65 protein-coding genes, 1 tRNA gene and 1 pseudogene (2 of these 67 cut by a window edge) are annotated in these 53913 nt (G+C 63.9%); 49 read left to right on the forward strand and 18 right to left on the reverse strand.

Annotated elements, in window-relative coordinates; all coding sequences use genetic code 11:
- The 5 genes from ctaD to J7548_RS07960 form a co-directional block, all read left to right on the forward strand.
- Positions 1-1137, forward strand: partial view of a cytochrome c oxidase subunit I gene (gene ctaD / locus J7548_RS07940; RefSeq protein WP_290972806.1) — the 3' portion only. It extends 474 nt beyond the left edge of the window; 1137 of the gene's 1611 nt are visible here — the last part of the coding sequence; its start codon lies off the left edge, out of view; it ends in the stop codon at positions 1135-1137.
- A 36-nt stretch (positions 1138-1173) separates the two neighbouring features.
- Positions 1174-1284 carry a cytochrome oxidase small assembly protein gene (locus tag J7548_RS07945; protein WP_218008556.1) on the forward strand — a complete coding sequence of 37 codons (111 nt, stop codon included), beginning with the start codon at positions 1174-1176 and terminating at the stop codon, positions 1282-1284.
- On the forward strand, positions 1281-1850 hold the full coding sequence (locus J7548_RS07950; RefSeq protein WP_290972813.1) for a cytochrome c oxidase assembly protein: 570 nt from the start codon (positions 1281-1283) through the stop codon (positions 1848-1850). The genes J7548_RS07945 and J7548_RS07950 overlap by 4 nt, the downstream gene beginning before the upstream one ends.
- A 37-nt stretch (positions 1851-1887) precedes the next feature.
- Positions 1888-2115, forward strand: a complete 228-nt coding sequence (locus tag J7548_RS07955) for a DUF2970 domain-containing protein (protein ID WP_290972816.1) — start codon at positions 1888-1890, stop codon at positions 2113-2115.
- A gap of 84 nt (positions 2116-2199) precedes the next feature.
- Positions 2200-3060, forward strand: a complete 861-nt coding sequence (locus J7548_RS07960) for a cytochrome c oxidase subunit 3 (RefSeq protein WP_290972822.1) — start codon at positions 2200-2202, stop codon at positions 3058-3060.
- 71 nt (positions 3061-3131) lie between these two features.
- On the opposite strand, the gene J7548_RS07965 is transcribed toward J7548_RS07960, so the two are convergent.
- The gene (locus J7548_RS07965; protein WP_290972825.1) at positions 3132-3332 is read right to left on the reverse strand and encodes a twin transmembrane helix small protein; all 201 of its coding nucleotides are present in this window, start codon (positions 3330-3332) and stop codon (positions 3132-3134) included.
- Positions 3333-3419: 87 nt separating this feature from the next.
- Between J7548_RS07965 and J7548_RS07970 the strand changes: the two genes are divergently transcribed.
- Genes J7548_RS07970 through J7548_RS07990 form a run of 5 tightly spaced genes read left to right on the forward strand, consistent with a single transcriptional unit; the run spans position 3420 to position 7431 of the window.
- Positions 3420-4151, forward strand: coding sequence for an SURF1 family protein (locus J7548_RS07970; protein WP_290972831.1), 732 nt, complete (start codon positions 3420-3422; stop codon positions 4149-4151).
- Positions 4148-4774, forward strand: a complete 627-nt coding sequence (locus J7548_RS07975) for a cytochrome C oxidase subunit I (RefSeq protein WP_290972834.1) — start codon at positions 4148-4150, stop codon at positions 4772-4774. The genes J7548_RS07970 and J7548_RS07975 overlap by 4 nt, the downstream gene beginning before the upstream one ends.
- Positions 4775-4801: 27 nt before the next feature.
- Complete coding sequence (locus J7548_RS07980) at positions 4802-5944, forward strand: COX15/CtaA family protein (protein ID WP_290972836.1); 1143 nt, start codon at positions 4802-4804, stop codon at positions 5942-5944.
- On the forward strand, positions 5941-6834 hold the full coding sequence (cyoE, locus tag J7548_RS07985; protein WP_290972839.1) for a heme o synthase: 894 nt from the start codon (positions 5941-5943) through the stop codon (positions 6832-6834). Before J7548_RS07980 ends, cyoE begins: the two co-directional genes overlap by 4 nt.
- A 6-nt stretch (positions 6835-6840) precedes the next feature.
- Positions 6841-7431: an SCO family protein gene (locus J7548_RS07990; RefSeq protein ID WP_290972842.1), complete on the forward strand. Its 591-nt coding sequence runs from the start codon at positions 6841-6843 to the stop codon at positions 7429-7431.
- A gap of 79 nt (positions 7432-7510) precedes the next feature.
- On the opposite strand, the gene rpoH is transcribed toward J7548_RS07990, so the two are convergent.
- The 4 genes from rpoH to ftsY form a co-directional block, all read right to left on the reverse strand.
- On the reverse strand, positions 7511-8410 hold the full coding sequence (gene rpoH, locus J7548_RS07995; protein ID WP_290972845.1) for an RNA polymerase sigma factor RpoH: 900 nt from the start codon (positions 8408-8410) through the stop codon (positions 7511-7513).
- A gap of 357 nt (positions 8411-8767) precedes the next feature.
- The gene (ftsX, locus tag J7548_RS08000) at positions 8768-9691 is read right to left on the reverse strand and encodes a permease-like cell division protein FtsX (RefSeq protein WP_290972847.1); all 924 of its coding nucleotides are present in this window, start codon (positions 9689-9691) and stop codon (positions 8768-8770) included.
- On the reverse strand, positions 9688-10380 hold the full coding sequence (locus J7548_RS08005) for an ATP-binding cassette domain-containing protein (protein WP_290972850.1): 693 nt from the start codon (positions 10378-10380) through the stop codon (positions 9688-9690). The genes ftsX and J7548_RS08005 overlap by 4 nt, the downstream gene beginning before the upstream one ends.
- A 6-nt stretch (positions 10381-10386) precedes the next feature.
- Positions 10387-11520 carry a signal recognition particle-docking protein FtsY gene (gene ftsY / locus J7548_RS08010; protein WP_290972853.1) on the reverse strand — a complete coding sequence of 378 codons (1134 nt, stop codon included), beginning with the start codon at positions 11518-11520 and terminating at the stop codon, positions 10387-10389.
- A 161-nt stretch (positions 11521-11681) separates the two neighbouring features.
- Here ftsY and J7548_RS08015 point away from each other — a divergent pair, with 161 nt between their 5' ends.
- The 7 genes from J7548_RS08015 (at position 11682) to J7548_RS08045 (ending at position 17594) form a co-directional block, all read left to right on the forward strand.
- Complete coding sequence (locus J7548_RS08015; protein ID WP_290972855.1) at positions 11682-13052, forward strand: pitrilysin family protein; 1371 nt, start codon at positions 11682-11684, stop codon at positions 13050-13052.
- A gap of 49 nt (positions 13053-13101) precedes the next feature.
- Positions 13102-13737 carry a ParA family protein gene (locus J7548_RS08020; RefSeq protein ID WP_290972858.1) on the forward strand — a complete coding sequence of 212 codons (636 nt, stop codon included), beginning with the start codon at positions 13102-13104 and terminating at the stop codon, positions 13735-13737.
- A gap of 24 nt (positions 13738-13761) precedes the next feature.
- Positions 13762-15069, forward strand: coding sequence for a pitrilysin family protein (locus J7548_RS08025; RefSeq protein WP_290972861.1), 1308 nt, complete (start codon positions 13762-13764; stop codon positions 15067-15069).
- Positions 15069-15734 carry a 16S rRNA (guanine(966)-N(2))-methyltransferase RsmD gene (rsmD, locus tag J7548_RS08030; RefSeq protein WP_290972864.1) on the forward strand — a complete coding sequence of 222 codons (666 nt, stop codon included), beginning with the start codon at positions 15069-15071 and terminating at the stop codon, positions 15732-15734. The genes J7548_RS08025 and rsmD overlap by 1 nt, the downstream gene beginning before the upstream one ends.
- A 36-nt stretch (positions 15735-15770) precedes the next feature.
- Positions 15771-16259, forward strand: coding sequence for a pantetheine-phosphate adenylyltransferase (gene coaD, locus J7548_RS08035; RefSeq protein WP_290972867.1), 489 nt, complete (start codon positions 15771-15773; stop codon positions 16257-16259).
- Positions 16260-16341: 82 nt separating this feature from the next.
- Positions 16342-16611, forward strand: a complete 270-nt coding sequence (locus J7548_RS08040) for a YfhL family 4Fe-4S dicluster ferredoxin (RefSeq protein WP_290972870.1) — start codon at positions 16342-16344, stop codon at positions 16609-16611.
- A 92-nt stretch (positions 16612-16703) separates the two neighbouring features.
- Positions 16704-17594, forward strand: a complete 891-nt coding sequence (locus J7548_RS08045) for a DMT family transporter (protein ID WP_290972873.1) — start codon at positions 16704-16706, stop codon at positions 17592-17594.
- Here the strand turns inward: J7548_RS08045 and J7548_RS08050 are convergent, their stop codons facing one another.
- From J7548_RS08050 to ychF, 3 genes are all read right to left on the reverse strand, one after another.
- Positions 17595-18710 carry a sensor domain-containing diguanylate cyclase gene (locus J7548_RS08050; RefSeq protein ID WP_290972876.1) on the reverse strand — a complete coding sequence of 372 codons (1116 nt, stop codon included), beginning with the start codon at positions 18708-18710 and terminating at the stop codon, positions 17595-17597. It abuts the gene before it with no gap.
- 175 nt (positions 18711-18885) lie between these two features.
- Positions 18886-19794, reverse strand: a complete 909-nt coding sequence (locus tag J7548_RS08055) for an SAM-dependent methyltransferase (protein ID WP_290972879.1) — start codon at positions 19792-19794, stop codon at positions 18886-18888.
- 54 nt (positions 19795-19848) lie between these two features.
- Complete coding sequence (gene ychF, locus J7548_RS08060) at positions 19849-20940, reverse strand: redox-regulated ATPase YchF (RefSeq protein ID WP_290972882.1); 1092 nt, start codon at positions 20938-20940, stop codon at positions 19849-19851.
- A 381-nt stretch (positions 20941-21321) separates the two neighbouring features.
- Here ychF and J7548_RS08065 point away from each other — a divergent pair, with 381 nt between their 5' ends.
- The 24 genes and pseudogenes from J7548_RS08065 (at position 21322) to tatC (ending at position 38673) form a co-directional block, all read left to right on the forward strand.
- Positions 21322-22125, forward strand: coding sequence for an ABC transporter ATP-binding protein (locus J7548_RS08065; protein ID WP_290972889.1), 804 nt, complete (start codon positions 21322-21324; stop codon positions 22123-22125).
- A complete protein-coding gene (gene mlaE, locus J7548_RS08070; protein WP_290972892.1) occupies positions 22122-22901 on the forward strand; it encodes a lipid asymmetry maintenance ABC transporter permease subunit MlaE in 780 nt (259 codons plus the stop codon). Before J7548_RS08065 ends, mlaE begins: the two co-directional genes overlap by 4 nt.
- A gap of 23 nt (positions 22902-22924) precedes the next feature.
- Complete coding sequence (gene mlaD / locus J7548_RS08075; protein WP_290972895.1) at positions 22925-23401, forward strand: outer membrane lipid asymmetry maintenance protein MlaD; 477 nt, start codon at positions 22925-22927, stop codon at positions 23399-23401.
- Positions 23398-24111, forward strand: a complete 714-nt coding sequence (locus tag J7548_RS08080; RefSeq protein ID WP_290972898.1) for a VacJ family lipoprotein — start codon at positions 23398-23400, stop codon at positions 24109-24111. Before mlaD ends, J7548_RS08080 begins: the two co-directional genes overlap by 4 nt.
- A 204-nt stretch (positions 24112-24315) precedes the next feature.
- Complete coding sequence (locus J7548_RS08085) at positions 24316-24948, forward strand: ABC transporter substrate-binding protein (protein ID WP_290972901.1); 633 nt, start codon at positions 24316-24318, stop codon at positions 24946-24948.
- A 19-nt stretch (positions 24949-24967) separates the two neighbouring features.
- Complete coding sequence (locus J7548_RS08090; RefSeq protein ID WP_290972902.1) at positions 24968-25273, forward strand: STAS domain-containing protein; 306 nt, start codon at positions 24968-24970, stop codon at positions 25271-25273.
- A 234-nt stretch (positions 25274-25507) separates the two neighbouring features.
- The gene (locus J7548_RS08095) at positions 25508-26419 is read left to right on the forward strand and encodes an ABC transporter ATP-binding protein (RefSeq protein ID WP_290972905.1); all 912 of its coding nucleotides are present in this window, start codon (positions 25508-25510) and stop codon (positions 26417-26419) included.
- Positions 26416-27180, forward strand: coding sequence for an ABC transporter permease (locus J7548_RS08100; RefSeq protein ID WP_290972908.1), 765 nt, complete (start codon positions 26416-26418; stop codon positions 27178-27180). The genes J7548_RS08095 and J7548_RS08100 overlap by 4 nt, the downstream gene beginning before the upstream one ends.
- Positions 27181-27208: 28 nt before the next feature.
- Positions 27209-27445, forward strand: coding sequence for a BolA family protein (locus J7548_RS08105; RefSeq protein WP_290972911.1), 237 nt, complete (start codon positions 27209-27211; stop codon positions 27443-27445).
- Between the two features lie 9 nt (positions 27446-27454).
- Positions 27455-28705, forward strand: coding sequence for a UDP-N-acetylglucosamine 1-carboxyvinyltransferase (gene murA / locus J7548_RS08110; protein WP_290972914.1), 1251 nt, complete (start codon positions 27455-27457; stop codon positions 28703-28705).
- A 21-nt stretch (positions 28706-28726) separates the two neighbouring features.
- Positions 28727-29377, forward strand: coding sequence for an ATP phosphoribosyltransferase (gene hisG, locus J7548_RS08115; RefSeq protein WP_290972917.1), 651 nt, complete (start codon positions 28727-28729; stop codon positions 29375-29377).
- Positions 29378-29417: 40 nt separating this feature from the next.
- Positions 29418-30731 carry a histidinol dehydrogenase gene (hisD, locus tag J7548_RS08120; RefSeq protein ID WP_290972921.1) on the forward strand — a complete coding sequence of 438 codons (1314 nt, stop codon included), beginning with the start codon at positions 29418-29420 and terminating at the stop codon, positions 30729-30731.
- Positions 30732-30735: 4 nt separating this feature from the next.
- Positions 30736-31551: a site-specific DNA-methyltransferase gene (locus tag J7548_RS08125; RefSeq protein WP_290972924.1), complete on the forward strand. Its 816-nt coding sequence runs from the start codon at positions 30736-30738 to the stop codon at positions 31549-31551.
- On the forward strand, positions 31532-32644 hold the full coding sequence (gene hisC / locus J7548_RS08130; protein WP_290972927.1) for a histidinol-phosphate transaminase: 1113 nt from the start codon (positions 31532-31534) through the stop codon (positions 32642-32644). The genes J7548_RS08125 and hisC overlap by 20 nt, the downstream gene beginning before the upstream one ends.
- A 60-nt stretch (positions 32645-32704) precedes the next feature.
- The gene (gene hisB, locus J7548_RS08135; RefSeq protein WP_290972930.1) at positions 32705-33301 is read left to right on the forward strand and encodes an imidazoleglycerol-phosphate dehydratase HisB; all 597 of its coding nucleotides are present in this window, start codon (positions 32705-32707) and stop codon (positions 33299-33301) included.
- Between the two features lie 43 nt (positions 33302-33344).
- A complete protein-coding gene (gene hisH, locus J7548_RS08140) occupies positions 33345-33983 on the forward strand; it encodes an imidazole glycerol phosphate synthase subunit HisH (RefSeq protein WP_290972933.1) in 639 nt (212 codons plus the stop codon).
- 75 nt (positions 33984-34058) lie between these two features.
- Positions 34059-34856 (forward strand): 1-(5-phosphoribosyl)-5-[(5-phosphoribosylamino)methylideneamino]imidazole-4-carboxamide isomerase, encoded by a 798-nt coding sequence (gene hisA / locus J7548_RS08145; RefSeq protein ID WP_290972936.1) that lies wholly within the window; start codon positions 34059-34061, stop codon positions 34854-34856.
- A gap of 1 nt (position 34857) precedes the next feature.
- On the forward strand, positions 34858-35622 hold the full coding sequence (hisF, locus tag J7548_RS08150; protein ID WP_290972940.1) for an imidazole glycerol phosphate synthase subunit HisF: 765 nt from the start codon (positions 34858-34860) through the stop codon (positions 35620-35622).
- Positions 35619-36002: pseudogene (hisI, locus tag J7548_RS08155) on the forward strand (phosphoribosyl-AMP cyclohydrolase); the annotation flags it as partial. The gene hisF and the pseudogene hisI, both read left to right, overlap by 4 nt.
- A 137-nt stretch (positions 36003-36139) precedes the next feature.
- A complete protein-coding gene (locus tag J7548_RS08160; RefSeq protein WP_290972943.1) occupies positions 36140-36478 on the forward strand; it encodes a phosphoribosyl-ATP diphosphatase in 339 nt (112 codons plus the stop codon).
- 36 nt (positions 36479-36514) lie between these two features.
- Positions 36515-36895, forward strand: a complete 381-nt coding sequence (locus J7548_RS08165; RefSeq protein WP_290972946.1) for a histidine triad nucleotide-binding protein — start codon at positions 36515-36517, stop codon at positions 36893-36895.
- Positions 36896-37003: 108 nt separating this feature from the next.
- Positions 37004-37207, forward strand: coding sequence for a Sec-independent protein translocase subunit TatA (tatA, locus tag J7548_RS08170; RefSeq protein WP_290972949.1), 204 nt, complete (start codon positions 37004-37006; stop codon positions 37205-37207).
- 122 nt (positions 37208-37329) lie between these two features.
- Positions 37330-37845 carry a Sec-independent protein translocase protein TatB gene (gene tatB, locus J7548_RS08175; protein WP_290972951.1) on the forward strand — a complete coding sequence of 172 codons (516 nt, stop codon included), beginning with the start codon at positions 37330-37332 and terminating at the stop codon, positions 37843-37845.
- A gap of 48 nt (positions 37846-37893) precedes the next feature.
- Positions 37894-38673, forward strand: coding sequence for a twin-arginine translocase subunit TatC (gene tatC / locus J7548_RS08180; protein ID WP_290972954.1), 780 nt, complete (start codon positions 37894-37896; stop codon positions 38671-38673).
- A gap of 84 nt (positions 38674-38757) precedes the next feature.
- On the opposite strand, the gene J7548_RS08185 is transcribed toward tatC, so the two are convergent.
- Together J7548_RS08185 and J7548_RS08190 are read right to left on the reverse strand one after the other, a co-directional pair.
- On the reverse strand, positions 38758-39447 hold the full coding sequence (locus J7548_RS08185) for a DUF2461 domain-containing protein (protein ID WP_290973352.1): 690 nt from the start codon (positions 39445-39447) through the stop codon (positions 38758-38760).
- A 72-nt stretch (positions 39448-39519) separates the two neighbouring features.
- On the reverse strand, positions 39520-40701 hold the full coding sequence (locus J7548_RS08190) for a Do family serine endopeptidase (RefSeq protein WP_290972957.1): 1182 nt from the start codon (positions 40699-40701) through the stop codon (positions 39520-39522).
- A 23-nt stretch (positions 40702-40724) separates the two neighbouring features.
- Between J7548_RS08190 and J7548_RS08195 the strand changes: the two genes are divergently transcribed.
- Positions 40725-41489 carry a Nif3-like dinuclear metal center hexameric protein gene (locus tag J7548_RS08195; RefSeq protein ID WP_290972960.1) on the forward strand — a complete coding sequence of 255 codons (765 nt, stop codon included), beginning with the start codon at positions 40725-40727 and terminating at the stop codon, positions 41487-41489.
- An 86-nt stretch (positions 41490-41575) separates the two neighbouring features.
- On the opposite strand, the gene mscL is transcribed toward J7548_RS08195, so the two are convergent.
- Positions 41576-42007 (reverse strand): large conductance mechanosensitive channel protein MscL, encoded by a 432-nt coding sequence (gene mscL / locus J7548_RS08200; protein WP_290972964.1) that lies wholly within the window; start codon positions 42005-42007, stop codon positions 41576-41578.
- Between the two features lie 302 nt (positions 42008-42309).
- Between mscL and petA the strand changes: the two genes are divergently transcribed.
- The 7 genes from petA to J7548_RS08235 all read left to right on the forward strand — a co-directional run bounded on the left by petA (position 42310) and on the right by J7548_RS08235 (position 47096).
- Positions 42310-42918, forward strand: a complete 609-nt coding sequence (gene petA / locus J7548_RS08205; protein ID WP_290972968.1) for a ubiquinol-cytochrome c reductase iron-sulfur subunit — start codon at positions 42310-42312, stop codon at positions 42916-42918.
- A gap of 2 nt (positions 42919-42920) precedes the next feature.
- Positions 42921-44327, forward strand: a complete 1407-nt coding sequence (locus J7548_RS08210; protein WP_290972971.1) for a cytochrome bc complex cytochrome b subunit — start codon at positions 42921-42923, stop codon at positions 44325-44327.
- 32 nt (positions 44328-44359) lie between these two features.
- Positions 44360-45124 (forward strand): cytochrome c1, encoded by a 765-nt coding sequence (locus J7548_RS08215; protein WP_290972974.1) that lies wholly within the window; start codon positions 44360-44362, stop codon positions 45122-45124.
- 98 nt (positions 45125-45222) lie between these two features.
- On the forward strand, positions 45223-45834 hold the full coding sequence (locus J7548_RS08220; RefSeq protein ID WP_050466657.1) for a glutathione S-transferase N-terminal domain-containing protein: 612 nt from the start codon (positions 45223-45225) through the stop codon (positions 45832-45834).
- 127 nt (positions 45835-45961) lie between these two features.
- Complete coding sequence (locus J7548_RS08225; RefSeq protein WP_290972979.1) at positions 45962-46453, forward strand: ClpXP protease specificity-enhancing factor; 492 nt, start codon at positions 45962-45964, stop codon at positions 46451-46453.
- Between the two features lie 25 nt (positions 46454-46478).
- Positions 46479-46554 (forward strand) — tRNA-Thr (locus J7548_RS08230).
- A 275-nt stretch (positions 46555-46829) separates the two neighbouring features.
- The gene (locus tag J7548_RS08235; protein ID WP_290972982.1) at positions 46830-47096 is read left to right on the forward strand and encodes a hypothetical protein; all 267 of its coding nucleotides are present in this window, start codon (positions 46830-46832) and stop codon (positions 47094-47096) included.
- 34 nt (positions 47097-47130) lie between these two features.
- Here the strand turns inward: J7548_RS08235 and J7548_RS08240 are convergent, their stop codons facing one another.
- From J7548_RS08240 to J7548_RS08270, 7 genes are all read right to left on the reverse strand, one after another.
- Positions 47131-47634 (reverse strand): MarR family transcriptional regulator, encoded by a 504-nt coding sequence (locus J7548_RS08240; RefSeq protein WP_290972986.1) that lies wholly within the window; start codon positions 47632-47634, stop codon positions 47131-47133.
- On the reverse strand, positions 47612-49399 hold the full coding sequence (locus J7548_RS08245) for an acyl-CoA dehydrogenase (protein ID WP_290972990.1): 1788 nt from the start codon (positions 49397-49399) through the stop codon (positions 47612-47614). The genes J7548_RS08240 and J7548_RS08245 overlap by 23 nt, the downstream gene beginning before the upstream one ends.
- A 10-nt stretch (positions 49400-49409) precedes the next feature.
- Entirely contained in the window at positions 49410-49976 is a 567-nt protein-coding gene (locus tag J7548_RS08250; protein WP_290972994.1) for a DUF3237 domain-containing protein, read from the reverse strand.
- A gap of 37 nt (positions 49977-50013) precedes the next feature.
- Positions 50014-50766 carry an ABC transporter ATP-binding protein gene (locus tag J7548_RS08255; RefSeq protein WP_290972998.1) on the reverse strand — a complete coding sequence of 251 codons (753 nt, stop codon included), beginning with the start codon at positions 50764-50766 and terminating at the stop codon, positions 50014-50016.
- Positions 50763-52562: a branched-chain amino acid ABC transporter ATP-binding protein/permease gene (locus J7548_RS08260; protein ID WP_290973001.1), complete on the reverse strand. Its 1800-nt coding sequence runs from the start codon at positions 52560-52562 to the stop codon at positions 50763-50765. Before J7548_RS08260 ends, J7548_RS08255 begins: the two co-directional genes overlap by 4 nt.
- A gap of 5 nt (positions 52563-52567) precedes the next feature.
- Positions 52568-53608 (reverse strand): branched-chain amino acid ABC transporter permease, encoded by a 1041-nt coding sequence (locus tag J7548_RS08265; protein WP_290973004.1) that lies wholly within the window; start codon positions 53606-53608, stop codon positions 52568-52570.
- A gap of 196 nt (positions 53609-53804) precedes the next feature.
- Positions 53805-53913, reverse strand: the 3' portion of a protein-coding gene (locus tag J7548_RS08270) for an ABC transporter substrate-binding protein (protein ID WP_290973007.1). Its footprint extends 1037 nt past the window's final position; only the last 109 of its 1146 coding nucleotides appear in the window; its start codon lies off the right edge, out of view; it ends in the stop codon at positions 53805-53807.

Raw genomic sequence — 53913 nt, forward strand, 5'->3', positions numbered from 1 at the left:
ACCCAGATGGGCCCGGGCATGGACATGGCGATCTTCGCCGTGCACATCATGGGCGCTTCCTCGATCATGGGCTCGATCAATATCATCGTCACCATCCTCAACATGCGCGCGCCCGGCATGACGCTGATGAAGATGCCGATGTTCTGCTGGACCTGGCTGATCACCGCCTACCTGCTGATCGCCGTGATGCCGGTGCTGGCCGGCGCCATCACCATGACGCTGACCGACCGCCACTTCGGCACCTCGTTCTTCAACGCCGCCGGCGGCGGCGACCCGGTGATGTACCAGCACATTTTCTGGTTCTTCGGCCACCCCGAGGTCTACATCATGATCCTGCCGGCGTTCGGCATCGTCTCGCAGATCATCCCGGCCTTCGCGCGCAAGCCGCTGTTCGGCTACGCCTCGATGGTGTATGCGACCGCCTCGATCGCGATCCTGTCCTTCATCGTCTGGGCGCACCACATGTTCACCACCGGCATGCCGGTGACCGCGCAGTTGTTCTTCATGTACGCCACCATGCTGATCGCGGTGCCGACCGGCGTGAAGATCTTCAACTGGGTCGCCACCATGTGGCGCGGTTCGATGACCTTCGAAACCCCGATGCTGTTCTCGGTCGGCTTCATCTTCGTGTTCACCATGGGCGGCTTCACCGGCCTGATCCTGGCGGTCACCCCGATCGACATCCAGATGCAGGACACCTACTACGTGGTGGCGCACTTCCACTACGTGCTGGTGGCCGGCTCGCTGTTCGCGCTGTTCGCCGGCTACTACTACTGGGGCCCGAAGTGGACCGGCTTCATGTACAACGAGGTGCGCGGCAAGATCCACTTCTGGGCTTCGCTGATCACCTTCAACATCACCTTCTTCCCGATGCACTTCCTCGGGCTGGCAGGCATGCCGCGCCGCTATGCGGACTACCCGGCGCAGTTCACCGACTTCAACATGGTCGCTTCGATCGGCGCCCTCGGTTTCGGCCTGAGCCAGGTGTACTTCCTGTTCTGGGTGGTGATCCCCTCGATCAAGGGCGGCAAGCAGGCCGAGGCCAAGCCGTGGGAAGGCGCCGAGGGCCTGGAATGGACCGTGCCCAGCCCGGCGCCGTTCCACACCTTCGAAGAGCCGCCTGTCTTCAAATGGTGAACCGGGCCCGCGTGCGCCCAGCAATCCGGGATTCCCATGTCTGATCGCAAGAAACCGAACAATCTGCGTACCGGCCTGTTGCTGGGGCTGGTGGCGCTGGCCTTCTTCGTCGGCATTTTCATCAACCGCATCTGGTTCGCCAAATGAGCAAGATCGATCCGCAGGACGGGGCTGAAACGCGCGGCCTGAACCGCGTGATGCTGCGCAAGCTGTTGGTGGTGGCGGTGCTGATGTTCGGCTTCGGCTACGCGCTGATCCCGGTGTACCGGAAAATCTGCGAGGTGACCGGCGTCAATTTCCTCACGCCCAAGGATGCGACGGTGGAAGCGCCGGCCAACACGCAGGTCGACAAGTCGCGCACCGTCACCGTCGAGTTCGACGGCAATGCGCAGGGGCCGTGGCGTTTCCGGCCGACCGTGGCCAGCATGAAGGTGCATCCGGGCGAGATGACCCAGGTGACCTACGAAGTGGTGAATACGCAGGCGCGCAATGTGGACGCCCAGGCGATCCCCAGCTACGCGCCGGAGCAGTCGGCGGCTTTCTTCAAGAAGGTGGAATGCTTCTGCTTCACCCAGCAGACGCTGGGGCCGAACGAAGCCAAGCAGATGCCGGTGGTGTTCTACATCGACCCCAAGCTGCCCAAGGATGTGACGACGATCACGCTGTCATACACCTTCTTCGAGATCGGTGGCAAGGACAAGAAGCAGGGCTGAAACGGCGGATGCGACGGATGCGACAGGAGGGCTGGCAGTGACCGAGGATCTGAAACAGGCATCGCAGCGCAAGGTGTCGTTCGGCGCGACGATGAAGGCGGTGTTCTGGTCCTTCTTCGGGGTGCGCAAGAAGAGCGACTATGAGTCGGACGCGTCCAGGCTCAACCCGATCCATGTGCTGGTGGCCGGCGTGATCGGCGCGGCCATTTTCGTGGGGGCGCTGGTGGTAATCGTCAAGCTGGTGGTGGCGCAAGCCGCCGGGTGACAAAGCATTAACGGAAGGCGGCCGCACGGCCATTCAAAAACAACGGAACGACAAGTTCGCTGAATTTCGTATCGGGAGATGGAAATGAGTTCTCAACAAGCCAAGGCGCCGCACTATTTCGTTCCGGGGCCGTCGCGCTGGCCGATGATGGCGGGCATATCGATGCTGGTCACGATGATCGGCGCATCGGCCTGGGTCAACGGCGTGGCATGGGCGCCCTACGTCAACATCATCGGCATCCTGATGGTGCTGGTGGTGCTGTACAACTGGTTCGGCGACGCCATCAAGGAGTCCGAGTCGGGCCTCTACAGCGCGCGCATCGACCTCTCCTACCGCTGGAGCATGAGCTGGTTCATCTTCTCGGAAGTGATGTTCTTCGGCGCCTTCTTCGGCGCGCTGTTCTACGCGCGCAGCATCACCATGCCATGGCTGGCCGACCTCGACCACAAGATCCTCTGGCCGGACTTCGCCGCGAACTGGGGCAGCGTCGGCCCGGCCGGCACGGTGGAGAACTTCACCACCATGGGCCCGTTCCCGATCCCGACCATCAATACGCTGCTGCTGCTCTCCTCGGGCGTGACGCTGACCATCTCGCACCACGCGCTGCGCGCCGGCCACCGTGCGCAGACCGCGGTGTGGCTGTTCCTGACGATCCTGCTGGGCGCGATCTTCATGGGCTTCCAGGCCTATGAATACATCCACGCCTACACCGAACTGAACCTGAAGCTGACCTCCGGCATCTACGGTTCGACCTTCTTCATGCTGACCGGCTTCCACGGCTTCCACGTGACGATGGGCGCGATCATGCTGTCGGTGGTGCTGTATCGCGTGCTGCGCGGCCACTTCACGCCGACCCACCACTTCGCCTTTGAAGGTGCGGCCTGGTACTGGCACTTCGTGGACGTGGTGTGGCTGGGCCTGTATGTGGTGGTGTACTGGCTCTGAGCCGGATTTCCATGACGTAAAAAAGCCGCACCCAGGTGCGGCTTTTTCATGTGGTCGCCTATCAATGCATATCAGCGGATGCCGGTGGGCTGTATCCATCCCAGCTTGTAGCTCAGCAGGATGAACAGGAACAGCGCCACCGAGAACCCCACGCGCAAGGTCAGCGCCTGCACCGTGCGGTTGCTTTTGCCTTTGTCGCGCATCAGGAAGACCAGTGCCGAGGCCAGGCTGGCCAGGATGAGGATGAACGCGATCGCGACGACGATTTTCATGCGGGTAAAATCCTTGTGTCTCCGCCGCCCCTGTCGGATTGCAATGTCGGCGCGGTCAGGTTATTGAAATATTTTTTACCCATTGTAATGCCAATCAGATTTCGAATTCGCTGGATTCCCCTGTGCGCCACGCTCGCAGTCGCCGCCATCGGTATTGCCCTCGGCCAATGGCAGACCCATCGCGCCGAGGAAAAGCTGGCGATCCAGCAGCGCATCGAGGCGCGTTCCAAGGAGGCGCCCCTGCAGGCGCTGCCGCCGGATGGCGAGGCCGACGCGGGCGAATTCCGCCATGTTGTACTGGAAGGGGAGTTCGTGCCGCAGTGGACGGTCTACCTGGAAAACCGCCCGCATGACGGCGCGGTCGGCTTCCATGTGCTGACGCCGTTTAAAATAGCGGGCTCGCAGCGCGCCGTCATGGTGGCGCGCGGCTGGGCCCCGCGCGATGCGGCCGACCGCGCCAAAGTGCCGCGCCCGGCCGTGCCGGCCGGACCGGTGCGCATCGAAGGCACGCTGCGCCGCGGTGCCGGCCATGTGCTGCAACTGGGGCAGGCCGATGCGCCCAGACCGGGGGCGATCCTGCAGAACCTCGATATCGCCGCGCTGTCTGCCGCCAGCGGCTTGCCATTGTCGTCGCTGGTGGTGGAGCTGCGGGCCGCGCCGCCGGGCGGCGACGATGGGCTGGTGCGCGACTGGCCGGCGCCTTCGCTGGGTATCGACCGCCACCGCGCCTACGCCGTGCAGTGGTATGCGCTGGCGGCGATGGCGCTGGTGTTTTTTCTGGTCACGGGATTGAGACGCAAGGGTAACGACGGGCAATGACGAATCTTGATGCAAACCGGCCGGCCGCTGCCGCCGACGATGAAAAGTGCCGCCGCCGCGGCCGCTGGAAGATGCTGCTGGTGGTGCTGGTCTGCGCGGCGCCGATGATCGCCTCGTACTTCACCTACTATGTGGTCAAGCCGCAAAGCCGCAACAACTACGGCGCGCTGATCGACCCGCGCCAGTACCCGATTCCCGATCTCGGCAGCAGCGCGCTCGATGGCAGCCGCGCCGGCCTGGAGGATTACCGCGGCAAGTGGATCATGCTGCAGGTCGATCGGGCCGGCTGCGCCCAGGCTTGTCGCGACAAGCTGCTCACCATGCGCCAGCTGCGGCTGATGCAGGGCAAGGAAATGGAGCGCATCGAGCGCGTCTGGCTGGTGACCGACAAGGAACCGGTCGAGACCATGCTGATCCGCGAGTACGACGGCACCGACATGCTGCGGGTGGATGCCGCCAGGCTGAAGGCCTGGCTGCCGGCGGAACCGGGCACGTCGATGGAGGACCATATCTACCTGATCGACCCGCTGGGCAACCTGATGATGCGCTTCCCCAAGGATCCCGATCCCAACAAGATGAAGAAGGACATTTCCAAGCTGCTGCGCGCCTCGGCCATCGGTTAAGCGCGAACGGCCCATGTTGGATACAAGATGAACGCAATAACGCTGATAGAACTGGGCCTGACAGCCCTCCTGGTGGCATTGATCCCGCTCTCGCTGGTGTGGCGGGCCAAGGGCTTCGACAACAAGTACCGCAAGCTGGTGGGGGTGACAATGTTCTTCACCTTCGACCTGATCATGTTTGGCGCCTTCACGCGGCTGACCGACTCCGGCCTGGGCTGCCCGGACTGGCCGGGCTGCTACAACCGTTCCAATCCGCTACTGGCGCATGAGCATATCAATGCCGCGCAGCAGGCGATGCCGACCGGTCCGGTGACCTGGAGCAAGGCCTGGATCGAGATGACGCACCGCTATTTCGCCATGGCCGTGGGCGTGCTGATCATCGCCCTGATGGTGATCGCCTGGCGGCGCTGGATCCGTTCCAAGGGCACGGAGCGGCAATATCGCCCCTGGTTCCCGACCGTCTTGCTGGGATTCGTCTGCCTGCAGGGCGCCTTCGGCGCCTGGACCGTGACCATGAAGCTGCAGCCGGTCATCGTCACCATCCACCTGCTGCTGGGGCTGACGCTGCTGGCCATGCTGGCCTGGTTGTACGCGCGCCAGAACCCCCACCTGCCGATATCGCCCACGGGCCGGGCGCTGACCTGGCCGGCTACGATCGGCCTGGCCTTGCTGACGCTGCAGATCGCCCTGGGCGGCTGGGTCAGCACCAATTACGCGGCGCTGGCCTGCACCGATTTCCCGCTGTGCGAGGGCAAGCTGGTGCCGGACATGGATTTCGTCCACGGCTTCACCCTGTGGCGCCACCTGGGCATGACCGCCGCCGGCGACTTCCTGCCGTTCCAGGCGCTGACGGCGATCCACTGGGTGCACCGCAGCTTCGCCTTTGTCGTGATCCTGTATATCGTCTGGCTGGCGCACAAGGCGCTGCGCGACGGCGGCTTGCGCAAGACCGGCCGCTGGCTGCTGCTCGTGGTGGCGCTGCAGCTTTGCACCGGCCTGGCGACCATCTACCTGAGCTGGCCGCTGGCCATCGCCGTGGTGCATAACGGCGGGGCGGCGCTGCTGGTCATGTTGTTGGTCATGTTAAACTACAAGGCCCGATACGCTCCCGCCGGCATCGCCCAGGCTGCTTCCCCGCCCGCCGCTGCCGCGCCACTAGGCTCTGTATGACCACTCTGACCGCACAACCGAACCGCATCGCCCAGTATTGGGCCCTGACCAAGCCGCGCGTGACGCAACTGGCCGTGTTCTGCGCGGTGATCGGCATGTTCCTGTCCAGCCCGGCGCTGCCGGACTGGCGCCGTGTGGTGTTCGGCACGCTCGGCATCTGGCTGCTGGCCGGCGCCGCGTTCGCGATCAACTGCCTGGTCGAGCGCGAGATCGATTCGCGCATGGCGCGCACCGCCCGCCGACCGCTGGCGCGCGGCGAGATCACCGTGGCGCAGACCCTGATGTTCTCCGGCGTCATCGGCGGCCTGGGCATGTGGGTGCTCTACACGCTGGTCAATCCGCTGACCATGTGGCTGACCTTCGCCACCTTCGTCGGCTACGCCATCATCTACACCATCATCCTGAAACCCGCCACGCCGCAGAACATCGTCATCGGCGGGCTGGCCGGCGCCATGCCGCCGGCGCTGGGCTGGGCCGCGATCGCCAACGACGTGCCGATGCAGGCCTGGGTGCTGGTGATGATCATCTTCATCTGGACCCCGCCGCACTTCTGGGCGCTGGCCATGTACCGCCGCGATGACTACGCCAAGTCCGGCCTGCCGATGCTGCCGATCACGCACGGCCTGGAAGTGACCAAGTTCCACATCCTGATGTACACCATCGCGCTGCTGGCGACCAGCATGCTGCCGTTCGCCATCGGCATGAGCGGCCTGATCTACCTGGGTACCGCGATCGTGCTGGGCGGCATCTTCTTCTGGTATTCGTGGCAGATCTACCGCCATTACACCGACCTGATCGCGCGCCGCGCGTTTGCCTACTCCATCATCTACCTGTCGATCCTGTTCGCGGTGCTGCTGGTGGACCATTATTTCCTGTTCCGTACCTTCTGATATCCGATGAAGCGACTCCTCTCGACGCTGCTGCTGGCAGCCTGCGCTGCGCTGCTGGCCGCCTGCGGCCAGTCCAAGCCCGAACTCAAGTTCAACAACACCGACGTCACCGGCCTGGATTACGCCAAGGACTTCGCGCTGACCGACCATACCGGCAAGCCGCGCACGCTGGCCGACTTCAAGGGCAAGGCAGTGGTGGTGTTCTTCGGCTATACCCAATGCCCGGACGTGTGCCCGACCACCATGGTCGAGATGGCCAATGTGATGAAGGAACTGGGCCCGGACGCCGACCGCGTGCAGGTGCTGTTCGTTACTGTCGATCCGGAGCGCGACACGCAGGAAATCCTGTCGCAATACGTGCCGGCGTTCGACAAGCGTTTCCTCGGCCTGCGCGGCGATGCCCAGCAGACCGAGAAGGTGGCCAAGGAATTCAAGGTGTTCTACCAGAAGGTGCCGGGCAAGCAGCCGGGCAGCTATACGATGGACCACACCGCGGGCAGCTATGTGTTCGACCCGCAAGGCCGCATCCGCCTGTTCGTCAAGCATGGCCAGGGGCCGCAGACGCTGGCGCACGATCTCAAGCTGCTGCTGTCCTGAGCGAAGCAGACTGATACGTACCGATAAAAAGAAAGGCACCCTCGGGTGCCTTTCTTTTTTGTTGCCTTGCCTGTGAAGGTTACGAATACGCCTGCAGCGACGTCTTCATCTTCTTCAGCGCCACCGCTTCGATCTGGCGGATGCGTTCGGCCGAAACGCCGAATTCGTCGGCCAGCTCGTGCAGGGTCGCGCCCGAGCCGTCGTCGTTGGCCAGCCAGCGGGCTTCCACGATGCGGCGCGAGCGGTCGTCCAGCTTGGACAGTGCGGCTTCCAAGCCTTCGGACTGCATGCGGTCGTACTGCTTGGCTTCGATCACGCGGGTCGGCTCGGTGTTTTCCGACGACAGGTAGGCGATCGGCGCGAACTTGTCGTCTTCGTCATCGGCTTGCGATTCCAGCGCGATATCGCGGCCGGACAGGCGGGTTTCCATCTCGATGACTTCTTCCCGCTTGACGTCCAGCGTCTTGGCCAAAGCCTCGACCTGGGCCGGCGACATCGTGTCCAAGCCTTCCTTGTGGCTGCGCAGGTTGAAGAACAGCTTGCGCTGGGCCTTGGTGGTCGCCACCTTGACCAGGCGCCAGTTCTTCAGGATGTACTCGTGGATCTCGGCCTTGATCCAGTGCATGGCGTAAGACACCAGGCGCACGTTCTGCGCCGGGTCGAAACGCTTGACCGCCTTCATCAGGCCGATGTTGCCTTCCTGGATCAGGTCGGCGTGCGGCAGACCGTAGCCCAGGTAGCCGCGGGCGATCGACACCACCAGTCGCAGGTGCGACAACACCATCTTCTGGGCGGCGCCCAGGTCGTTCTTTTCGCGCAGATCGCGCGCCAGCTTGACTTCTTCTTCCTGCGTCAGCATGGGCAGGCGGTTGACAGCCGAAATGTATGCGTCGATGTTGCCCAGGCTGCCGGAAAAACCGAGCGCGAGTGCATTCGACTCGACCGGCATGAGTGCAGTTTGTGCAGACGCTGATTTCATTGATTCTCCTTGTTTCCTTGACGGAAGGGCGTTTAGATTAAAGCAATGCTTTAAAACTGGAGCATTTCGATAAGGTATTCTAGCACTCGTCCATGGAGAGTGCTAATTGCAAGTTTGGAAGACCCCGATAGAACTGCTCTATTGCAATTCTGATAACCATTGCTTTCGTCCCTGAGTATTAGAAGGGAGGCGGAGGGGAAAGTTGCTGCGGCGGGTCAAAAAGGAGGTCAAAAACCTGTAACAAATTCTGCAACGCAATAGATAGAATTTGAGGCTGTCCGGCTGTAGTTCAAGGCCCGGCAATAAAAATGGCCGCCGTTGGCGCGGCAGCCATTGCATTGCGGAAACCCGCCGGATTCAGTGCATCCGGGCCAGGTGCCGGCGCACCGACAGCATCGCGCCCAGCAGGCCGAGCAGGGCGCTTACCGCCAGCAGCAGGCCGATGGCCATGGCGCTGGGGAGCGCCAGCTGGAATTCGGAGGCATACAGGTGCGCGAAGTCGAGGATGGCCGCATTGAGCGGCTGTTGCGCCGCGATCACCAGGCCCAGCGCCACCAAGCCGGCGCACGCCCCGAGCAGGGCGCCGGTGTAGTAGAACGGGCGGTGGATGAAGGAATTGGTGGCGCCCAGCAGGCGCGACACTTCGATCTCCTCGCGCTGCGTCATCACCTGCAGGCGGATGGTGTTGAACACCACCGCCACCACCACCGCGCCCAGCGTGATGCCCAGGAACAGCAGCACCAGCCGCAGGATGCGCAGCAGCGCCGCCAATCGCTTGACCCAGGCCGAGTCGATCTGCACCGTGTCCACGCCCGGCTGGTTCTTCAGCTTTTGCGCGATGTCGTCGACGCGGCCGGCGTCCATTGCATTCTGGAAACCCGGCAAGCGCAGCACGAAGCTGTCCGGCAGCGGGTTGCTGCCCAGCGTGGCCAGCACGTCGGCCAGGCCGGTCTTGCTCTTGAGGGCATCGAAGGCTTTCTCGCGCGAAATGAATTCGACGCGGCCGACGGTATCGGTGTCCTTCAGCACCTGGGCGATGGTCTTGCCCATCGCCTGCGAAGCGTCGCGGCCGGCATCCATCTTCATGAAGATGCTGATCTCGGGCTCGACCGACATCTGGTCGGAAATCGGCCGTACGTTCTCCAATGCCGACAGGCCGGCGAACGGCAACGCCAGCGCGATCGACACTACCAGCACGTTGAGGAGGAAGTTGCCCGGCGAGCGCAGCAGGTGGCGCAGCGCATCGGCCGCGGCGGCGAAATGTTGGCGCAGCCAGTTCATGGCGATACCTCCACCGGGTTGGCCACGCCGTTGTGCCAGCCGTCGACGATGCGGCCGCGGTCCAGGTAGACGATGCGGTCGGCGCCGGTCAGGTATTGCTCGTCGTGGGTGGAAATCAGGCAGGTCACGCCCACGCCGTGGAAGGACTTGAGCGCGGCCAGCACCTTGTTGGCGTTGGCGCGGTCGAGGTTGGCGGTGGGTTCGTCGGCCAGGATGATCTGCGGGCGGTTGACGATGGCGCGCGCGATCGCCACGCGCTGCTGTTCGCCGCCGGACAGTTCCTGCGGTTCCGATTGCGCTTTATCCAGCAGGTCGACCTTGTCCAGCGCGGCGCGCGCGCGCTTTTCGGCGTCCGCGCGCGAGGCTCCGGTGACGATCAGCGGCAGCATCACGTTGGCCAGCAGGTTGCGGTCCAGCAGCAGGCGCTGCTGCTGGAAGATCAGGCCCAGGTTGCGGCGCAGGTACGGCAGTCCGGAACCCTTGATGGAGACGATGTCCTGGCCGTTCACGGTCAGCTTGCCGGCGGTCGGGCGCTCGATGGCCGCGATCATCTTCAGCAGCGTCGATTTGCCGGCGCCGGAAGGGCCTGCCAGGAACAGCAGCTCGCCCTTGCTGACCGACAGCGAGATATCGCGCAAGGCATACACCTCGCGCGCATATTGTTTGGATACCCGGGAAAATTCGATCATCTAGGTTCAGCTCAAGAGGGCGTCGACGAATTCGGTGGCGTCGAACGGCTGCAGGTCTTCGATCTTCTCGCCCACGCCGATGAAGTACAGCGGCACCGGGCGGGTCTTGGCGATGGCGGCCAGGATGCCGCCCTTGGCGGTGCCGTCCAGCTTGGTCACCACCAGGCCGGTCAGGCCCAGCGCATCGTCGAAGGCCTTGACCTGCGCCAGCGCGTTCTGGCCGGTGTTGCCGTCGATGACCAGCAGCACTTCGTGCGGCGCCGAGGCCATGCCCTTGGCGATGACGCGCTTGATCTTCTTCAGCTCGTCCATCAGGTGCAGTTGCGTCGGCAGGCGGCCGGCGGTATCCACCATCACCACGTTGGTGCCGCGGGCGGTGGCCGAGGCCACGGCGTCGAAGGCGACTGCGGCCGGATCGCCGGACTCCTGGGCGATCACGCTGACGTTGTTGCGCTCACCCCAGACCGCCAGCTGCTCGCGCGCGGCGGCGCGGAAGGTGTCGCCGGCGGCCAGCAGCACCGACTGGCCGTGCGCCTGCAGGTGCAGCGCCAGCTTGCCGATGGTGGTGGTCTTGCCGGCGCCGTTGACGCCGGCGATCATCATCACCAGCGGCTGTTCACGGCCCAGCACCAGCGGGCGCTGCAGCGGCTGCAACAGGTCGATCAGCAGGCTGCGCAAAGCGGTGCGCACCTGGGCGGCCTCGGTCAGGCGCTCGGCCTTGACTTTCTTCTTTAGTTCGTCCAGCAGCCACTGGGTGGCTTCGACGCCGGCGTCGGAGACCAGCAGCGCCGATTCCAGCTCGTCGTACAGGTCGTCGTCGATGCGCGCGCCGACGAACAGCGTGGTCAGGTTGCTGGATGTCTTGGACAGGCCCGATTTCAGGCGCGACAGCCAGGAGCGCTTGGCTTCCGGCGTCGGCTGGGGGGCGGCAACGATCTCGGCTTCTTGCTCGACTTCCCCGATTTCCTCGACAGGTTCGACGGCAACAGGAGCGGGCTCGGGCTGCGGAGGCGGCGCGACTGGCTCGGAAACTGCTATCGGCGCGGAAACGGCAGGCGCGACAGAGACTTCAGGCGGCAGGCTGGCCGGCTGTTCGGGCGGCACTTCCGGCTTGGGTTTTCTCTTGAAGAAACTAAACATCGGGTGGCGTTCTGGAATGGTTCTGATGGCGGCGGGACGCCGGAACGTGCCCTGGCAAGCGCATGGGACAGGTTACAATTGCCTATCCTCAAGAACCGGTTCTAAAGCCTGCGCGCAGCCGCCAGTGTCAATGAATCCCGCATTTTATCAGAGCAAGGCGAATGAAATTGAAGATCAGGGCAATCCTCACCATCGGTCTTTTCGGCTTCTGCACGGCGCTGGCGCAGGCGCAGACGGCCCAGGAGTTCGTGCTGAAGAACGGGATGAAGGTGGTAGTCAAGGAAGACCGCCGCGCCCCGACGGCGGTGCAGATGGTCTGGTACAAGGTCGGCTCGATCGACGAGGTCAACGGCACCACCGGCATCTCGCACGCGCTGGAGCACATGATGTTCAAGGGCACCAGGCGGCACAAGGTGGGCGAGTTCAGCCGCCTGGTGGCCGAGATGGGCGGGCGCGAGAACGCCTTTACCGCCAACGACTACACCGCCTATTTCCAGCAGATCGAGAAATCGCATCTGGAAGCCGTGATGGCGCTGGAAGCCGACCGCATGGCCAACCTGCAGTTCGACGCCGATGAATTCGCCAAGGAAATCCGGGTGGTCATGGAAGAGCGCCGCTGGCGCACCGACGACCAGCCGATGGGCCTGCTCACCGAGGCGCTCAACGCCGCCGCCTGGACCGCGCATCCCTACCACCATCCGGTGGTGGGCTGGATGGACGACCTGCAGCACATGACCGTGCAGGATATCGCCGCCTGGTACCGCCAATGGTATGCGCCCAACAACGCCACTTTAGTGGTGGCGGGCGACGTCGATGCGCAGCGGGTGCTGGCGCTGGCCAACAAGTATTTCGGCAAGCTCCCGTCGCGCGCCTTGCCGCGGGAAAAACCGCAGAACGAGCCGCAGCAACTGGGCGTGCGCCGCGTGACGGTCAAGGCGCCGGCCGAGAACCCGTATGTGGTGCTGGGCTTCAAGGTGCCGGGCCTGCGCGATGTCGAGCGGGACCAGGACGCCTATGCGCTGGACGTGCTGTCGGCGGTGCTGGACGGCTATGAGAACGCCCGACTGACGGCCAACCTGGTGCGCACCGGCAACAAGGCCGCCACGGTCGGCGCCGGCTACACCGGCGCGGCGCGCGGCCCGGTGCTGTTCACGCTGGAAGGTACCCCGGCCGACGGCGTCACTACGGAACAACTGGAAGGATTGCTGCGCGAACAAGTCGAGCGCATCGCCAGGGAAGGCGTGGCGCCGGAAGAGCTGCGCCGGGTCAAGACCCAACTGATCGCGGCCCAGACCTACAAGCGCGACTCCGTATTCGGCCAGGCCATGGAAATCGGCATGATGGAAACCGTCGGCATCGGCCAGAAGAACATCGACCGCATCATCGACCGGCTCAAGGCCGTCACGCCCGAGCAGGTGCAGGCGGTGGCGCAGAAGTATTTCAAGGACGACAACCTGACCGTGGCCACGCTGGTGCCGCTGCCGCTCGACGGCAAGAAGCCCGCCCCGCCGCCGGCAGGGATGCTGCATTGATTGTCGTCGCTGACAGTTGTCCAGGTTCGCTGTTCTTCCCGGAGGAAAAATGCCTGTCATCGTCGTTGCCAATCCCAAAGGCGGAGTCGGAAAAAGCACGCTGTCCACCAACCTGGCCGGATATTTCGCCAGCCGCGGGCATGGCGTATTGCTGGGCGATATCGACCGCCAGCAATCGGCCCGCGCCTGGCTCAACATCCGTCCTCCGGAGGCCAGGCCGATCACGACATGGGAAATCAGCGAGGACTACATCGCCAAGCCGCCCAAGGGCACCAGCCATGTGGTGCTGGATACGCCGGCCGGCTTGCACGGCTGGCGCCTGAACGACGCGCTGAAGATGGCCGACAAGGTGCTGGTGCCGTTGCAGCCGTCGATCTTCGATATCCTGGCCACGCAAGACTTCCTGCGCCGCCTGGCTGACGAAAAGAATGTGCGTAACGGCGAGATCGATGTCGGCATCGTCGGCATGCGGGTCGATGCGCGCACCCGTTCGGCCGAGCAGTTGCACCGCTTCATCGAGGGCTTGAAACTGCCGGTGCTGGGCTACCTGCGCGACACGCAGAACTACGTGCAACTGGCCGCGCATGGGCTGACGCTGTGGGACATCGCACCTTCCCGCGTGCAGCGCGACCTGGAGCAGTGGCAACCGGTGCTGGACTGGGTGGAACGCAAACACGGCGGCTAAGTTTTTAAATTGGTATTGGATCTCATGAAAAAGTATTTCGGTGTTCTGTTGCTGGCATTCGGGCTGGCGGCTTCCGTGCCGGCCTCGGCGGCCTTGCAAATCCAGTCGTGGACGCAGGCCGACGGCGCGCGCGTGCTGTTCGTGGCCAACCATACGATCCCGATGCTGGATGTGAGCGTGCAGTTCGACGCCGGCCAGCGCCGCGATCCGGCCGGCAAGGCAGGGTTGGCGGAACTGGTCGTGGCCAGCCTGACGCGCGGCCTGGACGGCGCCGCGCCGCTGACCGAGGCGCAGGTTCTAGACGGCTTCGCCGACGTGGCGGCCGAGCGCCATGCCGGCGCCGGCCAGGACCGCGCCGGCGTCACCCTGCGCACATTGTCCTCGGCGGCCGAACGGGATGCCGCCCTGGCGCTGCTGGCGCGCACGCTGGCGCATCCCAGCTTCCCGCAGGCCGGCCTCGAGCGCGACAAGGCGCTGGCTGTTTCCGGTATCCGCGAAGAGCTGGCCAAGCCGGGGTCGATTGCCGAGAAGGCCTTCATGAGCGCGCTGTACGGCACGCATCCTTACGCCATCGATGCCACCGAGGCCAGCATCCAGTCCATCACCCGCGACGACGTGGCGGCCTTCCACCGCACGCACTACGTGGCCAACCGCGCGGTCATCGCCATGATCGGCGACATCACCCGCGCGCAGGCCGAGCAGATCGCGCGCCAACTCACGCAAGACCTGCCGCAAGGCGCGCCGCTGCCGGCCCTGCCCGAGGTGGCCCAGCCCCAGGGCGGCGAAACCCGTATCGCCCATCCGGCTTCGCAGTCGCACATCCTGATCGGCGCGCCCGCGCTTAAGCGTGGCGATGCCGATTTCTTCGCGCTCACGGTCGGCAACTACATCCTGGGCGGCGGCGGTTTCGTCTCGCGCCTGACCGATGAGGTGCGCGAGAAGCGCGCGCTGGCCTACAGCGTCTATAGCGGTTTCTCGCCGCTGGCGCAGCCGGGGCCGTTCCAGATCGGCCTGCAGACCAAGAAGGAACAGACCGCGCAGGCGCTGCAGGTGGTACGCGACACGCTGACCGCTTTCCTCAAGGACGGCCCGACCGCCGCCGAGATGAAGGCCGCCAAGGACAACCTGACCGGTGGCTTCGCCCTGCGCATCGACAGCAACGCCAAGCTGCTGGAGAACATGTCGGTGATCGGTTTCTACAACCTGCCGCTGGATTATCTCGACCGCTGGATCGGCCGCGTGCGCGAAGTCAGCGCCGCCGATGTGCGGGCGGCATTGCGCAAGCATATTCACCCCGGGCAATTGTCGACGGTCATCGTCGGCGCAGAATAATGAACAAGGCAAACAGGAATCGCCCGGCATCCAAGGCTGGGCAGGGCGGCAAGCCGGCCGCGCGCGGCCCGCACCAGGTGCGCATCATCGGCGGCCAGTGGAAACGCACGCCGCTGCCGGTGCTGGACGCCGAAGGCCTGCGCCCGACCCCCGACCGCGTGCGCGAGACAGTATTCAACTGGCTCACCCATCTGCTGGATGGCGACTGGGATAACGTGGCTTGCCTGGACTTGTTCGCCGGCTCCGGCGCATTGGGTTTTGAAGCCGCCAGCCGCGGCGCGCGGCGCGTCGTGATGGTCGAGCAGAGCGGCCCGGCGGTGCGCCAGCTGGAGGCCAACCGCGACAAGCTCAAGGCCGATGCCATCGCCATCGTCCGCGGCGACGCCCAGGCCATCGCGCGCAACGCTGCGCAGCGCGAACCGGGCGGATTCCAGGTGGTGTTCATCGATCCGCCGTATCATCAAGGATGGCTGGAGAAAATACTGCCGGTGTGCGAAACGCTGCTGCCGCCGTCCGGACTGGTCTATGCCGAAGCCGAGTTCCCGCTGGAGGGAGAAGGCGCGCCGGCATGGATGGCTGCCTGGGAAGTGCTGCGTTCGGACAAGGCGGGCATGGTTTTCTTTCATGTATTGCAACGCAAAAGCGGCGCGCAAATTCAGGCATAATGCGCGTTCTGATTGAATTGCCGGTGAGGAGACACCATGGTGACAGCAGTATATCCAGGGACATTCGATCCGTTGACGCGCGGCCATGAAGACCTGGTCCGGCGCGCATCGGGATTGTTTGACCGCTTGATCGTCGGCGTAGCGGACAGCCAGAACAAGAAGCCGTTTTTTTCGCTGGAAGAGCGTTTGTCCATCGCCAACGAAGTGCTGGGGCATTATCCGAATGTCCAGGTGGAAAGTTTTTCCGGGTTGCTCAAGGACTTCGTGCGCGAACACAGCGCGCGCGTGATCGTGCGCGGCCTGCGCGCGGTGTCCGACTTCGAGTATGAATTCCAGATGGCGGGCATGAACCGCTACCTGCTGCCGGACGTCGAGACCCTGTTCCTGACGCCGTCGGATCAGTACCAGTTCATCTCCGGCACCATCGTGCGCGAAATCGCGCAGTTGGGCGGGGATGTGTCCAAGTTCGTGTTTCCTTCGGTCGAAAAGTGGCTGAAGGCCAAGATAGCGAAGCAAAACGGCTGAGGCCGGCTTGTGGAGCCAGATGCAGGCAGGGTAGGGAAATGAAGGTTCAAGCAGTAAAGTTCGCGGACGGCAAGGAGCAGTCATGGCGCTGATGATTACCGACGATTGCATCAATTGCGACGTCTGCGAGCCGGAGTGCCCCAACGAAGCGATCTACATGGGGCCGCAGATCTATGAGATCGACCCGGGCAAGTGCACCGAATGCGTCGGCCATTTCGATGAGCCGCAATGCCAGCAGGTCTGCCCGGTCGCCTGCATCCCCTTCAATCCGGCCTGGCGCGAAAGCCGCGAGCAATTGATGGTCAAGTACGAGCGCCTGCAAGCCGAGGCCAAGCCCAAGCCCGGGCAATAAGGCTGCTACGCCGGGATTGGCGTCCTGGCGCCGCGCGTTTTGCAAAGCCGGCACTGCCGGCTTTTTCTTTTGGTGTCGAGGCAACAACCGATATGCAACACATTCCCAAGTCCGCCGTCGCGGCCCTGCTGGTCAACACCACGATCTGGGGGCTTTCCTGGACCGGCATGCGCGCCCTGGAAAGCATGGGCCTGCATCCGCTGTGGGCCACCGCGGCCATCTTCGCCGGTTGCACCGCCATGCTGCTGGCGGCCAAGCGCCGCGATATCGGGCAACTGCGCCGGCATCCCGAATTGATCGGCGTGGCCCTGGCCAGCGGGCTGACCAATACCGCCTTCAACGTCGCCATCGCTTACGGCGACGTGGTGCGCGTGATCCTGCTGTTTTACCTGATGCCGATCTGGGCCGTGGTGCTGGCGCGCATCGTCCTGCATGAAGCCGTCACTGCGCGTTCGCTGGGGCGGGTGGCGCTGGGCTTGTCCGGCGCGGTGATCGTGCTCTACCAGCCGCGCCTGGGCTTGCCGCTGCCGCGCACCTTGCCTGATTGGCTGGCGGTGCTGGGCGGCATGGCCTTCGCCGTCAACAACGTGGTGCTGCGCCGCTTGCACGGCGTGTCAGACGGCGCCCGCGCGATTGCCATGCTGAGCGGCGGAACGCTCCTGGCCAGCTTGCTGGGCCTGGCGTTTGCGGCTGCGGGACAGGTTTCCTGGCCGGCTGCGGTGCCGGGGGCGGCGTGGCCGCTGGTGGGGATGTGGTCGGTGCTGTTCCTGGTCTCCAACCTGTGCCTGCAATACGGCGTGACGCGCCTGCCTGCCAACATCACGGCGGTGGTGATGCTGGCGGAGATCCTGGTGGCGAGCCTGTCGGCATGGCTGCTGGGCGCCGCCGAGCTGCGGCTCCAGGATGTGGTCGGCGGCGCGTTCATCATCGCCGCGCCGTGGCTCATCCGCGACCGGCGCGCCGCCGCGCCGTCGGCCGCCTGATCAGGAAGCCAGCACCACGCGGTTGCGGCCGCTTTCCTTGGCCTGGTAGAGCGCCAGGTCGGCGGCCTTGAGCATGGATTGCTTGACTTCATCGGTCGGCCGGCTGCGCTCTGGCGGCACCAGCGAGGCCGCGCCGATGGACGCGGTGATCTTGAGCGGATCGCGCGAGCCTTCGATCATGATGCCGCGGCTGGAGATGCCGGCGCGAATGCGCTCGGCGATGCGCGCCGCGTCTTCGCGCGTGGCGTGCGTGAGCAGCACCACGAATTCTTCGCCGCCGAAACGGCCCAGCGCGTCCGACAGGCGCAATTCCTTCTTGATCCGCGCCGCCACTTCACGCAGCACGTCGTCGCCGCTCTGGTGGCCGAACTGGTCGTTGACGCGCTTGAAATGGTCGATATCGATGAACAGGCACGACAGTGCCGAGCGTTCGCGCTGGCCGCGCGCGACTTCCTCGTGCATGCGCTGTTCGATGTAGCGGCGGTTGTTGACGCCGGTGAGCGGGTCGGTCAGGCCGATATGCTTCAGTCGCTCGTTGTTGATCACGTTTTCCAGGCAGATCGCAGCCACCGTCGCCAGGCGCTGGATGAAGTCGGTGGCCAGCTTGCGCGTGAAGCGGTCCGGATAGGCGCTGCCCAGCGCCAGGTAGCCCAGCAGGCGGTGCTGGCGCACCAGCGGCAGGATCGCCACGCTGCCGGGCTGGTAGTTGGGGAACAGGGGCTGGTGCAATGCCGGGATGTATTCGCCCAGCCGGGGCTTCTCCGCCGACAGGCGGTAGCCGTCCTCGTCGGGAAAGGCGATCGGCCGTTTCAGGAACAGCAGGTTGGGAAATTCGTTCAGCCCGATCTGCAGGTCGCGCAGGATGCGCTGGATCGCGTAGTCGTCGTCGACCAGGGACAGCGTCACGGTTTCCAGGTTGAACACGCCCGGCATGGTCACCAGCATGGCTTCGATCAGCTCGCGGAATTCGCTGGCGCCGATCAGCTTCAGGTCGAAGGCCTGGTGGCGCTCGATGATGGATTGGTTGATATGCGCCTGCTGCAGCAGATCCTGCAGCTCGGAGCGCAGTTGCTGGTTGTCGGCGATGAGCGTTTCCGTATCGACAGCGGATGTCATGTGCATTTTCCGGCGTTAGGCCGGCCCCTCCACTCCCGTTGCGCAAACCGGTTGCCCGGTCTCCCCTTTGTTGCCCGTGCGGACGTTTCTTGGCGGAGGCATCAGTCCCACCTGAATGCCCGCCGGGAAACGCCGTTATCCCGATTCCTGTCGCAAGACGTGCCCTGGCGCTCCTTCAGGCCGCCGGCGGCGCGAAGAAACGCTCTCCCATCTCTTCCAGTCCCAGCGTGCGCAGCACCTCCTGCAGGCGCTCGGCCGGTCGGCGGCGCGGCAGGTCGCGGTATTGCGCGATGATCAGTTCATTCTTCATCGAGTGTTCCCAGCCCACCAGTTCGGTCACGCTGACCTTGTAGCCGTGCGCTTCCAGTTGCAGGCAGCGCAGCACGTTGGTGACCTGGCTGCCGAACTCGCGCGTATGCAGCGGATGGCGCCAGATCTCGGTGAGCGAGTTGGACAGCGACTTGCCCTTGTGGCGGTTGAGCACCGAAGCCACTTCGGCCTGGCAGCACGGCACCAGCACGATGAAGCGCGCCTTTTTCTTCAGCGCGAAATGGATGGCGTCGTCGGTGGCGGTGTCGCAGGCGTGCAGCGCGGTGACCACGTCGATCTGCGGCGGCAGCTGGTCGGAGACGATCGAATCGGCCACCGACAGGTTGACGAAGGACATGCCGCCAAAGCCCAGCCGCGCGGCCAGCTCCTGCGATTTCTTCACCAGCTCCTCGCGGGTCTCGATGCCGTAGATGTGCGGCGCGCCCTGCAAGGACTTGAAGAACAGGTCGTACAGGATGAAGCCCAGGTAGGACTTGCCGGCGCCGTGGTCAACCAGCGTCACGTCAGGATGGTCCTGCAGCACTTCAGCCAGCAGCGGCTCGATGAACTGGTACAGGTGGTAGACCTGCTTGAGCTTGCGGCGGCTGTCCTGGTTGAGCTTGCCGTCGCGCGTGAGGATGTGCAGTTCCTTGAGCAGTTCGATCGATTGGCCGGGGCGGATTTCATGCGCCGTAGGTGCGGCATCGGCGGCTTGCGGCGGGCGCTTTCCCCGGTTCTTGCTGTCGCCCGTCGGCGGGATGGCTTGCTTGCTCATGGTGCTGCTAAGAAGGTTGGCGCCGGCAGGAGGCCCGCCGGCGATGATGCAATATCAGACGTTGAACAGGAAGTTCATCACATCGCCGTCCTTGACGATGTATTCCTTGCCTTCGGCGCGCATCTTGCCCGCTTCCTTGGCGCCCGCTTCACCCTTGAAGGCGATGAAGTCCTCGTAGGCGATGGTCTGGGCGCGGATGAAGCCGCGTTCGAAGTCGGTGTGGATCACGCCGGCGGCCTGCGGCGCAGTGGCGCCGACCGGCACCGTCCAGGCGCGCACTTCCTTCACGCCGGCGGTGAAATAGGTCTGCAGGCCGAGCAGCTTGAAGCCGGCTCGGATCAGGCGGTCCAGGCCCGGTTCTTCCATGCCCATGTCGGCCAGGAATTCGGCGCGGTCGGCATCGTCCAGGTCGGCGATCTCGGCTTCGATGGCGGCGCAGATGGCCACGATCGGGGCGTTCTGTTCCTTGGCGTAGGCAGACAACTGGTCCAGCAGCGGGTTGTCGGTGAAGCCGGAGTCGGAGACGTTGGCCACGTACATGGCCGGCTTGGCGGTGATCAGGCACAGCGGCTTGATCAGCAGCATTTCCTCGGCGTCCAGGCCCAGCGCGCGCACCGGCTTGGCTTCGTCCAGCGCCGGCATGATGCGCTCCAGCAGGGCCACCAGCTTGGCGGCGTCCTTGTCGCCCGAGCGCGCCTTCTTCTGTTCGCGGTGGATGGCCTTCTCGACGGTGCCCATGTCGGCCAGCGCCAGTTCGGTCTGGATCACGGCGATGTCGTCGAGCGGGCTCACGCGGCCGGCGACGTGGATCACGTTGGGGTCTTCGAAGCAGCGCACCACGTTGACGATGGCGTCGGTCTCGCGGATGTGCGACAGGAACTGGTTGCCCAGGCCTTCACCCTTGGAGGCGCCCGCCACCAGGCCGGCGATGTCGACGAATTCGACCACGGCCGGCAGGATGCGCTCGGGCTTGACGATCTCGGCCAGTGCCGTCAGGCGCGGATCGGGGACTTCCACCACGCCCACGTTCGGCTCGATGGTGCAGAACGGATAGTTCTCGGCGGCGATGCCGGCCTTGGTCAGGGCGTTGAAGAGGGTGGATTTTCCGACGTTGGGCAGGCCCACGATGCCGCATTTGAGGCTCATGACAAATTCTTCCGAAAGCAAAACCGCCATTGTATCAAGGCGGACGTGGTTGCCCTAGGGGCGGTATGCATGGGCGGATGGCAGGCGGGGCGATTGCGGAGTGACGATACGTATCGTGTCGATCCGATTGCGCAGGAAATCAGCAAATGTTGCGTGCGAACCACATTTGGGCACGGCATCATGACTCCCAGGGTTTTAATGACTGATGTGTCATTAAGGACGATGCTGTTAAAAAACAATAACTTTGGCAAACATGGGCAGAAGTTGCCAAGAACGTGCAATTTCCTTGCAAGGTCTTTACAGGCTGTATTGCCATCTTGAAAGCGATTTGTAAATTTTGATCTACAATGTCGGTTTTCCAAAGAAATCGAAGAAACCGCTTTGCAAAACATCGTAGAAATCCGCGATTTGCATTTCCGCTATGGCGACAGGCCTATCCTCACCGGGCTGCGCATGGACTTCCCGCGCGGCAAGGTCGTGGCGGTGATGGGCGGTTCCGGCTCGGGCAAGACCACCATCCTGCGCCTGATCGGCGGCCAGCTGCAGCCGCAGCAAGGCACGCTGACGGTGGATGGCGAGAACGTCCCCGGCCTCGATACCAAGCAGCTTTACCTGCTGCGCCGCAAGATGGGCATGCTGTTCCAGAATGGCGCTTTGTTTACCGACATGACGGTGTTCGACAACGTGGCCTTCCCGCTGCGCGAACACACCGACCTGGACGAGGAACTGATCCGCGACCTGGTGCTGATGAAGCTCAATGCGGTCGGCCTGCGCAACGCCGCGGCTCTGAAGCCGGCCGAGATTTCCGGCGGCATGGCGCGCCGCGTCGCGCTGGCGCGCACCATCGCGCTCGATCCGCTGCTGATCATGTATGACGAGCCCTTCGCCGGCCTCGACCCGATTTCCATGGGCGTGACCGCCAACCTGATCCGCCGCCTGAACGACGCGCTGGGTTCGACCTCGATCCTGGTGTCGCACGACGTCAACGAATCCTTCGCCATTGCCGACTATGTGTATTTCCTGTCGCAGGGCCAGATCGTGGCGCAGGGCACGCCGGCCGAGATGCGCGCCTCGACCGATCCGTACGTGAAGCAGTTCGTGCACGCCGAGGCCGACGGCCCGGTGCCGTTCCATTATCCCGGCAAGTCGCTGGCCGAGGACCTGGGGCTGGGAGGCCGGGCATGATCGTCAACCTGTTGGCCGGCCTGGGCCGCGCGATCCGCGAATTCATCGTCGGCACCGGCTTCGCCGCGCGCATGTTCTTCAATATGCTGGGCGCATCGCTGGGCCTGTTGCGCCGCCCGCGCCTGATTACCGACCAGATCCACTTCATCGGCAACTATTCGCTGGTGATCATCGCGGTGTCCGGCCTGTTCGTCGGTTTCGTGCTGGGCCTGCAAGGCTATTACACGCTCAATAAATACGGCTCCGAACAGGCGCTGGGTTTGCTGGTGGCGCTGTCGCTGACGCGCGAACTGGGGCCGGTGGTGACGGCGCTGCTGTTCGCCGGCCGCGCCGGCACTTCGCTGACCGCCGAGATCGGCCTGATGAAGGCCGGCGAGCAGTTGTCGGCGATGGAAATGATGGCGGTCAATCCGCTGCAGCGCGTGGTCGCGCCGCGCTTCTGGGCCGGCGTGATCGCCATGCCGGTGCTGGCGGCGATCTTTTCCGCCGTGGGCGTGATCGGTGGCTATGTGGTCGGCGTGCTGCTGATCGGCGTCGACGAAGGCGCCTTCTGGTCGCAGATGCAGGGCGGCGTGGACGTGTGGAACGACATCGCCAACGGCGTGCTGAAAAGCATCGTATTCGGCATCGCCGTCACCTTCGTGGCGCTGTTCCAGGGCTATGAGGCGCAGCCGACGCCGGAAGGCGTGGCGCGCGCCACTACCCGCACCGTGGTGATCGCTTCGCTGATGGTGCTGGGCCTGGACTTCCTCCTGACCGCGCTGATGTTCAGCTGACGGAATCAATAAAAGGTATGACTATGCAACGTAAATCACTGGACGCCTGGGTTGGAATCTTCGTGCTGCTGGGGCTGGCGGCGCTGGTGTTTCTGGCGCTCAAGGCCGGCAATATGAACGCGATGTCGTTTGGCCAGAAAACCTACACCGTCAAGGCCAATTTCGATAACATCGGTGGACTGAAGTCGCGCGCGGCGGTCAAGAGCGCCGGCGTGGTGGTGGGCCGTGTCGATGCGATCCGTTTCGACGACCAGACCTTCCGCGCCGTCGTTACCTTGAACATGAACGAGGGCTACAAGTTTCCCAAGGACAGTTCCGCCAAGATCCTGACTTCGGGCTTGCTGGGCGAGCAGTACATTGGCATCGAGCCGGGCGGCGACACCGCCAACCTGGCATCGGGGGATACAATAAAAATGACACAATCTGCGATTGTTCTGGAGAACCTGATCGGTCAGTTCCTCTATAGCAAGGCGGCAGAGGGAAAGGATGATTCCAAATGACCTACGCAGCGCGCATCGGCGCATTCGCCCTGGCCGCCGCAGCCCTGACCGGCTGCGCCACCAACAATAATCCCAACGATCCGCTGGAAGGCTTCAACCGCGCGATGTTCAGCTTCAACGATACGGTCGACACGTATGCCTTGAAGCCGGCCGCGCAGGCCTATGACGCCGTGGTGCCGAACCCGGTGCAGAGCGGCATCGGCAACTTCTTCGGCAACATCGGCGACCTGTGGTCGTCGATCAACCAACTGCTGCAGGGCCGCGTCGAACAGGGCGTGTCGACCTTCATGCGGGTGGCGATCAACACCACCTTCGGCCTGGGCGGCGTGCTGGACGTGGCGACCGAGGCGCGCCTGCCGCGCGAGAAATCCGATTTCGGCCAGACCCTGGGCAAGTGGGGCGTCGGCTCCGGTCCGTACGTGGTGCTGCCGTTCTTCGGCCCGTCCACCATCCGCGACACCGCCGGCCTGCCGGTCGACCTGTACGGCGACCTGTGGACCTACAAGCGCCCGACCCGCTGGCGCAACGTGGGTTCTGTGATCCGCGTGGTGGATCGCCGTGCCCAATTGCTGGATGCCTCGACCCTGCTGGAAGACGCCGCGCTGGACAAGTACGATTTCGTGCGTGATGCTTACATCCAGCGTCGCCAGTCGCAAATCGACGGCGGCAATGCCGGCAAGGAACAGAAGGAAGAGGCCATCAAGCCGTGATGGCATGGCCGCCACCGGCGGCCGGCTCCTTGAATTGCAGCAAACCGTACAAACTGTAAGATCCGTCGCCGTCTGTGACGGCGCTGGAACCCGAAGGGCGGCGCGGCCTCGAACGCAGGCCGGCAGTCACCGGAAGTTTGCGTCGGCTCACCGATTGTCAGCGGCATGTGGCTGCGCCGCTCTTATTCGAATGGATAAAGAATTATGAAGATGTTCACCAAACTGATCGCTATCGCTGTTTCCGCACTGGCCTTTTCCGGCGCCGCTTCCGCCCAGGAAGCGCCTGACGCGCTGGTCAAGCGCATCAGCTCGGAAGTGCTGGACACCGCCAAGAGCGACAAGGACATCCAGTCCGGCAACAACAGCCGCATCATGCAGCTGGTCGAGCAGAAGATTCTGCCGTACGTCGACTTCGAGCGCATGACCCAGCTCGCCGCCGGCCGTTTCTGGCGCCAGGCCACTCCGGAACAGCAAAAGCAGCTGATCGCCGAATTCCGCAGCCTGCTGGTCTACACCTACTCCGGCGCGCTGTCGCAGGTGCGCGACCAGAAGATCGAATTCAAGCCGCTGCGCGCGGCGCCGACCGACACCGAAGTGGAAGTCAATTCGCAAGTGATTTCCTCGCGCGGCGGCGAGCCGATCCAATTGAGCTATCGCCTGGAAAAGAAGGCCGACGGCTGGAAGCTGTATGACGTCAACGTGCTGGGCGCCTGGCTGGTGGAAGCCTACAAGGGCACCTTCGCCAATGAAATCAACAAGGGCGGCATCGACGGCCTGATCAAGGCGCTGTCGGACAAGAACAAGCAACTGGCCGCACGCGCTGCCGGCAAGAAGTAATTCAGAAAGACTCTCCATCATGTTCAAGCCCGGCGCCTCGCTGACCGTCAAGAATGCCAGTTCCGTCCTCGGCGAGGGCCTGTCGGCCATCGCCGCCGGCCAGGCCAGCATCGACGTCAGCGGCGTGACGGCGGTCGACTCGTCGGCGGTGGCCACGCTGCTGGCATGGCGCCGCGCGGCGCAGGCCCGCGGCGCGGCGCTCGACTTCGGCACGCTGCCGGCCAACCTGCAAAGCCTGGCCGACCTCTATGGCGTTTCCCCGCTGCTTAATGGAGGCGTGGGCAGCGCGGCGGCGCCCACCTCCGCCACCGACCGACATCATTGACGGTTCCCTGAGCCGGCATTCCGGCACCCTGGGCCTGCGCCGCCATCGGCGGCAATCCGGCCCGCAATATCGAATTCCCCTATAATCTCCTGTTTTACCGCCGGTTTCTGAGACCGGCCCGGCGCCGTTCCAATGCGCTTTGCACAATCCGGAGCGGCCGGCGAGCGGAGGGGGGCTCTTTTCCGCCGCTCCATTCTTTCTTGTAAGTAACAAATAGATCGGGCTATCGGCATCATGGCCGCTTTGCAAATCAATGACATCAAGAAACGCTACCAGTCGCTGCAGGCGCTGGGCGGCGTTTCTCTGGCGATCGAAGAAGGCGAATTCTTCGGCCTGCTCGGCCCCAACGGCGCCGGCAAGACCACGCTGATCTCCATCGTCGCCGGCCTGAACCGGGCCGATTCCGGCAACGTCTCCATCCACGGTCACGACGTGGTCTCCGACTACCGCGCCGCCCGCATGAAGCTGGGCGTGGTGCCGCAGGAACTGGTATTCGATCCCTTCTTCACCGTGCGCGAGACCTTGCGCATGCAATCCGGCTATTTCGGCCTGAAGAACAACGACAAGTGGATCGACGAGGTGATGGAAAACCTGGACCTCACCAACAAGGCCGACACCAACATGCGCGCGCTCTCCGGCGGCATGAAGCGGCGCGTGCTGGTGGCCCAGGCGCTGGTGCACAAGCCGCCGGTGATCGTGCTCGACGAGCCGACCGCCGGCGTGGACGTGGAACTGCGCCAGACGCTGTGGAAATTCATCGGCCGCCTGAACCGCGAAGGCCACACCATCGTGCTGACCACCCACTACCTGGAAGAGGCGCAGGCGCTGTGCAACCGCATCGCCATGCTCAAGCTGGGCAAAGTGGTGGCGCTGGACTCCACCGATGGCCTGATCAAGCGCATCTCCGGTTCGCAACTGGTGCTGCGCCTGAAGAGCGGCGGCCTGCCGGACGCGCTCAAGCCGCTGGTGACGCATCCCGAGGAACTGTTGTCGGGCAATAAATTCACGCTGCGCGTGACCGACTACCAGGAAGTCGAACCGATCCTGGCCGCCCTGCGCGCCGGCGGCGCCGAGATCGACGACCTGCAATTGCAGCAGGCCGACCTGGAAGACGTGTTCATCCAGATCATGGGAGATGAAAAATGACCGGCTTCCAGACCCTGTTCTACAAGGAAATCCTGCGCTTCTGGAAAGTCGCCACGCAAACCGTGACGGCGCCCATCATGACCGCGCTGCTGTATCTGCTGATCTTCGGCCATGTGCTGCAAGACCACGTGCAGGTCTATCCGGGCGTGCAGTACACCGGCTTTCTGGTGCCCGGCCTGGTGATGATGAGCGTGCTGCAGAATGCCTTCGCCAACAGTTCGTCCTCGCTGATCCAGTCCAAGATCACCGGCAACCTGGTGTTCGTGCTGTTGACGCCGCTGTCGCACTGGGAACTGTTCGGCGGCTACGTGCTGGCGGCGGTGGTGCGCGGCCTGATCGTCGGCGCCGGCGTGTTCGTGGTGACCGCCTGGTTCGGCCACCTGGATTTCGTGGCGCCGCTGTGGATCGCGGTGTTCGCCCTGCTGGGCGCCGGCATCCTCGGCACCATGGGCCTGATCGCCGGCATCTGGGCCGAGAAGTTCGACCAGCTGGCGGCATTCCAGAACTTCCTGATCGTGCCGCTGACCTTCCTGGCCGGCGTGTTCTATTCGATACACTCGCTGCCGCCGTTCTGGCAGGCGGTGTCGCATTTCAACCCGTTTTTTTATATGATCGACGGCTTCCGCTACGGCTTTTTCGGCAAGTCCGACATCGATCCCATGACCAGCCTTGGCATCGTGGCCGTGTTCTTCGTGGCGCTCGCCACGCTGGCGGTGCGCCTGCTCAAGAGCGGCTACAAGCTGCGCGCAGGTTCGCACTGACGCTACCGCCCCCATCACCGAACGAATCATGCTACCCACACCCGAACTCGTCAAAAGCTACATCGTCGCCGGCCTCGATTGCCGGCATATCGAAGTCGAAGGCGACGGCCAGCATTTCACCGCCGTCATCGTCTCCGACGCCTTCGCCGGCAAGCGCCTGATCCAGCGCCACCAGCTGGTCTACGCCGCGCTGGGCGACCGCATGCGCGAGGAAATCCACGCGTTGTCGATGAAAACCCTCACCCCTGAAGAATTCCAGAAATAAGGCAAGAACATGGACAAGCTCGCAATCCGCGGCGGCAAGCGCCTCTCCGGCGAAGTCACCATCTCCGGCGCCAAGAACGCGGCGCTGCCCATCCTGTGCGCCGGCCTGCTGACGGCCGACGACCTGCGCCTGACCAACGTCCCGCACCTGCAGGACGTGCTGACCATCACCAAGCTGATGAAGCAGATGGGCTTGCGCGTGGAGGAAAATGGCGACGAAACGATCCTCAACGGCAACGACATCACCAAGCTGGAAGCGCCCTACGAACTGGTCAAGACCATGCGCGCCAGCATCCTGGTGCTGGGCCCGCTGCTGGCGCGCTTCGGCGAAGCCAAGGTATCGCTGCCGGGCGGCTGCGCCATCGGTTCGCGTCCGGTCGACCAGCACATCAAGGGCTTGCAGGCGATGGGCGCCGACATCCATATCGACGCCGGCTACATCTACGCCAAGGCCAAGCGCCTGAAGGGCGCGCGCATCGTCACCGACATGATCACCGTCACCGGCACCGAGAACCTGCTGATGGCCGCCGTGCTGGCCGAGGGCGAGACCGTGCTGGAAAACGCCGCGCGCGAACCGGAGGTGGGCGACCTGGCCAACCTGCTGGTGAAGATGGGCGCCAGGATCGAAGGCATCGGCAGCGACCGCCTGGTGATCCAGGGCGTGGACAAGCTGCATGGCGCCTCCCATGAGGTGATCGCCGACCGTATCGAAACCGGCACCTTCCTGTGCGCGGCGGCCGCCGCCGGCGGCGACGTCACGCTGCGCCGCACCCGTTCCGGCCTGCTCGACGCGGCGCTGGACAAGCTGCGCGAAGCCGGCGCCATCCTCACCTCGGGCGAGGACTGGATCCGCATCCAGATGGCGCGCCGTCCCAAGGCGGTGAGCTTCCGCACCACCGAATATCCGGGTTTCCCGACCGACATGCAGGCGCAATTCATGGCGCTGAACTGCATCGCAGAAGGCACCAGCCACGTCACCGAAACCATCTTCGAAAACCGTTTCATGCACGTGCAGGAGCTGAACCGCCTGGGCGCGGCCATCGACATCGAAGGCAACACCGCCATCATCAAGGGCGTGGACAAGTTCGTCGGCGCGCCGGTGATGGCGACCGACCTGCGCGCCTCCGCTTCGCTGGTGATCGCCGGCCTGGCGGCGCAGGGCGAGACGATCGTCGAGCGCATCTACCACCTCGACCGCGGCTACGACCGCATGGAAGCCAAGCTGTCGGCCATCGGCGCCGACATCGAACGCGTCAAATAAGCCTTTCGCAAAGTCCAAGACATGACCCAACAACTGACGCTGGCGCTTTCCAAGGGCCGCATCTTCGAAGAAACCCTGCCGCTGTTGAAGGCCGCCGGCATCACCGTGGCCGAAGACCCGGAGTCGTCGCGCAAGCTGATCCTGCCGACCAACGATCCCAACGTGCGCGTGATCATCGTGCGCGCCTCGGACGTGCCGACCTACGTGCAATACGGCGCCGCCGACTTCGGCGTGGCCGGCAAGGACGTGCTGCTGGAACACGGCGGCGAAGGCCTGTACCAGCCGATCGACCTGAAGATCGCCAAGTGCCGCCTGTCGGTGGCGGTGCAGGAAGGCTTCGACTACGCCAGCGCGGTGCGCCAGGGCGCGCGCCTGCGCGTGGTGACCAAGTATGTGAAGACCGCGCGCGAGCACTTCGCCGCCAAGGGCGTGCACGTCGACCTGATCAAGCTGTACGGCTCGATGGAACTGGGCCCGCTGGTCGGCCTGTCGGACGCCATCGTCGACCTGGTCAGCACCGGCGGCACGCTGCGCGCCAACAAGCTGGTGGAAGTCGAGCACATCATCGACATCTCTTCGCGCCTGGTGGTCAACCAGGCCGCGCTGAAACTGAAGCGCGAGCGCCTGCAACCCATCCTCGAAGCCTTCGAGAAGGCTTCGCAGGCCAAGTAAGCCCCTACATCGATCAAAGCCGTATTTTGCAGGTGACACCATGAGCATTGCCATCCGAAAACTCGATTCCGCCGATGCTGGCTTTCGCGACAAGCTGTCGGCCGTGCTGGCCTTCGAAGCCGGCGAGGACGAAGCCATCGATCGCGCCGCGGCGACGATCCTGGCGGAGGTGAAGGCGCGCGGCGATGCCGCCGTGCTGGAATACACCCAGCGTTTCGACCGCGTGCAGGCCGCTTCGCTGGCCGGCCTGGAAATCGGCAAGGATGCCTTGCAGGCGGCGCTGGCCGGTTTGCCGCCGGCGCGCCGCGAAGCGCTGCAGGCCGCGGCCGACCGCGTGCGCGCCTATCACGAGCGCCAGAAGAAGGAATGCGGCTCCGACGGTTTCCTGTACCAGGAGGCTGATGGCACCGAACTGGGCCAGAAGGTGACCCCGCTGGACCGCGTCGGCATCTACGTGCCGGGCGGCAAGGCGGCCTATCCATCGTCGGTGCTGATGAACGCGATTCCGGCCAAGGTCGCGGGCGTGCAGGAAGTCATCATGGTGGTGCCCACGCCGGACGGCGTGCAGAACGAACTGGTGCTGGCGGCCGCCGCGATCGCCGGCGTCGACCGCGTGTTCACCATCGGCGGCGCGCAGGCTGTGGGCGCGCTGGCCTACGGCACCGCGACTATTCCGCAAGTAGACAAGATCGTCGGCCCCGGCAACGCCTATGTCGCCGCCGCCAAGCGCCGCGTGTTCGGCATCGTCGGCATCGACATGATCGCCGGCCCTTCCGAGATCCTGGTGATCTGCGACGGCAGCACCGATCCCGACTGGATCGCGATGGACCTGTTCTCGCAGGCCGAGCACGATGAGCTGGCGCAATCGATTCTGTTGTGCCCGGACGCCGCCTACATCGCCAAGGTGGAAGCCTCGATCAACAAGCTGCTCGACGCCATGCCGCGCCGCGACGTGATCCGCACTTCGCTGACCGATCGCGGGGCGCTGGTGAAGGTGCGCGACATGGAGGAAGCCTGCGAGATCGCCAACATGATCGCCGCCGAACACCTGGAAATCTCCGCCGAAGAGCCGCAGCAGTGGGCCGACCGGATCCGCCACGCCGGCGCCATGTTCCTCGGCCGCTTCTCGTCCGAATCGCTGGGCGACTACTGCGCCGGCCCCAACCACGTGCTGCCGACTTCGCGCACCGCGCGCTTCTCGTCGCCGCTGGGCGTGTACGACTTCCAGAAGCGCTCCAGCGTGATCCGCGTCTCCGAAGCCGGCGCCCGGGCGCTGGGCAAGATCGCCGCCGAACTGGCGTACGGCGAAGGCTTGCAGGCGCACGCCCGCTCTGCCGAACTGCGCCTGAAGTGATGCGATGACGGTGGCCTCCGACCCGTCTGCAGGCGAAGGCTGGCTGGATCGCGTGCATTGCGAGGATGCGCTGCACGGTTTGCGGCGCATTCCCGACGGCAGCATCGACCTGCTGATCGCCGACCCGCCGTACGGGCTGGGCAAGGACTACGGCAACGATTCCGACAAGCTCGACACCGCCGAATACCTGCGCTGGACCGAGCAGTGGATCGACGCCGCCTTGCCCAAGCTCAAGGCCAACGGCAGCCTCTACATCTTCCTGACCTGGCGCTATTCGCCGGAAATCTTCGTCATGCTGAAGCAGCGCATGACCATGATCAACGAGATCGTCTGGGACCGCCGCGTGCCGTCCATGGGCGGCAGCACCCGGCGCTATTCCTCGGTGCACGACACCATCGGCTTCTTCGCCGCTGCCCGCGATTATTTCTTCGACCTCGACGCCATCCGCATCCCCTACGACGAGCAGACCAAGAAGGCGCGCTCGCGCGCCATCTTCGTCGGCGCCAAGTGGCTGGAGATGGGCTACAACCCCAAGGACGTGTGGAGCGTGTCGCGCCTGCACCGCGAGCACAAGGAGCGCGCCGACCATCCCACGCAAAAGCCGCTGGAGATCGTCGAACGCATGGTCAAGGCCTCCTGCCCACCGGGCGGGGTGGTGCTCGACCCGTTCATGGGCAGTGGCACCACGGCGGTGGCGGCGCGCCGCTGCGGCCGGCATTTTGCCGGCTTCGAACTCAATTCCGATTATTGCGAACTGATCCGCCGGCGCCTGGAGGCGCTGGAACCTGCGAGCCAACAAGATGAACAAGTCACCGGCTGACCCCGCTTCCTGCGACATACTGATCGATAGCGTCATCCGCCCGCTGGTGCGCGGCTGGCAGGCATACCACGTGCCCGATGCCGGGGGCATGCTCAAGCTGGACGCGATGGAGAATCCGTACACCTTGCCGCCCGAACTGCATCAGGCCCTGGCACAGCGGCTGGCGCAGGCGGAACTGAACCGCTATCCGGTGCCGTCCTATGTGCGCCTGAAAGAGGCGATCCGCAGCAAGCTGGGCGTGCCGGACGGCTACGACGTGTTGCTGGGCAACGGTTCGGATGAGCTGATTTCCATCCTGTCGATGGCCTGCGCCGTACCCGGCCGCAAGGTGCTGGCGCCGGAACCCAGCTTCGTGATGTACCAGGTGTCAGCGCTGGCGGCCGGTCTGGAATACGTCGGCGTGCCGCTGCGTGCCGACTTCACGCTGGATGTGCCGGCCATGCTGGCGGCGATGGCGCTGCACCGTCCGGCCATCACCTATCTCTCCTATCCCAACAATCCGACCGGCACGCTGTTCGAGGCCGCCGACATCCTGCGCATCGTGCAGGCCGCCGCGCCGTACGGCCTGGTGGTGGTGGACGAGGCTTACCAGCCGTTCGCCCAGACCAGCCTGATGCAGGCGTTGCCGCAGTTCAACAATCTGGTGGTGATGCGCACGGTGTCCAAGCTGGGGCTGGCCGGCATCCGCCTGGGCTACATGTCGGCCGCGCCGGCGCTGTTGCGTGAATTCGACAAGGTACGCCCGCCGTACAACATCAACGTCTTGACCGAGGCGGCCGCGCTGTTCATGCTGGAACACCTCGACGTGCTGGAAGCGCAGGCCGCCGCGCTGCGCAGCGGTCGCACCGCGCTGATGGCGCAATTGGCCGCGCTGGACGGGGTGGAAGTGTTCCCGTCGGCCGCCAACTTCGTGCTGATCCGCGTCCCGCAGGCCGATAAAGTTTTCAGCGCTTTGCTCGCAGCCAAGGTGCTGGTCAAAAATGCCGGTAGAATGCATGTATTGCTGCACAACTGTTTGCGCATCACCGTCAGCACAGAAGAAGAAAACGCCGCCTTCCTGGCGGCCCTGCAAGCGGAGCTGGCGGCGTTGTAAAGGCGCGCATCGGCACCATCTAGGCAAAACCCAACTGTTGAACCCGCGTTACCCCTGACCATGTCTACACCCAGAACCGCAGAAGTCGTCCGCAACACCAACGAAACCCAGATTCGCGTTGCGATCAACCTGGACGGAACCGGCAAGCAAAAGCTTGATACCGGCGTGCCGTTCCTCGACCACATGCTGGACCAGATTGCGCGCCACGGCCTGATCGACCTGGACATCCATGCCAAGGGCGACCTGCATATCGACGCGCACCACACGGTGGAAGACGTGGGCATCACGCTGGGCATGGCGTTCGCCAAGGCCATCGGCGACAAGAAGGGCATCCGCCGCTACGGCCATGCCTACGTGCCGCTGGACGAAGCGCTGTCGCGAGTGGTAATCGACTTCTCCGGCCGTCCCGGCCTGGAATACCACATCCCGTTCACGCGTTCGATGATCGGCGGCTTCGACGTCGACCTGACCAGCGAGTTCTTCCACGGTTTCGTCAACCATGCGCAAGTGACCCTGCACATCGACAACCTGCGCGGCCTCAATGCGCACCACCAGTGCGAGACCGTGTTCAAGGCATTCGGCCGCGCGCTGCGCATGGCGATCGAGCTCGACGAGCGCGCCGCCGGCACGATTCCATCCACCAAGGGCAGCTTGTAACCACCTGGCATCTCCGGCGCATGAGCGCGCCGCCATCTTCGATATGAATAAAATTGTTGTAGTGGATTACGGCATGGGCAACCTGCGCTCGGTAGCGCAAGCCCTGCGCCATGTCGCGCCCGAAGCAGACGTGCGCATCTCCGGCGAGGTCGCCGACATCCGCGGCGCCGACCGCGTGGTGCTGCCCGGCCAGGGCGCCATGCCCGACTGCATGCGCTGCCTGCGCGAGTCGGGCCTGCAGGAAGCGGTGGTCGAGGCTTCGCGCAGCAAACCGCTGTTCGGCGTGTGCGTGGGCGAGCAGATGCTGTTCGACTGGAGCGAGGAAGGCGATACCCCCGGCCTGGGCCTGTTGCCGGGCAAGGTGGTGCGTTTCGAGCTGGACGGCCTGCTGCAGGACGACGGTTCGCGCTACAAGGTACCGCAGATGGGCTGGAACCACGTGCGCCAGAGCGCACAGCATCCGCTGTGGGAAGGGATTGCCGACAATGCCTACTTCTACTTCGTGCACAGTTTTTATGCAGTCCCGGCAGACCAGGCGCATGTGGTCGGCCAGACGCCTTACGGCCGCGATTTCGCCTGCGCGGTGGCCCGCGATAATATCTTTGCAACCCAGTTCCACCCGGAAAAAAGTGCCGCCGCGGGTTTGCAGCTGTATCGGAATTTCGTACACTGGAAGCCTTGATTTTTGCCTTTCAGGCAAGAACCGGCGAGAGTTTTCCGTCATCCACCCTTTTTACTGACTAGTCATACCGTAGCCATGCTGCTGATACCCGCCATCGACCTGAAAGACGGTCATTGCGTCCGCCTCAAACAAGGCGATATGGAACAAGCCACCGTTTTCTCCGAAGACCCGGCGGAAATGGCCCTGCACTGGTTGAAGCAAGGCGCCCGCCGCCTGCACCTGGTGGACCTGAACGGCGCGTTCGCGGGCAAGCCCAAGAACGAGGCGGCGGTCAAGTCCATCCTCAAGGTGGTGGCCGCTTTCGCCGAGGAAAACGGGGTCGAGGAGATCCCCGTGCAACTGGGCGGCGGCATCCGCGACCTCGATACCATCGAGCGCTACCTCGATGACGGCCTGTCCTACATCATCATCGGCACCGCCGCGGTGAAGAACCCCGGTTTCCTGCATGACGCCTGCAGCGCCTTCCCCGGCCAGATCATCGTCGGCCTGGACGCCAAGGACGGCAAGGTCGCCACCGACGGCTGGAGCAAGCTGTCGGGCCACGAGGTGATCGACCTGGCGCGCAAGTTCGAAGGCTACGGCTGCGAATCCATCGTCTATACCGACATCGGCCGCGACGGCATGATGGGCGGCGTCAACATCGAAGCCACCGTGCGCCTGGCGCAGGCGGTGTCGATTCCCATCATCGCTTCCGGCGGCGTGCACAACATCGGCGACGTGGAAGCCTTGTGCCGTGTGGAAGACGAAGGGATCGAGGCGGTCATCTGCGGCCGTTCCATCTATGAAGGCACGCTGGATTTGCGCAGCGGCCAGGACCGTGCCGACGAACTGACGCAAGCCCTGGAGGCCGAGCGCGACGCCGGCGGCAAATAAGATGGCCCTCGCAAAACGCATCATCCCCTGCCTCGACGTGACCGCCGGCCGCGTCGTCAAGGGCGTCAATTTCCTGGAGCTGCGCGATGCCGGCGACCCGGTGGAAATCGCGCGCCGCTATGACGAGCAGGGCGCCGACGAGCTGACCTTCCTCGACATCACCGCTTCCTCCGACGGCCGCGACCTGATCCTCGACATCATCGAGGCGGTGGCCTCGCAGGTCTTCATTCCGCTGACGGTCGGCGGCGGCGTGCGCGCCGTCGACGACGTGCGCCGCCTGTTGAACGCCGGCGCCGACAAGGTCGGCATCAATACCTCTGCCGTGACCAACCCGCAACTGGTGGCCGATGCCGCCGGCAAGTACGGTTCGCAATGCATCGTGGTGGCGATCGACGCCAAGCGCGCCGGCGACGGCAAGTGGGAGGTCTACACCCACGGCGGCCGCAAGGCCACCGGCTTGGACGCGGTCGAATGGGCGCGCAAGATGGCGCGCCTGGGCGCCGGAGAGATCCTGCTGACCAGCATGGACCGCGACGGCACCAAGAGCGGTTTCGACCTCGACCTGACCCGCGCGGTATCGGAAGCCGTGAGCATTCCGGTGATCGCCTCGGGCGGCGTCGGCGGCCTGCAGGACCTGGCCGACGGCGTGACCAAGGGCAAGGCCGACGCGGTGCTGGCCGCCAGCATCTTCCACTATGGCCAGCACACCGTGCAGGAAGCCAAGCGCTTCATGGCCGACCAGAACATTCCGATGAGGCTGGCATGAGCATCAGCGCCAAGTGGCTGAACAAGGTGAAGTGGGACGAGGTCGGCCTGGTGCCGGTGATCGCCCAGGAAGTCGGCAGCAACGACGTGCTGATGTTCGCCTGGATGAACCGCGAGGCGCTGGCCAGGACGGTCGAGATCGGCCAGGCCGTGTACTGGAGCCGTTCGCGCAAGAAGCTGTGGCACAAGGGCGAGGAGTCCGGCCACTTCCAGAAGGTGCATGAGATCCGCCTCGACTGCGACGAAGACGTGGTGCTGCTCAAGGTCGAGCAGGTGGCCGGCATCGCCTGCCATACCGGCCGCCATTCCTGCTTCTTCCAGAAGTTCGAGGGCAGCGCCGACAACGGCGAGTGGCAGACCGTCGAGCCGGTCCTGAAGGACTTGCCGCCGGGTGCCGGCGGCGCGCCTGCCGCCAAGGCGGAGAAGGCGGAGAAAGCCGAAAAGACCGCCGACAAGCCCAAGCGCACCCGCAAGACCGCTGACGCGGCCAAGAATACCGAACCGGGCAAGACCGAACCATGAGTGAAACACTGAAGCGCCTGGCCGAAGTCATCGAGTCGCGCAAGCTGGCCAATGGCGGCAATCCTGAAAAATCCTACGTCGCCAAGCTGTTTTCCAAGGGCGACGACGCCATCCTCAAGAAGATCGGCGAAGAGGCCACCGAAACCGTGATGGCCGCCAAGGACGCCCGCGTCTCGGGCGACAAGTCCAAGGTGCTCTACGAGTGCGCCGACCTCTGGTTCCATTCCATGGTGATGCTGGCCCAGTTCGATCTGAAGCCGCAGGACGTGCTGGACGAGCTGGCGCGCCGCGAAGGCCTCTCTGGCCTGGAAGAAAAAGCCGCGCGCAAAGAGTGAGCCGGCGCCATCCCCCATCTACGCAGGAGAACGGTTTTGGATAATTGCATTTTCTGTAAGATCGCCGCCGGAGAGATCCCGTCGAAGAAGCTGTACGAGGACGAGGACCTGGTCGCCTTCCACGACATCAACCCGGCCGCGCCGGTGCATTTCCTGATCGTGCCGCGCCAGCATGTGGCCACGCTGTCGGACTGCGGTCCCGAACAGGCCGCCCTGCTGGGCAAGATGGCGCTGCTCGCGCCCAAGCTGGCGGCCGAGCAGGGTTGCGGCTTTAAGGTCGATGCCGAGGGCAACCGCAGCGGCGGCTTCAAGACGCTGTTCAACACCGGACCGGACGGCGGGCAGGAGGTGTACCATCTGCATATGCACGTGATCGGCGGGCCGCATCCGTGGCGCGTGCGTTTTGTGCAGCAATAACAGCGCGGCAATAGAACAAGAGGAACCGGTGCGCTAGATGCGCCAGGCGCGCCGGCCGAGACGAGAAATTTTGTACACAGGGCAGGGATGTCCGTTTAGGAGAAGAGAATGGGTTCGTTCAGTATTTGGCATTGGCTGATTGTTCTGGTGATCGTGATGCTGGTCTTCGGCACCAAGAAGCTCGGCAACATGGGTTCCGACCTGGGCAAGGCGGTCAAGGGCTTCAAGGATGGCGTCAAGGGCGCCGAGGAAGAGAAGAAGGACCAGGCCATCGATGTCCAGGCCAAGGAAAAAGACAAGTCCGGCAACTGACCGGGCGGCGCCCGCCGGCAAGGCAATGCGGCGGGCCGCTTCGGATTGCGGCTGCCGCTGCTGCAGCGGCGGCGCTTTCACCGCACATTGACTGTGCCAGCCTTTAATGTCCACACAGACTCATGATTGATATCGGCCTTTCCAAGCTGGCCCTGATCGGCGTGGTCGCGCTGGTCGTGATCGGCCCCGAGCGGCTGCCCAAGGTGGCGCGCATGGCCGGCACCCTGTTCGGCCGCGCGCAGCGCTACATCAACGACGTCAAGAGCGAAGTCAGCCGGGAAATCGAGCTCGACGAGCTGCGCAAGATGCAAAAGGACGTGGAGCAGGCCGCCAGCGATGTGTCGGGCAGCATCAACAAGAGCATGTCCGACACCGAGAATGCGATCAACGACGCCTGGAACGGCGGCGATTCCTCCGGCGGCGACAGCGCGTCCTCCAGCGCCTGGAGCCGCACGCCCAGCGCGGATACGCTCTCGATCAAGTCGAAGGCGTTCCGCCGCAAGAAGCTGGCGCGCACCACGGCGGTGCCGGCCTGGTACAAGCACCAGAGCGGACGCAAGACGCGCGTCATCTCGGCCTCGGCGCGGGTGGCGAAATATCGTCCGATCGGTGCCGGCAAGTCGGCCGGTTTCTTTTAATCCCGACGGCGCCCCGCGTCCTCACCTTACTTTTTTGCCGCAAACTCCATGGCTGAAGAAAACAATACGGCCGGCACCGAAGACACCTTCATCTCGCACCTGATCGAACTGCGCAGCCGCATCGTCAAGGCGGCGGCGGTGGTGCTGGTGGTATTCCTGTGCATGATGCCCTTCGCGGCCCATATCTTCGACGTGCTGGCCGCGCCGATGATCCACGCGCTGCCGGCCGGCAGCAAGATGATCGCCACCGGCGTCATCACGCCGTTCCTGATCCCGATCAAGGTCACCATGCTGGTGGCGGTGCTGGTGTCGCTGCCGTGGGTGCTGTACCAGATGTGGGCCTTCGTCGCCCCCGGCCTGTACACGCATGAGAAGAAGCTGATCGCGCCGCTGGTGGTGTCGTCCTCGCTGCTGTTCGTAGCCGGCGTGGCGTTCTGCTACTTCTTCGTGTTCGGCGTGGTGTTCCCGTTCATCAACAACTTCGCGCCGAAGTCGGTCTCGGTGGCGCCGGACATCGACAGCTACGTCGATTTCGTGCTGACCATGTTCGTCGCCTTCGGCGTCACGTTCGAAGTGCCGGTGATCGTGATCGTGCTGGTGCGCATGGGCGTGGTGCCGCTGCAGAAGCTCAAGCAGATCCGCCCGTACGTGATCGTCGGCGCGTTCGTGATCGCCGCCGTGGTGACGCCGCCGGACATCATGAGCCAGTTGCTGCTGGCCGTGCCGCTGGTGCTGCTGTATGAGGTGGGTTTGTTCGTGGCGCCGATCTTCGAGCGCGCCACGCGCGCGCCGGATGGCAAGGAAGCGGAGTCTTCGGCGTCCGAATAGTGTGCCGGGCCCCTGGGTCCGGATCCGAATAGGAAAAAAGCCCGCATGGCGGGCTTTTTTTACGTCCGATCTTCCCGTGCGGGCTTATTCCTCAGCCGTCTGCAGCGGGATGTTCCGCAGCCAGTTCACCAGCGGATAAGCGTCCTTGAAGCCGGCCAGCACATCCTTGCCCAAGTCGGCCGGCACCTTCTTCTTGATGCTGGTTTCGGTCCACACGATGAAGCTCTTCAGCTTCACGTACTCGATATTCGGGGTGTCCGGATCGAAGCCCTTGGGCGGGCGCACCAGCTTGCCTTCTTCCTGCAGGTCGCCGTAGGTTTCCACCAGCTTCTTGTTCTTGCGCATCTTGTTGAAGCCGGCCGCATCGCTGACGACCTGGTTGCGGATGGCCCGCAGGCGGTCCGGCGGCGGCATGTATTCGCCGCCTGCGATCAGCAGCTTGCCCTCGGCGTCGATATGGAAATAGTAGGCCGGGCCGCCGCCCTGGCTGGGCTTTTTCAGGCCGCTGGCGGTGATGGCGGCGGAGAAGTGGGTCTTGTACGGGCTCTTGTCATGCGAGAAGCGCATGTCGCGGTTGATGCGGAACAGCGCCTTCTTCGGGTTGCAGCCGGCGATGGCCGGGTCGAACTTGCTGATCTCGGCGATCAGCTTGACGGTCAGCGCCAGGAATTCTTCGCGCAGGATGTCGTAGCGCGGCTTGTTCATCACGAACCAGGCGCGGTTGTTGTTGTCGGCAAGCTCGGCCAGGAACTGGGTCAGGTCGCGCACGTGCATCTTGTTCGATCTCCTTCTGATGGCGATGGCGCTCCCCAATCCGGGGATGCGCATCGGGCATTCTAGCCGTTCTTATTCCTGGTCGCTGTCGTCGCTCTTGGGCGGCGGCGGGCGCTTGCCCACGGTGATGTTGAGCTTGGTTTCCTGCGACCGGCGCAGCACCGTCATGGCGATGTTCTGGCCCGGCGTGAGCTGGGCGATCACGTTGAGCATCTCGGTGGTGTCGGCCACCGGCTTGCCGTCGATGCTGACCAGGATGTCGCCCGGCTTCATGCCGGCGCGGTCGGCCGGGCCGCCCTTGAGCACGCCGGCGATGATGGCGCCGGTCTTCTTGCCCAGGCCGAAGCTCTCGGCCAGCTCCGGCGTGATGTCCTGCGGTTCGACGCCGATCCAGCCGCGCACCACCTGGCCGTTGCTGATGATGGCTTCCATCACCGTCTTGGCGGTCGACATCGGGATCGCGAAGCCGATGCCAAGGTTGCCGCCGGTGCGCGAATAGATCGCGGTGTTGATGCCCAGCAGGTTGCCGTTGGTGTCGACCAGCGCGCCGCCGGAATTGCCGGGGTTGATGGCGGCGTCGGTCTGGATGAAGTTCTCGAAGGTGTTGATGCCGAGGTGGTTGCGTCCCAGCGCCGAGACGATGCCCATGGTGACGGTCTGGCCGACGCCGAAGGGGTTGCCGATGGCCAGCACCACATCGCCCACCGAGCTGCTCTCCGGATGCCCCAGGGTGATGGCCGGCAGGTTGGGCAGTTCGATCTTGATCACCGCCAGGTCGGTTTCAGGGTCGATGCCGACCACCTTGGCGCTCGCCTTGCGGCCGTCGGCCAGCGCCACTTCGATCTGGTCGGCGGCTTCCACCACGTGGTTGTTGGTCAGGATGTAGCCTTGCGGGCTGACGATCACGCCCGAACCGAGGCTGGATTGCTTGTCATCCTGCTGCTGCTCTTCGAACTGGTCGCCGAAGAACTTGCGGAAGAAGGGATCGTTCTGGAACGGGCTTTTCTGCGGACGCGCTTCCATGGTGGTGAAGATGTTCACCACCGACGGCATGGCCTGCTGCGCGGCGTGGCGATAGGAGCTCAGCGCGGGCGCATCGGGAGCGGCTTCCTGCATTTGCACGGAGGATTGGGCGGGGCGCGCGCGGGAGCCGAAGGTGCCGGATATCCAGCCGGGCTTCAAGGTCGTTACAATGAACCACACTGCCAAACCGATTGTCACGGTCTGGGCAAACAACAACCATAAACGTCGCATATAGAAACCAGATGAGGATGGAAATGAGTCGGCAAGTTACCAGAGACGAGTTCGGGAGATATCTCGGCCAGACGCTCAATGCCGGGCAATACCGCGATTATTGCCCAAACGGCCTGCAGGTGGAAGGGCGGGAGGAGATCGCCAGGGTCGTCAGCGGCGTCACCGCGAGCCTGGCGCTGATCGAGGCCGCGCTCGATTTGAAGGCCGATGCGATCCTGGTGCACCACGGTTATTTCTGGCGCGGCGAGGACATGCGGGTGATCGGCACCAAGCAGCGCCGCTTGAAGCTGTTGCTTGCCAATGACGTCAGCCTGTTCGCCTACCACCTGCCACTGGATGCGCATCCGCAATTGGGCAACAACGCCCAGCTCGCGCGCATGCTCGACCTGAACGCCGGTGGCCGCTTCGGCGACGATGACCTGGGCTGGCTCGGGCGCAGCAATTCTCCCGCGGTGAAGACGGCCGCCGACCTCGCGGCATTGATAGAAAAACGCCTGGGACGAGCGCCCCTGCTGATCGGCGACCCGCAGCAGGCGCTGGGCGAGATCGCCTGGTGCACCGGTGCGGCGCAGGGCATGCTGGCCGATGCGATCGCGGCCGGCGCATCGGCCTACATCAGCGGCGAGATTTCCGAACCCACCGTGCACCTGGCGCGCGAGACCGGCACCGTCTATATCGCGGCGGGACACCATGCCACCGAGCGCTATGGCGTGCAGGCGCTGGGCGCGCACGCCGCGGAGCATTTCGGTATCGAACACCGCTTCATCGATATCGACAATCCGGTGTGACAGGGAAGGGTGCCGGTTCCTGAAAAACAAAAAGCCCTCGCGGGCTTTTTGTTTTTGAAGTCGCGGTTGCGGCTTGCTTCTCTTGCTTACTTCTTCAGCGCATCGCGGATTTCACGCAGCAGCAGGACATCTTCCGTCGGTGCCGCAGGTGCGGCCGGAGCGGCTTCTTCCTGCTTGGAGGTCAGGTCGCGCGCCTTGTTGATGAGGCGGATCATCTGGAAGATGATGAACGCCAGGATGATGAAGTTGATCAGGATGGTAACGAAGTTGCCGTAGGCGAACACCGCGCCGGCCTTCTTCGCTTCGGCCAGCGACAAGCCGTAGGGCTGGCCGTTGAGCGGAATGTAGTAGCTGGCGAAATCGAGGCCGCCGAAGATTTTCCCGACGATGGGCATGATGATGTCCTGCACCATGGATTCGACGATCTTGCCGAAGGCGCCGCCGATGATGATGCCGACGGCGAGGTCGACAACGTTGCCTTTGGTCGCGAATGCGCGGAAGTCTTTGAACATGCTCATTATTGATTTCTCCTGTGGAAGATTGCTGTTTGTCTATGAAATGGGAGCGATACCGGCGTTATATCCCGCCGCGCTTGAAAAGTAAATTAGGACGCATCTTATATTGCAACGCAGCAAAAGAGGTAAAAAGAGCAGATTGACAACGGGTTGCGCTGCGTCAAATCGTTTTTTGCGCGGGCCGTTACCATGCTGGCCGTTCGCGTTGTCTTCAAAACCCTATTCAGCTTATATATAATCAAAAGTTGCATGAGGGTCACTTAGAAGGTCCACGCTAACTTACACATATGGAGATAGGGGTCTTTATGACGGACGAGAATCAGGTCGACGCAAGTCGACGAGGTTTGCTGGTTGCCACTTGCGCGGCTGGCGGTGTTGCTGGATTGGCCACTGCCGGAGCTTTCGTCTCCACCTTGCAGCCCTCGGAACGGGCCAAGGCTGCGGGCGCACCGGTTGAGGTCGACATCTCGACCTTGTCTCCAGGCGAAATGCGTACCGTCGAATGGCGCGGCAAGCCGGTCTGGATCCTCAAGCGCACCCCCGAGATGGTCGAATCGCTCAAGAAGGTGGACGGCGAAGTGGCCGATCCGCAGTCCAAGCGCACCGATTTCTCCGAGACGCCCGAATACGCGCTCAATGAATGGCGCTCCATCCGCAAGGATCTCCTGGTCGTGGTCGGCATCTGCCCGCACCTCGGCTGCTCCCCCAGCGCACGCTTCCAGGCCGGCCCGCAGCCTTCGCTGCCGGACGACTGGCATGGCGGCTTCCTGTGCCCCTGCCACGGCTCCACGTTCGACCTGGCCGGCCGCGTCTACAAGAACAAGCCGGCTCCGGACAACCTCCAGGTGCCGCGCTACATGTTCGAAGGCGACAACAAGCTGGTCATCGGCAAAGACGAGAAAGGGGAGGCATAAGCATGGGAGCATTCCACGAAAAGAAACTGCCCGATGACGCGCCGGTGTGCGACAAGGCGCTCAACTGGGTCGATGCCCGCTTTCCGCTGACCTCCACCTGGAAAGCCCATCTCTCCGAGTACTACGCTCCCAAGAACTTCAATTTCTGGTACGCCTTTGGCTCGCTGGCCTTGCTGGTGCTGGTGATCCAGATCGTCACCGGCATCTTCCTGGTGATGCACTACAAGCCGGACGCCAACCTGGCCTTCGCCTCGGTCGAATACATCATGCGCGACGTGCCCTGGGGCTGGCTGGTGCGCTACATGCATTCCACCGGCGCCTCGGCCTTCTTCATCGTGGTCTACCTGCACATGGTGCGCGGCCTGCTCTACGGCTCCTACCGCAAGCCGCGCGAGCTGGTGTGGCTGTTCGGCGTGGCGATCTTCCTGTGCCTGATGGGCGAAGCCTTCTTCGGCTACCTGCTGCCCTGGGGCCAGATGTCGTACTGGGGGGCGCAGGTGATCGTGAACCTGTTCGGCGCGATTCCCTTCATCGGCCCTGACCTGTCGTTGTGGATCCGCGGCGACTACGTCGTCTCCGACGCCACCCTGAACCGCTTCTTCTCGTTCCACGTGATCGCCATCCCGCTGGTGCTGATCGGCCTGGTGGTGGCGCACATCATCGCGCTGCACGAAGTGGGCTCGAACAACCCCGACGGCGTCGAGATCAAGGAAAAGACCGATGCCAACGGCGTGCCGCTGGACGGCGTGCCGTTCCACCCGTACTACTCGGTGCACGATATCTTCGCGGTCTCGATCTTCCTGATCGTGTTTTCGGCGGTGGTGTTCTTCGCGCCGGAGATGGGCGGCTACTTCCTGGAGTACAACAACTTCATCCCGGCCGACTCGCTGAAGACCCCGCCGCACATCGCGCCGGTGTGGTACTTCACGCCGTTCTACTCGATCCTGCGCGCCACCACCGCCGATTTCATGGGCTGGCTCATTGCCGGCGTCGCGGCCTATGTCGCGCTGCTGGTGTTCAAGTCGCGCCTGGCCGGCGCGCTCAAGATCGCCGCCATCGTGATCGGCCTGGCCGTGATCGCCGGCATGCTGGTGTTCGACGCCAAGTTCTGGGGCGTGGTGCTGATGGGCCTGTCGGTGGTGATCCTGGGCGGCTTGCCGTGGCTGGACCACTCGCAGGTCAAGTCGATCCGCTACCGTCCGAGCTGGCATAAGTACGTTTATCTTGTCTTTGGCATTGCCTTCGTTGCGCTGGGCTATCTGGGCGTGCAGCCGCCGACCGCCACGGGTACCGTCGTGGCCCAGGTCTGCGCCTTCATCTACCTGGGCTTCTTCCTGCTGATGCCCTGGTGGAGCGCTGCCGGCACCTTCAAGCCGGTACCTGACCGCGTCGTCTACCATCCGCACTAAGCCAGCCGCCTAAAGCACAAGAGGACAAGAACATGACATTGCTGAAAAGACTGATCGCGACGCTGGCGCTGCTGCCGGTGCTCGCCTGCGCCAACGAAGGCGGTTTCCCGCTGGCCCACGCGCCGGACCGCACCAAGGATGTTTCCGCGTTGCAAAACGGCGCCAAGCTGTTCGTCAACTATTGCCTGAATTGCCACGCGGCATCGTCGATGCGCTACAACCGCCTGCGCGACCTCGGTCTGTCGGAAGACCAGATCAAGAATAACCTCTTGTTTACAGGGGAAAAAGTCGGCGATCTGATGAAAATCTCGATGCTGCCGCAGGACGCCAAGACCTGGTTCGGGGCCACCCCGCCGGACCTGTCGGTGATCGCGCGGGCCAAGGCATCCGAGCTGGGATCGGGCCCGGACTGGATTTATACCTACCTGCGCAGTTATTATAAGGACGACAGCCGCCCAACCGGCTGGAACAACATGCTTTTCCCCAACGTCGGCATGCCGCATGTGTTGTGGGAATTGCAAGGAACCCAGGTCCCGAAGTACTCCGAGGAGAAAGATCCTCACGAAGAGGGCAAGACCATCCACAAATTCGAGAAATTCGAACTGGTCAAGGCTGGAAAGATGAGCGCGATCGAATATGATAACGCCGTCGCCGATCTGGTCGGTTATCTCGAGTGGATGGCCGAGCCCGCGCAGAATACGCGCAAACGGCTGGGCGTCTGGGTGCTGTTGTTCCTGGGCGTTTTCCTGGTTCTGACGTGGCGTCTGAACGCTTCCTATTGGAAGAACGTCAAGTAAAAAAGTAAAATCTCGTATCCGCGCTGTTTTTGGCGGAATTGCGTACCGGGGTGAGCGTTATGCGTCTCGCCCCCCTTTTGTTTTTAGGGCTCTACAAAATGATGGTTCTTTATTCGGGCACGACCTGCCCATTTTCGCAACGTTGCCGCCTCGTCCTGTTCGAAAAGGGCATGGACTTCGAGATCCGCGACGTCGACCTGTTCAACAAGCCGGAAGACATTTCCGTCATGAACCCCTACGGCCAGGTCCCCATCCTGGTCGAGCGTGACCTGGTGCTGTACGAGTCGAACATCATCAACGAATACATCGACGAGCGCTTCCCGCACCCGCAACTGATGCCGGCCGACCCGCTGATGCGCGCCCGCGCCCGCCTGATGCTGTTCAACTTCGAGAAGGAACTGTTCATCCACGTGCACACGCTGGAGAACGAGAAGTCCAAGGCTGCCGAAAAGAGCCAGGAAAAGGCCCGCAACGAAATCCGCGACCGCCTGACCCAGCTGGCGCCGCTGTTCCTGAAGAACAAGTACATGCTGGGCGACGAGTTCTCCATGCTGGACGTGGCGCTGGCGCCGCTGCTGTGGCGCCTGGACCACTACGGCATCGAGCTGTCCAAGACCGCGGCCCCGCTGATGAAGTACGCCGAGCGCATCTTCTCGCGCCCGGCCTACATCGAAGCGCTGACCCCGTCGGAAAAGGTCATGCGCCGCTAAGCAGCGCACGCCGCCGATCCCGCGCCCTGGGCCGGGACCGGCGGCAGTATCGTTTTGCAGTTCCACCCCGGCCATGCCGGCAGATGCGCAGGCCTGAGCGCCCGTGCATCGCATCACACACCCAGTCATGCCTGAAGTTTCAACCAAGCCTTATCTGCTGCGCGCCATCTACGAGTGGTGCACCGACAATGGCTTTACGCCCCACATCGCCGTAGTGGTCGACAGCCGCACACGCGTGCCGATGCAATTCGTCAAGAACGGCGAGATCGTCCTCAACATCAGCTTCGAGGCCACCAGCGGCCTGAAGATGGAAAACGACAGCATCAGCTTCAGCGCGCGTTTCGGCGGCGTTTCGAAGGACATCCTGATCCCGGTCGAGAACGTCATCGCCATCTACGCCCGCGAGAACGGCCAGGGCATGGCCTTCGAGGCGCCCAATCCGGCCACGGCCCCCGAGGCGGAGCCGCAGCAGGACGAGAAGGAAACCGGCGCCCCGATGCTGTCTTCCGTCCCGGTTTCCGAGCCAGAGAAAAAGGCCGCCACGACCGAAGCGCCGGGCGACGACGATCCCGAACCGCCAAAAAAGGGCGGACGTCCTGTACTTACCCGTATCAAGTAGGCTATAATCGCCGGCTAAAGTTTTTGCTGGCTTAGCTCATCTGGTAGAGCACCTGACTTGTAATCAGGGGGTGGCGGGTTCAAGTCCTGCAGCCAGCACCAAGTTTGAAGGAAACGGCCCACAGTGATGTGGGCCGTTTTTTTATGCTTCGCGCCCTTTTTGGTTGGCGGCGGAAAGTGGAGTAATGACAGAGAGGAAAATCTGCTGGCAAAACGGCCGACGCATTCAAAGCATTATTTCAAAAGATGAAAGAAAGCATTGCCCGCCAGCCCATTTTTCCCGCATAGCTGGCTACTTACAATGATTCCACGTGGATGAAGTTGATGAAATGGATCTGCAATGGGCAGGATCCGCTTGCATTCATGGGGAGTAGATCATGAATACCGTCGCATTAAGAAAACTGGGCCTCGCCATCGCACTACTGGGGATGGCCGCCGCAGCGAGTGCCGCAGAAGGCAAGGATGTCATACCGGCAGAAACGGCCGGAGCCGCAGTTGCGCAGCCGGTTCAATCGAATGCGCGGAATACGCCGTCGATGCAGGAAAAGTCGGGCCTTACGCGCGAGCAGGTCATGGAAGACCTCAAGCAGTACCAGCGCCAACACGCCAATCCCAGCTATAGCGAGCTGGTTTTCCTGCGCTGACAAGGGAAGGCGGGACGGCTGACGGCGCGAGGGATCAGCGCGCCGGATCGTCGCCGTCCGGCATGAATATCTTTTGCAGCAGTCCGATCAGTTGCGCGCGTTCGGACTCGTTTAGCGCTTCGGTGGCTTTCAGTTCCAGTTCGCTGGCCGTTTTCTCCGCCTTCACGCACATGCGCATGCCGGCCGTAGTCAATGCCAGCACCTGCGAGCGGCGATCCTGCGGATTGCGCTGGCGCATTACTAGGCCGCGCTGTTCCAGGCGGTCCAGCAAGGTCGCCAGGTTGGGCGGCGAGACGTTGATGGCCTTGGAAAGGCGCTTCTGGTTGATGTTGGGATTGGCCTTCAGCAGGCTCAGCACCGTGAAGTCGACCGGACGCAACTCGAACTTGGCCATGCGCTTTTCAAACAGCGGCATGATGGTGATGTAGGCGCGTCGGCAGTTGTAGCCGACCAGGCTCAGCAGAACCTGCTGGTCGAGCGGAGCGCTTTCCGGCGATTCGTCGTCGGGGTCGAAGTCAGCCGGCTTCTTGGGCAGCATGGTGATGTCGGTCGGAGGGGATGGTCGGAACGCCAGTTGCCAGGCAGCCGTCGATGACGTCGAACAACTGCCGCACTTCCGGAAACACAAAGGCGAAATGATAGCATGCGGCATCCCGCTTGCCGTCGTAGTATGCCGGGTCGCGATCCAGCGCCGCAAGCGCCCGCAGCGCGGCGCGCAGCCACATCCAGCCCAATGCAAGATGGCCCGTCAGGTGCAGCATTTCATCGGCGAGGAAGTAAGGCAGCGATGGATTGGCCGCCATGCCTGCGGCGATATCCGCAGCCGACTGTCGCAGCTTTTGCGCGGCTTGCAGCAGCAGTGCCGCTTGCTTTTCGAATTCGCTTCCTTTGGCATGCAGCGCATCGGCTTGTACCAGCGCAAGGAAGTCTTCCAGCCTGCGGCCATCATCGGCCAGCGCCTTGCGCAGCAGGAAATCGATGGCCTGGATCTCGTTGCTGCCTTCGTAGATCATCGTGATGCGGGCATCGCGCAGATACTGTTCGATGCCGGTCTCGACCACATAGCCATGTCCGCCGAATACCTGCAGCGCGCGGCTGGCGCATTGGAATCCTTGCTCGGTCAGGAAGGCCTTCACCACCGGCGTGATGAATTCCAGCCGCTCCTGGTGGCGGCGCCTTGCTACCGTATCGGTATCGTGTTCCGCCAGGTCCAGCAGCAATCCTGTCCAGCAGGCCAGCATGCGTCCGCCTTCGATGCGGCAGCGCTGTTGCATCAGCAGCTTGTGCACCGCCGGATGCAGAGCGATCGGATCGGCCGCCTGTGTGCCGGCCGGGCGTACCGGCGCGCGCGACTGGCGCCGCTCATGCGCATAGGCCGATGCGCGCTGCCATGCTGCTTCCGCCAGTCCCAATCCCTGGGCGCCGACATGCAGGCGCGCCGCATTCATCATCACGAACATGGCCGCCAGGCCGCGTCCGGCTTCGCCGACCAGCCAGGCTTGCGCCTGTTCGAAGCGCAGGCTGCAGGTGGCGCTGCCGTGAATCCCCATCTTGTGTTCGATGTCGGTGCACTGTACGCCGTTGCGGCTGCCGTCCGGCAGCAGCTTGGGCGCGAGGAACAGCGAGAGCCCCTTGCTGCCCGGTACGGCATCGGGCAGGCGCGCCAGCACCAGGTGGACGATGTTGCCGGTCAGGTCGTGTTCCCCGCCGGAGATGAAAATCTTGTCGCCGCTGATGCGGTAGCTGCCGTCGTCCTGCGGCACGGCGCGCGTGCGCAGCAGGCCGAGGTCGCTGCCGGCGTGGGCTTCGGTCAGGCACATGGTGGCCAGCCATTCGCCGCTGGCGATCTTGTCCAGGTAAGCCGCGCGCAGCGCCGGCGAGCCGTGCTCGGCCAGGCAGGCATAGGCGCCGTGCAGCAGGCCGGGATACATGGTCCAGGCATGGTTGGCCGCGCTCAGCATTTCGTAAAGGGCGCAGTCCAGCACATGCGGCAGGCCCTGGCCGCCGTGTTCCGGGGCGCAGGCCAGGGCCGGCCAGCCGCCTTCGCAAAACTGCGCATAGGCGCGCGCGAATCCGGAGGGCGTGGCGACTTCGCCATTGTCGAAACGGCAGCCGTCGCGGTCGCCTGCCGCATTCAGCGGGGCCACCACGCCGGCGGCGAAGCGGCCGGCTTCTTCCAGCACCTGGGCCATCAGTTCGCCATCGCACTCCGCATGCGCCGGCAGCGCGCGCAATGCCTGCGGTGCCTGCAGCACTTCATCGAGCACGAAGGCGAAGTCGCGCAGCGGCGGCACATAACTCATCGCGCGTCCCTCAGTTCAGCAGATAGGCGTCGTAGACCACGGCATTGCCCAGCCGCATCGCATAGCCCACGCCCATGGCGCGGTTGAGCCAGTCGTATTTCTTGGACGCGGTTTCGAAGTTCATGTAGAGGCGGAAGTAATATTTGGAAGGATCGACCGGCTTGCCTTGCGCCACTTCGGCCATCACTTCCGGCGGGCCGTAGCGCACGCCGCGGGTTTGCAGGTAGACCAGTTCGCCGTCGTCGAGCTTGAGCAGGTAGCGGGTGTCGATGTTGGCCAGGCCGTCGGCGGTCACGGTCTGCCAATCCGCGCCGTTGTTGAGGATCTCGCCGTTCATCAGCGGCCCTTTGAAGCTGCCGCCGGTGATCGGGATGATGCGGCGTCGGCCCAGGTCGGAGGTCTTGCCGAGTTCCCAGATCGGCGCCACCAGGTCCACCGAGAAGCGCGCCAGGAAAGTGAGCTTGGGTTTGGGCGGCTCCAGCTTTGTATTGTCGGCGTCGCTGGCGGCGCGCGCCGGCAGGGCTGCCGCCGACAAGGCCAGCAGGGCGGCGTGCAGCAACAGGAACAGTTTCTTCATGGCGGTCTCCTCCTTGTATGTGGTGGTGCGGCGGTATTCAGGCGGCGGCGGATTCCGGCGCCGGCGATTTGCCGAAGCCGAGATAGGCCTGGATCACCTGGCTGTCGCCGGCCAGTTGCGCCGACTCGCCTTGCATGGTGACCTTGCCCAGTTCCAGCACGTAGCCGTAGTCGGCGGTCTGCAGCGCCGCGCGCGCGTTCTGTTCGACCAGCAGCACCGAGATGCCGGCGCTGCGCAGCTCCGAGACGATCTGCAGGATTTCCTTGACAATGCGCGGGGCCAGGCCGAGGCTGGGTTCGTCCAGCATCAGCAGTTCCGGCTTGGCCATCAGCGCGCGGCCGATGGCCAGCATCTGGCGCTCGCCGCCGGAGAGCGTGCCGGCCAGCTGGCGCCGCCGTTCCTTCAGGCGCGGGAACATCTCGAACACCGTGGCCAGCTGGTCCAGCGGTTGCGCCTGGCGCAGCCGCAGGCGGCGGAATCCGCCCAGCAGCAGGTTGTCTTCCACGCTCATGGTGGAAAACAGTTCGCGCCGTTCCGGCACCAGCGCGATGCCTTCCAGCACGCGCTGCTCCAGGCTGTAGCGATCGACGGCGCGGCCGCGGTAGCGTATCTCCCCTTGTGCCGGCAGCACGCCCATGATGGCGTTGAGCAGCGTGGACTTGCCTGCGCCGTTGGGGCCGATCACGGTGGCGATGCTGCCGCGCTCCAGCTTGAGATTGATGTCGTGCAAGGCTTGCACCTTGCCGTAGCTGGCGCGCAGCTGCTCCACTTCCAATAAGGTTTCGCTCATTCGATTCCACCCAGGTAGGCTTCGATCACGGCGGGATGCCGCTGGATCTCTTGCGGCGTGCCTTCGGCGATCTTGGCGCCGAATTCCATCACCACGATGTGGTCGGTCAGTTGCATGACGAATTCCATGTCATGTTCCACCAGCAGGATGCTCATGCCGTCGGCGCGCAATTCCTGCAGCACCTTGGCCAGCGCCTGCTTCTCCAGGTGGCGCAGGCCGGCGGCCGGTTCGTCCAGCAGCAGCAACAGCGGATCGCAGCACAGCGCGCGGGCGATTTCCAGGATGCGTTGCTGGCCCAGCGCCAGGTTGCCGGCCTGTTCGTGCATCAGGTGCTGCAGGCCGACGCGGTGCAGCGCGCGCGCCGCTTCCTCCAGCAGCGCCTGCTCTTCGCCACGCTCCAGGTGCAGCATGGCATTGACGGTGTTGCGCAGGAAACCCTGGCGGCTGCGCAGGTGTGCGCCCAACGCAACGTTCTCCAGCACCGACATGCCCGGCAGCAGGCGCACGTGCTGGAAGGTGCGGGCGATGCCCAGGCTGGCGATGGCGCGCGCCTGCAGGCCGGCGATGTCGCGGCCATTGAAGCTGACGCGTCCGCCGCTGGCGTGCAGCAGGCCGGTGACCAGGTTGAAGGTGGTCGACTTGCCGGCGCCGTTGGGGCCGATCAGGCCGACGATCTCGCCCGCCTTGACATTGAAGGACACCTCGTTGACCGCCACCAGTCCGCCGAAGCGCTTGGCGATCCGCTCCACCTGCAGCAGCGCCGCGCCGCGCGCCGGCGCCTGGCGCTTCGGCATGGCTTGCGCACCCGGTTGCAGCAAGGGCCGCGGCGCCGGCGGGAAGGCGCGCATCCACAGCGCCCGTACCCAGGGCCACAGGCCGCCGCGCGCATACTTGAGCAGCAGGATCAGGATCAGGCCGAAGACGATGCTTTCATAACTGCCTTCGCCGCCCAGCAGCGCCGGCAGCAGCACCTGCAGCTGGTCGGCCAGCAGCTTGAGTACGCCGGCGCCCAGCAAGGCGCCCCAGATATGCGCGATGCCGCCGACCACCACGATGAACAGGTATTCGATGCCCATCGCCAGGCTGAACGGCGACGGGTTGACGGTGCGCTGCATATGCGCGAACAGCCAGCCCGACACCGACGCCAGCAGTGCCGCCAGCACGAAGATCAGGATCTTGTAGCGGCCGGTATCCACGCCCATCGCCTCGGCCATCGAGCGGCCGCCCTTGAGCGCGCGGATAGCGCGGCCGGCGCGCGAGTCGAGCAGGTTCAGCGACAGCCAGGCGGCGCCCAGCACGATGGCCCAGATCAGGTAGTAGAGATGCCGCTCCTGCGCCAGGTCGATGCCCAGGAAGTGCAGCGCCGGGATGCCGGAAATGCCGTCGTACTTGCCCAGCCATTCGACCTTGCCGAACAGGAAGTACAGGCTGATGCCCCAGGCGATGGTGGCCAGCGGCAGGTAGTGGCCCGACATGCGCAGCGTGATGCGTCCCAGCACATAGGCCGAGGCGCCGGTCAGCAGCAGGCCCAGCGGCAGCGTCAGCCAGGGCGAGACGCCATGCGCGGTGCTCAGGTAGGAAGTGGTGTAGGCGCCCAGCCCGACGAAGGCGGCCTGGCCGAACGAGGTCAGGCCGCCGATGCCGGTCAGCAGCACCAGGCCGATGGCCACCAGCGCATACAGGCCGATGTAGTTGGCCTGGATGATCCAGAACTGCGGCGTGGGCAGCAGCGGGAACAGGGCCAGCAATACCAGCAGCGCCGACAGGAGGAAGAGAGGAATGCGTCGTGTCGTCATGGTTCTTATTCCTCATCCTCGTCATGTGCCGGCGTGACCAGCGAACGCCACAGCAATATCGGCAGCAAGGCCATGAAGACGATCACTTCCTTGTAGTCGCTGGCCCAGAACGAGCTGAACGATTCCAGCAAGCCCACCAGCAGTGCGCCGCCGGCGGCCAGCGGGAAGCTGACCAGCGCGCCGATGGTGGCGGCGACGAAGCCCTTCAAGCCGATCAGGAAGCCCGAGTCATAAAAAATGGTGCTCATCGGGCCGATCAACACGCCCGACAGAGCACCGATAAACGCTGCCACGGCAAAGGAGAGCTTGCCGGCCAGCGTCGTGGAAATGCCCATCAGCCGAGCGCCCAGGCGGTTCACCGCGGTGGCGCGCAAGGCTTTGCCGTACAGCGTGTGGCCGGAGAACAGCCACAGCGCCAGCAGCAGGGCGACGGCTGCGCCGACCACCACCAGCGTCTGCGCGCTCAGGGTCAGCGCCGCGATGTTCCAGCGTTCATCCCAGAATGCCGGCGTGCGGAAGCCTTCGGCGCCGAAGAACACCAGCCCCAGCCCGGTCATGGCCAGATGGATGCCGACCGAGACGATCAGCAGTTGCAGCACGCTGGCATCGGCCATCGATTCGAATACCACCTGGTACATCAGTGGTCCCAGCGCGGTGATGAGCAGCAGCGTCAGCGCCACCTGGACTGGCAACGGAAACTGCTGCGGCGCGGCCCACCAGACCAGCGCGGCGATCGCCAGCGGCAGGCCCAGCGTATTGGCCAGGACGCGCGGCAGGCGCGCCGCCTGGCCGGCGCGCAGCAGCGCCGTGGTTTGCATCGCGGCCGCGCAACACGCCAGGATCAGCAGCAGCCACAGGGGGCCGGGGCGCTGGCCTTGCTGCAGCATGGCCAGCGTAAGCGCGCCGAAGGCGACGAATTCGCCTTGCGGAATGAAGAGGATGCGGGTGACCGTGAACACCAGCACCAGGGCGATGGCGATCAACCCGTAGACAATGCCGTTGGTCAAGCCGTCCAGCAGCAGGATGGCGGCGATGGATGAGTCCATGTGTCGGGATATCGGAAGCGGAAGAGTCGGAGTGAGATAGCTCGTCGTTAGAAGCCGTTATTGAATGAATCAGTCCCCCGTTCGGACTGAGTGGCCCGTTAGGGCCGTATCGAAGGCGCGCCGTCTGTGCGTCTTCGATACGCGGCAATGCCGCTACTCAGTCCGAACGGTGGTTGAGTCATGTCGCAACGATTGCTCAGGGATTGGCCGCCTTCCAGTTGCCGTTCTGGATGGTCAGCATGATGCGCGCATCGTCGCCCAGGCCGAAGTGGTCCTTGGCGGTGTAGTGCAGGGTGCCTTGCGAG

Origin of the sequence: Herbaspirillum sp. (assembly GCF_017744395.1) — a bacterium.
Classification (GTDB): Bacteria; Pseudomonadota; Gammaproteobacteria; order Burkholderiales; family Burkholderiaceae_D; genus Herbaspirillum.

Excerpts from the sequence above, each read along its gene's own strand:
- J7548_RS08025 (WP_290972861.1), top strand. The coding sequence starts at position 13,762 with ATGAAAAAGTATTTCGGTGTTCTGTTGCTGGCATTCGGGCTGGCGGCT.
- J7548_RS08225 (WP_290972979.1), top strand. The coding sequence starts at position 45,962 with ATGCCTGAAGTTTCAACCAAGCCTTATCTGCTGCGCGCCATCTACGAG.
- tatC (WP_290972954.1), top strand. The coding sequence starts at position 37,894 with ATGGCTGAAGAAAACAATACGGCCGGCACCGAAGACACCTTCATCTCG.
- J7548_RS08050 (WP_290972876.1), bottom strand. The coding sequence starts at position 18,710 with ATGACATCCGCTGTCGATACGGAAACGCTCATCGCCGACAACCAGCAA.
- hisD (WP_290972921.1), top strand. The coding sequence starts at position 29,418 with ATGAGCATTGCCATCCGAAAACTCGATTCCGCCGATGCTGGCTTTCGC.
- rpoH (WP_290972845.1), bottom strand. The coding sequence starts at position 8,410 with ATGAAATCAGCGTCTGCACAAACTGCACTCATGCCGGTCGAGTCGAAT.
- J7548_RS08215 (WP_290972974.1), top strand. The coding sequence starts at position 44,360 with ATGACATTGCTGAAAAGACTGATCGCGACGCTGGCGCTGCTGCCGGTG.
- J7548_RS07960 (WP_290972822.1), top strand. The coding sequence starts at position 2,200 with ATGAGTTCTCAACAAGCCAAGGCGCCGCACTATTTCGTTCCGGGGCCG.
- rsmD (WP_290972864.1), top strand. The coding sequence starts at position 15,069 with ATGAACAAGGCAAACAGGAATCGCCCGGCATCCAAGGCTGGGCAGGGC.
- J7548_RS07970 (WP_290972831.1), top strand. The coding sequence starts at position 3,420 with ATGCCAATCAGATTTCGAATTCGCTGGATTCCCCTGTGCGCCACGCTC.
- hisF (WP_290972940.1), top strand. The coding sequence starts at position 34,858 with ATGGCCCTCGCAAAACGCATCATCCCCTGCCTCGACGTGACCGCCGGC.
- J7548_RS08210 (WP_290972971.1), top strand. The coding sequence starts at position 42,921 with ATGGGAGCATTCCACGAAAAGAAACTGCCCGATGACGCGCCGGTGTGC.
- J7548_RS08220 (WP_050466657.1), top strand. The coding sequence starts at position 45,223 with ATGATGGTTCTTTATTCGGGCACGACCTGCCCATTTTCGCAACGTTGC.
- J7548_RS08080 (WP_290972898.1), top strand. The coding sequence starts at position 23,398 with ATGACCTACGCAGCGCGCATCGGCGCATTCGCCCTGGCCGCCGCAGCC.
- tatA (WP_290972949.1), top strand. The coding sequence starts at position 37,004 with ATGGGTTCGTTCAGTATTTGGCATTGGCTGATTGTTCTGGTGATCGTG.
- murA (WP_290972914.1), top strand. The coding sequence starts at position 27,455 with ATGGACAAGCTCGCAATCCGCGGCGGCAAGCGCCTCTCCGGCGAAGTC.
- J7548_RS08185 (WP_290973352.1), bottom strand. The coding sequence starts at position 39,447 with ATGCACGTGCGCGACCTGACCCAGTTCCTGGCCGAGCTTGCCGACAAC.
- J7548_RS08100 (WP_290972908.1), top strand. The coding sequence starts at position 26,416 with ATGACCGGCTTCCAGACCCTGTTCTACAAGGAAATCCTGCGCTTCTGG.
- J7548_RS08250 (WP_290972994.1), bottom strand. The coding sequence starts at position 49,976 with ATGAAGAAACTGTTCCTGTTGCTGCACGCCGCCCTGCTGGCCTTGTCG.
- J7548_RS08095 (WP_290972905.1), top strand. The coding sequence starts at position 25,508 with ATGGCCGCTTTGCAAATCAATGACATCAAGAAACGCTACCAGTCGCTG.
- hisA (WP_290972936.1), top strand. The coding sequence starts at position 34,059 with ATGCTGCTGATACCCGCCATCGACCTGAAAGACGGTCATTGCGTCCGC.
- J7548_RS08090 (WP_290972902.1), top strand. The coding sequence starts at position 24,968 with ATGTTCAAGCCCGGCGCCTCGCTGACCGTCAAGAATGCCAGTTCCGTC.
- J7548_RS08055 (WP_290972879.1), bottom strand. The coding sequence starts at position 19,794 with ATGAGCAAGCAAGCCATCCCGCCGACGGGCGACAGCAAGAACCGGGGA.
- J7548_RS08265 (WP_290973004.1), bottom strand. The coding sequence starts at position 53,608 with ATGGACTCATCCATCGCCGCCATCCTGCTGCTGGACGGCTTGACCAAC.
- hisG (WP_290972917.1), top strand. The coding sequence starts at position 28,727 with ATGACCCAACAACTGACGCTGGCGCTTTCCAAGGGCCGCATCTTCGAA.
- J7548_RS07975 (WP_290972834.1), top strand. The coding sequence starts at position 4,148 with ATGACGAATCTTGATGCAAACCGGCCGGCCGCTGCCGCCGACGATGAA.
- J7548_RS08260 (WP_290973001.1), bottom strand. The coding sequence starts at position 52,562 with ATGACGACACGACGCATTCCTCTCTTCCTCCTGTCGGCGCTGCTGGTA.
- J7548_RS08015 (WP_290972855.1), top strand. The coding sequence starts at position 11,682 with ATGAAATTGAAGATCAGGGCAATCCTCACCATCGGTCTTTTCGGCTTC.
- ychF (WP_290972882.1), bottom strand. The coding sequence starts at position 20,940 with ATGAGCCTCAAATGCGGCATCGTGGGCCTGCCCAACGTCGGAAAATCC.
- ftsX (WP_290972847.1), bottom strand. The coding sequence starts at position 9,691 with ATGAACTGGCTGCGCCAACATTTCGCCGCCGCGGCCGATGCGCTGCGC.
- hisB (WP_290972930.1), top strand. The coding sequence starts at position 32,705 with ATGTCTACACCCAGAACCGCAGAAGTCGTCCGCAACACCAACGAAACC.
- petA (WP_290972968.1), top strand. The coding sequence starts at position 42,310 with ATGACGGACGAGAATCAGGTCGACGCAAGTCGACGAGGTTTGCTGGTT.
- J7548_RS08255 (WP_290972998.1), bottom strand. The coding sequence starts at position 50,766 with ATGAGCGAAACCTTATTGGAAGTGGAGCAGCTGCGCGCCAGCTACGGC.
- J7548_RS07945 (WP_218008556.1), top strand. The coding sequence starts at position 1,174 with ATGTCTGATCGCAAGAAACCGAACAATCTGCGTACCGGCCTGTTGCTG.
- J7548_RS08235 (WP_290972982.1), top strand. The coding sequence starts at position 46,830 with ATGAATACCGTCGCATTAAGAAAACTGGGCCTCGCCATCGCACTACTG.
- J7548_RS08160 (WP_290972943.1), top strand. The coding sequence starts at position 36,140 with ATGAGTGAAACACTGAAGCGCCTGGCCGAAGTCATCGAGTCGCGCAAG.
- J7548_RS07950 (WP_290972813.1), top strand. The coding sequence starts at position 1,281 with ATGAGCAAGATCGATCCGCAGGACGGGGCTGAAACGCGCGGCCTGAAC.
- J7548_RS08105 (WP_290972911.1), top strand. The coding sequence starts at position 27,209 with ATGCTACCCACACCCGAACTCGTCAAAAGCTACATCGTCGCCGGCCTC.
- hisC (WP_290972927.1), top strand. The coding sequence starts at position 31,532 with ATGAACAAGTCACCGGCTGACCCCGCTTCCTGCGACATACTGATCGAT.
- J7548_RS07965 (WP_290972825.1), bottom strand. The coding sequence starts at position 3,332 with ATGAAAATCGTCGTCGCGATCGCGTTCATCCTCATCCTGGCCAGCCTG.
- J7548_RS08190 (WP_290972957.1), bottom strand. The coding sequence starts at position 40,701 with ATGCGACGTTTATGGTTGTTGTTTGCCCAGACCGTGACAATCGGTTTG.
- J7548_RS07990 (WP_290972842.1), top strand. The coding sequence starts at position 6,841 with ATGAAGCGACTCCTCTCGACGCTGCTGCTGGCAGCCTGCGCTGCGCTG.
- J7548_RS08085 (WP_290972901.1), top strand. The coding sequence starts at position 24,316 with ATGAAGATGTTCACCAAACTGATCGCTATCGCTGTTTCCGCACTGGCC.
- J7548_RS07980 (WP_290972836.1), top strand. The coding sequence starts at position 4,802 with ATGAACGCAATAACGCTGATAGAACTGGGCCTGACAGCCCTCCTGGTG.
- J7548_RS08020 (WP_290972858.1), top strand. The coding sequence starts at position 13,102 with ATGCCTGTCATCGTCGTTGCCAATCCCAAAGGCGGAGTCGGAAAAAGC.
- J7548_RS08125 (WP_290972924.1), top strand. The coding sequence starts at position 30,736 with ATGACGGTGGCCTCCGACCCGTCTGCAGGCGAAGGCTGGCTGGATCGC.
- J7548_RS08240 (WP_290972986.1), bottom strand. The coding sequence starts at position 47,634 with ATGCTGCCCAAGAAGCCGGCTGACTTCGACCCCGACGACGAATCGCCG.
- J7548_RS08040 (WP_290972870.1), top strand. The coding sequence starts at position 16,342 with ATGGCGCTGATGATTACCGACGATTGCATCAATTGCGACGTCTGCGAG.
- mlaD (WP_290972895.1), top strand. The coding sequence starts at position 22,925 with ATGCAACGTAAATCACTGGACGCCTGGGTTGGAATCTTCGTGCTGCTG.
- J7548_RS08195 (WP_290972960.1), top strand. The coding sequence starts at position 40,725 with ATGAGTCGGCAAGTTACCAGAGACGAGTTCGGGAGATATCTCGGCCAG.
- J7548_RS08045 (WP_290972873.1), top strand. The coding sequence starts at position 16,704 with ATGCAACACATTCCCAAGTCCGCCGTCGCGGCCCTGCTGGTCAACACC.
- J7548_RS08005 (WP_290972850.1), bottom strand. The coding sequence starts at position 10,380 with ATGATCGAATTTTCCCGGGTATCCAAACAATATGCGCGCGAGGTGTAT.
- ftsY (WP_290972853.1), bottom strand. The coding sequence starts at position 11,520 with ATGTTTAGTTTCTTCAAGAGAAAACCCAAGCCGGAAGTGCCGCCCGAA.
- coaD (WP_290972867.1), top strand. The coding sequence starts at position 15,771 with ATGGTGACAGCAGTATATCCAGGGACATTCGATCCGTTGACGCGCGGC.
- mlaE (WP_290972892.1), top strand. The coding sequence starts at position 22,122 with ATGATCGTCAACCTGTTGGCCGGCCTGGGCCGCGCGATCCGCGAATTC.
- hisH (WP_290972933.1), top strand. The coding sequence starts at position 33,345 with ATGAATAAAATTGTTGTAGTGGATTACGGCATGGGCAACCTGCGCTCG.
- cyoE (WP_290972839.1), top strand. The coding sequence starts at position 5,941 with ATGACCACTCTGACCGCACAACCGAACCGCATCGCCCAGTATTGGGCC.
- J7548_RS08245 (WP_290972990.1), bottom strand. The coding sequence starts at position 49,399 with ATGAGTTATGTGCCGCCGCTGCGCGACTTCGCCTTCGTGCTCGATGAA.
- mscL (WP_290972964.1), bottom strand. The coding sequence starts at position 42,007 with ATGAGCATGTTCAAAGACTTCCGCGCATTCGCGACCAAAGGCAACGTT.
- tatB (WP_290972951.1), top strand. The coding sequence starts at position 37,330 with ATGATTGATATCGGCCTTTCCAAGCTGGCCCTGATCGGCGTGGTCGCG.